This window comes from Chitinilyticum piscinae (assembly GCF_015223195.1).
Taxonomy (GTDB): Bacteria; Pseudomonadota; Gammaproteobacteria; order Burkholderiales; family Chitinibacteraceae; genus Chitinilyticum; species Chitinilyticum piscinae.
In genome coordinates, this window is the sequence record NZ_JADFUA010000001.1 from 461,373 (window position 1) to 517,406 (window position 56,034).

The following is a 56,034-nucleotide window of genomic DNA, read 5'->3' on the forward strand; positions in this document are numbered from 1 at the left end:
CCGCGACGTGCCCATGCCGCCGCCCGCCCCCATGATCGCCAGCGGCTTGCCGGCCAGCGGGCTTTCCGCCTCGCGCGATGCCCAGTCCAGCGCATTTTTCAGCGCCGGCGCCATCGAATAGTTGTATTCCGGGCAGGCAATCACCAGCGCATCGGCACTACGCAACTGCTCGACCAGCCGCTGCACCGCTGCCGGCTTCTCGGCGATGTCGCCGTTGTAAAACGGCAGATCGCCCACTTCGGCAACCTCGAAGCTCACGCCATCGGGAACATGGCTGCCGGCATAGCGCAGCAGACCGGCATTGCGGGATGCCTTGCGCAAACTGCCGCACAGGCCGACGAATTTCAGGGGCTTGCTCATGGATGCTCCTCGCGATACGCCACAGTGAAAACTGGTGGCAAGTACAGCCAAGTATGCTTCACCCGCTGGTCAAATGCGTTGCAAAACACTGAATAAGTTCAGCGGTTTTTCTGCATTCCCCGCTCACGGGCATTTGCCGCCCAAGCCCTGGCGATCACCTCAGGCTAGCGCCCCAGCATCGCCTGCACATCGCGCACCAGCTGCAGCGAGGCTTCGATTTCGTCCTTGCGGATCGCGACGCTTTCCACATTGCAGCCGATGGGTATCTGCTTGGATGCAGCGTATTCAATCAGCTCGGCAAAGATACTGCGGCAGGCATTGAGCGAATCGCCAAGAATGTCGACCGAGTGGCTGAGGTCGTTTTCCAGCCATTTGGGTATGCTGATGCCCAGCCATTTCATGAACTGCAGCGTCTTCACCGAACCACACGGCGTGATGGTGAAGATGATCGGCACCATGTCGATGTCCTGCTCGCGGCAGTGGTAGTAGTAATCCGAGAGGAAGGTTTTGGCCGCCTCGACGTTGTACACGCACTGGGTGATGAAATAGCTGCAGCCCTGCGCCATCTTGGCGGCGACGCGCAGGTGTTCGTCCTGCTTCACCAGATGCCGCTCGGGGATGGCGACACCGCCCAGCAAGAGATCCGGGCTGTGCTGCTGCCGCAGCGCATAGGCGTCGTTCATGGTCAGCGTCACGCGCTGCTGGCGCGAGGCGGCGCCGACAAACACCGCCAGCCCCTGCTGCTGTGCCTGCAGATAAGCGGTGAAACTCTCGGGCGAGTATTTGGCGGTACAGCGGTAGGTAATCTTCGGCAGATCAAGACTGGCGAGGTGTTCAGCCGCATACATTACCGGGTCGAGCGTTTCGATGAACGGAAACGGGCGAGCTTCGCTGGTGCGGTCGGCTTCGTCCTGGATGTCGTAGAGCACCAGCCCGTCAACGCCAAGGCTGCGGATGCGCTCGACCTGCGTCGCGGCAATCTCGGCGATTTTTTCCGGCGTGTTCTGCGCCTTGGGCGGGGTGATGCCGTACAGCACGATGCCGTTGGTGCGTTGGCGGATCAGGTCTTGCAGCATGGTCAATTTGCTTCCGGCATCCGGAAAAAGCGTTCCGGGTGTTGGTCAATATAATGGCTAAGCGGCCCCCACAAACCCGCCCGATAAGCTGCGGGCAGTGACGCAAAAGGGCGACGCATCAGCGCGAAATAGTCGTCGGTGTAGGCATCCCAGTGCTCGAACTGGCGGCGCGCCTGTGCCAGCGCTGCCGCATCGGCATAGGCGGGATGCTGCTCGCGGCGTTCCCGGAGCGCCTCCAGCAGCGCTAGGCGCTCGTCCTGATCCCTGGGCACCGGGCGCGGCAGACAGGCACACACCGCTTCGCACAGCTCGGCGAATTCTTGCAGCCCGAAGGCACGGAAACCCGCCAGAGCCTCTTCGGCGACCGCACCGTAGCTGTTCTCGAAAAACTGGTCAAAGCCGCCATTGCAGACTTGTGCATCCAGCGTCACCAGCGCACCGAGCCAGCGCAATTCAGCGGGCAAGCACTGGTACTGCGAATCGGCGGCGTCGGTTGCATCCCAGCAACCTGCCTGCATGCCAGGTTCCAGTGCCCGGAACACGTATGCGTCGATCTCGCCCTGCCATTGCGCCAGCGGGCCGGGCCAATCAGCCAGATAGCAGTCTGCCTGCGCCATGCTCTTACAGCGCCAACAGAACCCGTTTCGCCGCCGCAATGGTCGCGGCGATATCGGCATCGCTATGCGCGGCAGACACAAAGCCCGCCTCGAAAGCCGACGGCGCCAGGTACACGCCTTCGCCGAGCATGGCGTGGAAGAAGGCGTTGAAACGCGCGCGGTCGCAGGCCATCACATCGGCATACGATTGCGGCGCAGTGGCGCTCATGTACACACCGAACATGCCACCGACGCTGTGCGCGGTAAACGCCGTATTCAGCTCCTTGCCGACTGCGTTGAAGCCGGCCGCCAGTTGCGCGGTGCGCGCCGTCAGTGCGTCGAAAAAGCCCGGCTGGCGGATCAGGTTCAGCGTGGTCAGGCCCGCAGCAACGGCCAGGGGGTTGCCCGACAGCGTGCCGGCCTGATACACCGGACCCAGCGGGGCGAGCTTGGCCATGATGTCGGCCCGGCCGCCGAAGGCCGCCAGCGGCATGCCGCCACCAACCACCTTGCCCAGACAAGTCAGGTCGGGGGTAATGCCGTGCAGCCCTTGCGCGCAGCCGAGGCCAACGCGAAACCCGGTCATCACTTCGTCGTAGATCAGCACCGCGCCGTGGTCTTGCGTCAGTTTGCGCATCGCGGCGACGAATTCCTTGCTCGCGGGTACCAGATTCATATTGCCCGCCACCGGCTCAACGATCAGCGCGGCGATTGCTGCGCCCTGCTCGGCAAACAGCGCTTCCAGCGCGGCGACGTCGTTGTACGGCAGCACGAGGGTGTCAGCCGCTACCGCTGCCGGTACGCCAGCGGAGGATGGATTGCCGAAGGTCAAGAGACCGGAGCCAGCCTTCACCAGCAGGCTGTCGGCGTGGCCGTGGTAGCAGCCTTCGAACTTCACCAGCTTGTCGCGGCCGGTGTAGCCGCGCGCTAGGCGGATCGCGCTCATGGTCGCCTCGGTGCCGCTGGACACCAGCCGCACCTGTTCAATCGACGGCAGCAGCTCGCACAGCAGATCGGCCAGATCGATTTCGGCGGCGGTCGGCGCGCCGAAGCTCATGCCGTTGCGCGCGGCCTTTTCCACGGCCTCGATCACCTGCGGGTGGCAATGGCCGAGAATCAGCGGCCCCCAGGAGCCAACGTAATCGATATAGCGTTGGCCATCTGCGTCCCACACATACGCGCCCTCGCCTTTGGCGAAAAAGCGCGGCGTGCCGCCCACCGAGCCGAAGGCCCGCACCGGCGAATTCACCCCACCGGGAATATGGCGCTGCGCAGCAGCAAACAGTTCTTCGTTACGCGACATGATGCTTTCCTTGTTCCGGATCTTCTGCATATAGCCTGCATGGTATTGCCATGCGGACTATTTTATAAATGGGCTACGGGCAGATACCCCGTTACCACTGCGTATAGGGTTTCAGCGTGAGCTGGCTGTTGTAATAGCGCTTGTCGCCGGTGACCTCTGCCCCCAGCCAGCCCGGCTGCGGCATCGGGGCATCGACGCTGGGCAGCTCAATCTCGGCAACGATCAGCCCGGCATTCTCGCCGTGAAATTCGTCGATTTCCCAGACCAGACCATTACCGGCGTCGACCAGATGGCGGGTCTTGTCGAGGACACTGGGGCACAGCGCCAGCATCGCCTCGGCATCAGAAAGTGGCACCGGATATTCGAATTCGGCCCGGCTCATGCCATCGAGGCTGGCGCCCTTGATGGTCAGAAAACCGCCAGCGCCCTTGATCCGTACGCGCACGGTGCGGCCCGGCTCGGTGCTCAGATAACCCTGCGCGATGCGGGTGGACTGGCTAATTTCGGCCCGCCAGCCATCGCTGGCCAACAGGTATTTGCGTTCGATTTCGGTTGCCATGCTGTCTCAAATGAGCAAACGTGCTCGCGCAAGGCGCATAGCCGAAGACAGTACCCAGAGTACGGCGAGGCGAAGCAACGCAGCACGGGAACGTTTGCTTTACTGATTGTCGTCGCGCCAAAGAAAACGGCGCACCAGGGGTGCATTTTACCCGTGTGCGCCGCGCTGTGCGGGGATTTGCGGATGGGATCACGGACACTTGCCTCACGGCCTGCTCCAAATAGGAAAGATGACCGCTCTCGACTCACTTCGGACACTCAATTATAAGCTCTATCGCTTTGGTCAAAACCGCCAAAGCGGGGGTTAGGCCCAAACCAGTATGCTTTACCTGCCTTAATAAGAAAGCCCAAAGTTGCCAATACTGCAACGCCTAAACCAAGTGAAACTGCAAACAATCCGACTTCGAACCATACCTGCTCAGACAGATTTGGAAAATAAGTCCCAATCATATACAAAAATGTAAATGTAATTGCAAAATGACATAACCAGCCAAATGAAAAAATGGCCCAGCGCAGCTGAAAATGCGCGAACAATTCTTGCTCTGTTGGAAGCGGTCCTACCCAAGCGAATGCGACACGACTCACAATGCTCCTCGGGTATCTATGTAGCAGCCAGAGTAGTAAACGTAGAGCGAGGAAGAAAATAAAAATATTTTCGACTTTCATTTGGAAACCAATAAAACTCACAATTAACGCATCTTACCGGCAGCTAACACTTGGACTACCGGCGCGCATTTGTGACTGAACTAACCCGAAGCGTCATTTCCGCTCTTGGATGTAAACCACCAATATAATTGAATGTCACTGCTACGATAACTGTAATGCATTGGCCAGTCAGAACGGCTTCACCACCACCAGTATCGTCACCGCAATCAGAATCAGCACCGGCACTTCGTTGAAGAAGCGGTACCAGACATGGCTGCGGGTGTTTTTGTCAGCGGCGAAGTCGCGATAAATCTTCCAGCACCAGCCGTGATAGCCGGCCAGCAGCAGCACCAACGTGAGCTTCACGTGCATCCAGCGCCAGCCTTCGCCGGCGAAGAAGCCATACAGCCCCCACATCCAGATGCCGGTCGCCAGCGCCAGAATGCCGATGGGCGTCATGAAGCGATAGAGCTTCCGTTCCATCAGCTTCAGGCGGGCGATTTCGGCGGGTTCAGTCGCCATCGCATGATTGACGAACAGGCGCGGCAGGTAGAACAGGCCGGCGAACCAGCTGACGACCATGATGATGTGAAAGGCTTTTACCCAGAGCATTTACTTGGCCTTGTTCTTGGTACTGGTCGTTTTCTGCACCGGCTTGGTTTTCTGCTCGGCCAACGCCGCCTGATACAGCGGTTGTACCTTGGCAATCTGCGCGGTCAGATCGGCAATGCGGGATTCGGCCGAGGGGTGGGTCGACATGAATTCCGGCGTGCCGCCGCCATTCTTGGCCTGCATCTTGCGCCAGACATTCACTGCCGCCTGCGGGTTGTAACCGGCGCGCGCGGCCAGTTCGACGCCCATGCGGTCGGCTTCGGCCTCGTGCTCGCGGCTGTTCGGCAGCGTCCACAGATACTTGGTCCCTTCCTGTGCTACACCGATCGCATTGTCATACTTTCCGCCGGTGAGGATGGATACGCCACTGAACAGCAGATTCTGTGTCGCGGCATCCGATGCGCGTTCGCGGGAGTGTTCACGCAGTGCGTGCGCCATTTCATGGCCCATGATGGCGGCGATTTCGTCATCCGTGAGCTGCAGCTGTTCGATGATGCCGCTGTAGAACATGATCTTGCCGCCGGGCATGCACCAGGCATTCAGTTCGTTCTTGGTCAGCACATTGACTTCCCATTTCCAGCTGCCCAGGTCATCGCGGAATACCTTGGTCTGCGGGATCAGGCGATTGGCAATGGCACGTACACGTGCTGCCTGTGACGGGTCACGGTTGAGCAGGCCGCGTGCCTGTGCGTCGCGGACCAGTTGCTGATAGCTCTGGTTGGCCTGCGCTTCCAGCTCGGCACTGCTTACCAGTGCGCTCATGTTCTGACTGCGGTTGGCGCCGACGGCGCCGCCCTTGGTGGTGCTGACGCTCTGACAGGCGCTGAGGATACCGGCCATCGCCAGCACCAGAGTAATACGGGTCAATTGCATGGTTCGTCGTTTCCGTGGGTTCTGTATCGGTCGAATCAGATCTCGACCATATCGAAATCATCCTTGCGGGCACCGCAGTCCGGGCAGGACCAGTTCGGCGGCACATCCGCCCAGCGCGTTCCCGGTGCAATGCCGTCTTCGGGGCGGCCTTCTTCCTCGTCGTAAATGAAGCCGCAAATCAGGCACATATATTTCTTCATGCGAATCTCCCGGCGATGTGGGTTACCATGGAACATATTACCCCATCCTGTCTGATTCCATGACTCCTACCCCGCCTGTAGTGCTTGTCTTCACAGCCAATGATCCTTCCGGTGGCGCCGGCGTGGTCGCCGATGTCCTGACGCTGTCGTCGCTGGGATGCCATGTGCTGCCGGTGATTACCGCGATCACGGTACAGGACACCAATGGCGTGCAGGAGTTTCAGGCCATTGATGCCGAGCAGATCGACGAGCAGGCGCGCTTCATTCTGGAAGATATCCGCATCGACGCGATCAAGGTCGGCATGGTCGGCAGCGTGGAGAATCTCGCGGTCATTGCCGAGATCGCCTCGGACTATCCCGAAGTGCCGCTGGTCCTTGATGCGCAGCTGATGGTGCAACATCAGGATGATCTGGACTCCGAAGAAATCGCCGGCGCGATGCGTGATCTGCTGATCCCGCATTCGACCATCATTACCCCCGATGTGCGTTCGGCACGGATGCTGGCCAGCGACGATCCGGACGAACAATCCGATCTGCCGCTGGATGTTGCAGCCCAGCGCCTGCTGGCCCTGGGCTGTGAATATGTGCTGATTACCGGCTCGCAGGACAGCTCCAGCAAAACCGGCAATACGCTGTACAGCAGCAACGGCCGCATGCGCAACGACAGCTGGGCGCGGCTGCCCGGCCGTTTCCACGGCGCCGGAACCACGCTTTCTGCCGCACTGGTCGGTGCGCTGGCCAATGGTGCGGACATGAATACCGCCGTGCAGGAAGCCCAGGAGTACACGCAGCAAACACTGGCCAATGCCTATCGTCCCGGCATGGGCCTGCTGGTGCCCGACCGGCTCTTCTGGGCACGCCCCGCCGAAGAAGGCGACACTGCGGCGGCCACGCCGCAGTAATGTTTCACGTGAAACACGCGCTCATCCTGCTCAATGGCCAGCCCAGCCCGGAGTTTGCCGCCTTGGCAGCTGCGCTGCACCGCCAATTGCCCGGCATGCTGCGCTTTAATGTCGCCTTGCTGGAAAACGGGATTCTTCAGCATGGCACTATGCCCCTCGAACATGCCATGCATTACTGCCTGCCCGCCCTGCTGCAGGCGGGCCAGGTGCTGCTGGTCGAGCATGGCTGGCTGGGTAGCGAATCCAAGCGTGAGCTGCTAACCGAACTGGCCGGCTATCACGCGCTGCTGCTGGGAATCCGGCAGCCCGGCGATACTGACGAACTGCATGCGGGCTTCGATTATGATGGGCAGTGGCCGCTGACCGAAGCCACCAGCCCTGCGGAGCTCGCTGGCGAAATACTGGCCGCACTCCCCGAACTTTCCGCCAGCGGTTGCTGGAGCAGCCTGCAGAATCTGGCCTGATCAGGCCGGGCCGCCCCAGCCTTGGGGTTCACGCTGCTGCAGAACCCGCAATAGTGCCTCACGGGCAGTTTCGATCACATCCAGCGAGGCGGAACTCACCAGTTCCTGCTCGCCCTGCGGGCCGACGGCATACAGGCCGTAGCGCAGTTCTTCGGGCCTGACTGTGGTGGCCCAAACCGGGTGAATGGCGTAGCGCATGATTGCTCTCCTGCGAAACCATGTCAGTTACTTCGACATTCACCATGCAAAGATTAAGCCAGAATGACAGACGGTCATTCCATGTGCCGGCAACGATCTTTGCCTGCATGGGTATAAGCAATTAACCAAGCAAATACCCGGCCAACCCCGAGATACCAACCCATGTATCTGGCTAGTCGCCGCCACCACCGCCACATCCGCCACCGCAACTGCTGCCACAGCTGCCTGAGGAGGAACTATCCGAACAGGAACTGCCGGTGTCTGCACCGCCAGGCTGGCAATCATTGCCGCCGCCAGATACCGTGCCGCAAGCGACGCCGCAAGACGTCCTCGACTTGTCATCACTGGCTGTCGCGGCAGAACGATGTGGCAATCCCTGCTGCAAGCTGAGCAGTTCGGAGCCAGAAAGCACCGCAGCCAGACCCAGCTGGGCATCCACCGCAAAAAGCAACGGGATTTTGCTGGACTGCCTTACCTCCAGCCCTTCATCACGGCAGGCGGCGGCCCAGCTATTGGCCAGCGAACGACGTTCACGCACAGCGTGCTCGGTGGCGACATAGGGCTGATGATCGAGGTAGCGGCCGAATGCGCTCTGACAGAATTCCCGGTACTCCCGGGTAAACAGGATATGGGTGTGCCACAGTTCGTCAGCCGCACGCGAAGGCATGGCCAGCTCGACACCTGGCGTACGGGCCAGCATGCGGTAGTACTGGCGCAAAGCATGGCTGGCGCGCCGCACAGCCTTTTCGTCCAGCGCCGCTTCGCGGGCGCAGCGCTGCAATACCGCATCAGGAAAGGTGTACTGATCAATATACAGCAGGCGCCGCTCAAGCCGGCTGCGCTGCAGGCGACGCAGCGCGTACGACAGCAGCAGCACGCCCCCCAGCAGCAAGACTGCCGGCCAGACTCCCAGAAACAGGTAGAGCAGCAGCACAGCCAGCGGGAACAGCAGGAACCTGCTGAACAACCACCAGACCGTCGGCCAACCGGATTCCGCTACCTGTTCCGCCACGCCGCTGTGCCCTCAACGATCAATCAGAAGCCGGGAAACTTGAACCCAGCGTTGACCGGCTTGCCCTTGCGGGCCCGCTTGCCGATGTAGGGTGCCATGGAATTGGCATCCAGCTGCATTTCCATCGGCTTGCCGCCACGCCCCGTGTAGTTGAGCGTGAGATTCTCGCCATCGCAGACCGTGATGGACGACAGCTCGTCCTTGTCATCCAGCGCCATGGTAATCACCCCACGCCCGCCGCCCGCAAGCTGCTTGAATTCGGCATAGGGGAACAGATGCAGCTTGCCAGCCTTCGACATGCACGCCACCAGCGATGTTTCACGTGGAACGAAGCTGCGCACCTTGAGCAACGATTCACCCGCTTCCAGCGTGATGAAGCTCTTGCCGGCCTTCTGGCGGCTGAGCAGGTTTTCATATTGGCAGGCAAAGCCGTAACCCGCACTGTTGGCAATCACCAGCCAGTCCTGCGCTGCGGCAGTCAGCATCTGCGTAATACGGGTCTTGGCCGCGAGATCAACCAGCGTGGTCACCGGCACACCATCGCCGCGCCCGCCCGGGATGACCGCAGCGGCAACGGTATAAACACGGCCATCGCTGCCGAACAAGGCAAGGTTATCAACGGTACGGCATTCCAGTGCGGCCAGCAGGGCGTCGCCGTCCTTGAAGCTGAGATTTTGCAAATCGAGCCCATGGCCCTGCCGTGCGCGCAACCAGCCCTTCTCGGAAAGAATGATGGTCACCGGCTCATCGACCACGGCCACTTCGACCGAGGCCTTCTCGGCCTCTTCGATCAGCGTGCGGCGCGGATCGGCAAATTTCTTGCGATCGGCCTCGATCTCCTTCACCACCTGCTTCTGCATGGCCTGCGGATTGGCCAGCAGCTCTTCCAGCCCGGCTTTTTCTTCGCGCAGTTCGCTGAGCTCCTGCTCGATCTTGATTGCTTCCAGTCGCGCCAACTGGCGCAGCCGGATTTCCAGAATGTCTTCGGCCTGCCGCTCACTCAGGCGGAATGCCACCATCAGGGCCGGTTTGGGCTCGTCCGATTCGCGAATGATGCGAATCACCTCGTCGATATTCAGCAATACAATCTGCCGGCCTTCGAGGATGTGAATGCGGTCGTTGACCTGGCCAAGCCGGTGTTCACAGCGACGGGTCACCGTGACAAAGCGGAAATCGATCCATTCCTCCAGCAGCTGCTTGAGATTTTTCTGCCCCGGACGACCATCGCGGCCGATGGTCACCAGATTGAGTGACAGGCTCGTTTCCAGGCTGGTATGCGCCAGCAACAGATTCATCAGCTCATCAGGATTCTGCCGCGACGACTTCGGCTCCAGCACAAGCCGTACTGCGCAGTCCTTGCCGGATTCATCGCGCACGCGATCCAGTACCGACAGAATCAGCTGCTTGGTCTGGGTCTGCTCCTGCGTCAGCGTCTTTTTGCCCTTCTTGACCTTGGGATTGGTCAGTTCCTCGATTTCTTCCAGCACCTTCTGTGTCGAGGTGCCCTGGGGCAACTCGGTCACCACCATCTGCCACTGGCCACGCGCGAGATCTTCCTTCACCCAGCGCGCGCGCACCTTGAGGCTGCCACGGCCGGATTCGTAGGCGGCAAGGATGTCGCGCGCACCGGAAATGATCTGCCCTCCTCCGGGCAGATCAGGGCCCTGGATGTACTGCTGCAAGTCGGCGACAGTGAGTTGCGGTTTCTTGATCAGTGCAATTGCGGCGTCCGCGACCTCTCCAAGATTATGCGAAGGGATTTCGGTGGCCATACCGACCGCGATACCGGAGGCGCCATTGAGCAGCAGCATCGGCAGCCTGGCCGGTAGCAGCTCCGGCTCCTTGAAGGCGCCATCGTAGTTCGGAATGAAATCAGTCGTACCCTTGTCGAGCTCGCCCAGCAGCAATTCGGCAATCGGGGTTAGGCGCGCTTCGGTGTAGCGCATCGCGGCAGCACCATCCCCATCGCGCGAACCAAAGTTGCCGTGGCCATCGATCAGCGGGTAGCGCAGCGAAAAATCCTGCGCAATTCGCACCAGCGCGTCGTAGGCAGCCTGGTCACCGTGCGGGTGGAATTTACCCAGCACCTCGCCGACGATACGCGCCGACTTGACCGGCTTGGCACTCGCCGCCAGCCCCAATTCGTGCATGGTGTAGAGAATGCGGCGCTGTACCGGCTTCTGGCCATCTTCGATCTCCGGCAGCGCGCGGCTTTTCACCACACTCATGGCATATTCGAGGTAGCTCTTTTCGGCATACAGGCCAAGCTGTACCGATTCGCCATCATCCGGCATCTGGCCGGAGGTCTGGGCGGATACGAATTTGCCGCCGCCACCGGCCGCCGGGAGCGGTTCGGCTGCGGCCGCGTCGGCGCTTTCGGGAATATCAAGCAGATCGGACATGGGCACTATTCAGGATAAGGATTGCAGGCATTGTAACGGGGCAAAGGCTTTCGGCAAGTGCCGCTGATGTTTCACGTGAAACAGATGTGCCGAACTCGCGCAATTATCGCCGCAGCCAGCAGGCAAATGCCGCCAGCGCGGCATGCACATCCGGGCCATAGCTCACACCGGCGGCCGCCTCCCAAAGCATCAGGTTCAATGGTGCGGCAAAATCTTCGACTGACAAGCCATCACCATCGCGAGGGTGCATGCCGCCAGTATTGGCCACCCGATCGAGTTGCGTCACCCCCGCTACCCCATCGGGCAACCACAGCCACACCGGCTTGCCCAGTGCAAAGGCAAAGCCCACCTCGAAAGCCGTGCCGGAATCAGGTTCGCTCACGCTGCGGAAGGTGCGCAAATCAGCAAACACCGCATCAGCCTCGCGGATCAGCGCATAGTTGGCATGGGCGATCCAGTGACGCATCCCGGCCTTGTCCAGACCTTCGGGGACGGCCTGATCCAGCGGATACAGCCCCTGCAAACCACAGGCAGCACAAGCAGCCTTCTGCTCTTCCCCCCATTGCAGCGGGTCAGGAAAGAACACCCCTGGGCCTGCCAGATATACGCGTTGTACTGAAGTCAAGCTTGTGGTCATTTCTGCGTCATTCCATCAGGAAATCGTTATACTCATCCCGAAGATCATTCCGACAGCTCCGGGGGGAATCAATGTTTTTTGGCAACAAACAAAAATTGCAGGATCTGGAAGCCCAGCTGCGCGCTCTGGAGGCCGACAAGAAGCGGCTGGAACAGCAGAACCAGCAATTGCAAAGCCAGCAGCATCAGCTGGAAAGCCAGCTTTCCTCACTGCGGCATGATGCGGCATCGTACCAGTCCGGTCGCCAGGCATTGCAGGATTTCAGTCACACCTTCCAGGAAGCCCAGGATGGCATAGCCGGTCTGGCAGACAAGCTGAAGGAAGAAAAGCGCTGTGCGCAGGCCGTGACCCGCGTTTCAAGCGACAACAGCAGCACCATTGCCGACATTGCCAGCAATCTGCAGGGCCTCTCCACGACGGCAGCCGAGTCGGTATCGCAGGTCGAGCGTCTGGATGCTCAATCCGAGCAGATCAGTGGCATCGTGCAGTTGATCAAGGAAATCGCCGACCAGACCAACCTGCTGGCACTGAATGCCGCGATTGAAGCTGCACGTGCCGGCGAACAGGGGCGCGGCTTTGCCGTGGTGGCCGATGAAGTCCGCAAGCTGGCCGAACGCACCAGCTCGGCGACCAAGGACATCACCAACCTGGTTGGCAGCATCCGCAGCGAAACCCAGGCCGTGAAATCCGAGATGGAAAAGCTTGCCCTGCAGACCGCAGAATACAGCGAGAAAGGCAATACAGCCGCTCGCGACATGGAACTGCTGATCGAAGTTTCGCGCGAGATGGAAGAACTGATTGCCGGCAATGCCAGCCGCAGCGAACAGGAAGTCAGCCATATCGAGCAACTGGCTCAGCGCTTCGGCAGCCTGCTGCGCTAAGCAGCAGGCCCGCAAGTAAAAAAGCCTGCCATACGGCAGGCTTTTTCTTGGGTATCGCGATATAGCCCTCTTAGAAGAAGGGCTACCGACTCATACCCTAGAGATCGGCTTCCACCTCATTGCCACGGGCTTCCAGCCAGGCTCGGCGGCTGCTGGCCTCCCCCTTGCCCATCAGCATGTGCATCAGATCGCGGGTGTTTTCCGACACATCATCGGGCACACCCACGCGCAGCACACGACGGGTATCCGGGTTCATGGTGGTATCGAACAGTTGCTCGGCGTTCATTTCCCCCAGGCCCTTGAAGCGCGAAATGCTCCATGCGCCTTCACGTACCTTCTCGGCACGAAGCTTGTCGAGGATGGCCGTCAGCTCGCCCTCGTCCAGCGCGTAGAACTTGCGCGGCGGCTTGTTCTTGCCGCTGCCGGCGATGTCGACGCGATACAGCGGTGGCTGCGCCACATACACATGACCGGCGGCAATCAGCGCCGGGAAATGGCGGTAGAACAGCGTCAGCAACAACACCTGGATGTGCGAGCCATCCACGTCCGCATCGGACATGATGATGATCTTGCCGTAGCGCAGCCCGCTCAGGTCGGCCGTATCACCCGGACGGTGCGGGTCAACGCCGATGGCCACCGCAATGTCATGCACCTCGTTGTTGGCAAAGATCTGGTCCTTGTCGACTTCCCAGGTATTGAGCACCTTGCCGCGCAAGGGCAGGATCGCCTGGAAATCCTTGTCTCTACCCAATTTTGCCGAGCCGCCCGCCGAATCGCCCTCGACGAGGAACAATTCGCAGCGTTCGGTTTCATCACTGGCACAATCGGTGAGCTTGCCCGGCAAGACCGCCACGCCGCTGGATTTCTTCTTTTCCACCTTCTGCGCCGATTTCTGCCGCGCCTGCGCCGCCTTGATCGCCAGTTCGGCCAGCTTCTTGCCGAGCTCAACGTGTTCGTTCAGCCACAGCTCGAACGGGGACTTCACCATCTGCGAGCACAGTTTCAACCCGTCGCGGCTGGTGAGCTTGTCCTTGGTCTGACCCTGGAATTGCGGGTCGAGCACTTTGGCCGACAACACAAAGGTACAGCGGCTGAAGAGATCTTCGGGCAACAGCTTCACGCCCTTGGGCAAGAGGCTGTGGAATTCGATAAAGGTCTTCACCGCCTGGAACACGCCGTCGCGCAAGCCCGATTCGTGCGTGCCGCCAGCCGGTGTCGGAATCAGGTTCACATACGATTCCCGGCTCACCGGGCCGTCCTCGGTCCAGGTCAGCGCCCAGGCGCAGCCTTCGCCTTGCGAGAACGTTTCATCCTCGCCCTCGATGTATTTCTGGCCCTGGAAGATCGGAATCAGCATGGTATAGCCGGCCACCTGCTCGTTCAGGTAGCCGGTCAGGCCATCCGGATAACACCAGCTTTTCTGCTGGAATTCGCCACTGGCGAGTTCCACATTCAGGTTGACCACCAGCCCGGGCAAGAGCACCGCCTTGGACTTCAGCAGGTGTTCCAGCTCCGACTGCGGGATATTCGGAGAATCGAAATACTGCGCATCGGGTGCGACAAAGACCGTCGTGCCGGTTTCCTTCTTCGCTACCTTGCCGACCACGGCGAGCGGCTCGACCACGTCGCCACCGGCAAAAGCCAGCTTATTGATTTCGCCATCGCGGCGGACTTCGACTTCCAGGCGGGTGGCCAGTGCATTGGTCACCGAAACACCGACGCCGTGCAGGCCGCCGGAAAACGCGTACGCACCACCGGATTTCTTATCGAACTTGCCGCCGGCGTGCAGTTGCGTGAACACCACCTGCACCGTTGGCACGCCCTCTTCAGGATGGATGCCGACCGGAATACCGCGGCCATTATCGGCCACGCGCATGGTCTGGTTGCGGTACAGCGTCACGTCAATCTGCGTGGCATAGCCACCCAGCGCCTCATCGGCAGCGTTGTCGATCACCTCCTGACAGATGTGCAGCGGGTTGTCCGTGCGCGTATACATGCCGGGACGGTGGCGGACCGGATCAAGGCCCTTGAGCACCTTGACCGAGGATTCATCGTACTGTTGTTTGGCAGCCATGGGTTTCACGTGGAACAGCGGATGCGCGCAGTCTAGCAGATGGATCGAGAAGGCAGAAATCAAGCCCTTCGGATGCTTACATATAAACGCAGTGAAGTCGAACACATACCCGCGCATTTGCTTGCCCGTTGCTTGCGCTGACAATTTAAACCTAAGAGAATTGCCAATGTTAACAATCATCTTCAGCTCACAGGAATGAACATGGCTCTCATCAAAGGCACCTCCAGCAACGAAACCTTGTATGGCAACAATGGCGGCATCGCCGATCAGATCTATGGCGCCTCAGGAAATGATGTGCTCTATGGTGGTGCATCAGGAAGCTGGACAGGGACAGGGAATGATTCTTTGTACGGTGAAAGTGGCGATGATGACCTGTATGGTCGCGACGGCGATGACTTGCTCAATGGCGGGACCGGTAACGATGATTTGGAGGGCGGTGACGGCAACGACACCTTGGCGGGGGGCAGTGGCAACGATTCGCTGGATGCTGGCGCAGGCGTCAACACCATCCAGCTCAATCTCGGCGATGGTCAGGACACCCTCTGGCTCGATAACAACTCCATGGCTAATGTGCTGCAACTGGGTGCCGGTATCACTGAGAGCATGGTCAAACTGAGTGGCACGGATGATTACTATCAGGCGGATTGGACCGTCAAGGTTACTCCTGCTGATCCGATGCAATCCACTTCACTGTACGTGAACGCAGAGCGACAGGGAGATTATTACTCGACGAACTATGGGGCCTGGGAAAACCTGAACATTACTTCAATCCGCTTTGCCAACGGTACGGTCTGGGATATCAACACCATCAAGGCCAAACTGAAAAGCAGTCAGACTAGCGGCGATGATTTCATTCATGGTGAGAACTTGGCCGACAAGCTGTACGGGCTGGATGGTAACGACAAATTGAATGGCTTTGAGGGCAATGACACGCTAGATGGAGGCAATGGCAACGATACCCTCGCAGGGCACAGCGGTAATGATTCACTGCTGGGTGGCACCGGCAATGACACCTTGTATGGCCAAACCGGCGATGACAACCTCAATGGCGGCGATGGTGATGACTGGCTTGAGGCTGACGATGGTGACGACATTCTGACTGGCGGCAGTGGCAATGATCGTCTCTGGGGCGGCGATGGGAACAATAAATTTTCAGGTGGCAGCGGTGATGACGACATCCGGGGCGGCACCGGCGACGAGTACTTTTACCAAAACCGTGGCGATGGCAATGATACGCTCAACGGAGGCACCGGTCAGGACATGGTGGTGTTTGGCAGCTCGGTAACGCGCGCCGAATTAAGCACCTATGTAGATTCCTATTACAATACAACCTATCTGGTAAATGCTGTTACCGGCGATACCATTGAGTTCAGCGGTATCGAATATTTCAAATTTGCTGACGGTACTGTGGTGGATACCACAGCCATGAGCGGCAAAATCGCCAACACCATTACGGGCAGCAATTCATCCTGGAATGGCGACAACCTCACCGGCACTTCGGCCAACGACCAGATCATGCTGTTTTCCGGCAATGATGCGGCTAGCGGCGGCAATGGCAACGACGTAATCAACGGAGGAGCTGGCGTGGATACGTTATCCGGCGATGCCGGTAACGACACTCTGGTTGGAGGTAGCGAGGTCGATTACATGGACGGTGGTGCAGGCAACGACGTTTATTACGTCGATAATGCCAGCGATTACATCTCCGAGGCGGCTGGCGCGGGTACAGATCAAGTGATCTCGACGGCCTCGTACACCCTCGCCGCAAATCTGGAAAATCTGCAGCTCACAGGCACAGCAAATATCAATGGATCGGGTAATAATCTGAGCAACCTTCTGACCGGTAATGATGGAAACAATTACCTTAAGGGATACCTAGGTAACGATACGATTGATGGCAGCAATGGTATTGACTATGCGGACTACCGTAACACAGGCAGCAATATTAGCGTTATTTTGAGAACTGGCGCTGTGACCGGGGGGGCTGGCAACGATACGCTGCTCAATATCGAAGGCGTCCGTGGAGGAAATGGCAATGACTATATCTCTGGGAATACTGCTGGCAACTCCTTGTTTGGCGAATTAGGTAATGACACCTTGAGCGGGGATAGTGGCGGTGACGGACTGAATGGTGGTGCTGGAAATGATTTGCTCATCGGTGGTAGCGGCAAGGACTTCCTGACTGGTGGAAGCGGCGCGGATCGCTTTGATTTCAACGCCACCAGCGAGCTGGGGCTTGGTTCGACTTATCGTGACGTGATTGCTGACTTCAAGAGCAGCGAAGGCGACAAGATTGATCTGTCGACGATTGACGCCAACAGCTTGCTAGCTGGTGACCAGGCGTTCAAATTCATCGGCACCTCTGCCTTCAGCGGCAACGCGACGGGAGCTGTACGCTTCTCCGGCGGGGTTATTCAAATCAGCACCGATGCCGATACCGCTGCAGAGTTTGAAATTGCCTTGACTGGCGTAAGCAGTTTGCTAGCAACTGACTTCATTCTTTAAGCAGTCTTCACCCAGCAACAACGGCAGCGGGCGCTGCCGTTTTTGCTGGGTTTTATTGAGTTGTATGAAGATGACTGCGTGACGTCACAGCCCTAGCATCACATCATCTCGACTTCATCACCCTCCCAGCTCTGAAAAGCAAAGCCGGTAAACGCTTCGGGTACAAAGCGTGGCGGCAGGTTCAGAAATATCGTGGTGATTTCGGCTGCGCTGGCAAAGCGTCCCAAGGAGCCCTGCAACTCGGGACGGGGTATCTCGATCCACAGTTCGCCGTTGTCTTCCATGATCAACTGCAGCGTGTTTCCCGCCGCATCGACCACCCCGCAATAATCACCGACTGCGTGGATGCGCGTCAGCAAGCCATTGATGACGGCCAGCGCCGTACGGCGCTCACCGTCCTCCTCATCCACCACCACCTCGTCCTCGTTGAAGCAGTAAAAACAGCGCAAGGTGGTCTCGCCTGTCGCCGCCGGGCCCGTTACGAGCGCAAAGGGGGAGGACAGCGGCTGCGATCGGCGCTGCCAGCAGAATTGCGGCAGACTGATGCGGGTATCAACCGAGCCGTTCCAGTCTGCCGCCAGCCCAGCCCGCTGCATCGCGGTGACGATCTCACCGGCAATCACGGCACTACGCTCGGGGGAATCATCGGTGTCGCCAAAGGCCAGCATCAGGCCACCAGCGTCAAGCGCACGCTCGACATCCTGACCGTGATAGAAGCAAAAACCGCGATAACGCCCGGCACCGGCCTCATCCATCCGCTCGAACGCATCACTGCAACCATCTGACATCGTATAGCCGGCGTTGTGCAGGCAACAGATGCCTGCCATCTCCAGTTCGGCAAACGCGGCATCAAGCCGGTCGCAATCCGTTATCGCCGGCCAGCCCGCCTCATCCTGCTGTTTGCGCTGCAATTCGCTGTCCAGCCAGCCATGGTAGCTGTCTGCATCGGCAATGCCTTCGTCGTCGAGCAAGTCATCAAGCATGCCGTGCAGCTCAGCGTGGCCATAGCACGCTGACCAGATCCATTTGCCCAACGTGTCATGCACATAACTGGTTTCGTTCATGCTGCCATCCTGTCGCGAACCGAAGGCTCCGATGCTAGCGCAGTTGTGATCCGCGTCGTGTGATGTACTACACCCGCGTTGCAGCCCTGCCGCACTTTGCCACCGGAGTAGCCTGGCAGGATATGATGGTTTATTGGCATATCTGCCAAACGCGGCAAGTGCATGATGCAGTCATCCCCTTCACAACCAAGGAACCCCGCCATGCCCCTGCTGCCTGCCTTGCGTGCCGGCATCGGCGCGATGCTGGCTCTGTTCGTACTGGCCTTGCTGTCACGGCAGTCGCTACCCTTGCTGATGGCCCCCTTCGGGGCCAGTTGCGCCATCCTGTTTGCCCTGCCCGCTTCACCGCTGGCACATCCCAGAAACGTGATCGGCGGCCACGTCATCACGGCAGCCACGGGCTTGCTGGTTCTGCATCTGCTCGGCAGCTCGCCGCTGACGCTGGCACTAGCCGGGGGGCTGGGCATCGCACTGATGCTGCTGACGGATACGCTGCACCCGCCAGCCGGCGCCAATCCGCTGCTGATCCTGCTGGCGCCAACGCTGCTGCCATGGTCATTCCTGCTGACCCCGGTACTCACGGGTGCAGTACTGCTGGTACTGGCTGCACGCAGCTATCATCACGGCATGGCCACCTTTGCCCGCTTGCGAGATGCAACATGAAGCTGCCCGCCTCTGTACGCATTCTGGCGCTATGCCAGGCGCTTTATACCATCGGCATCTCGATCCAGCTGACGCTGACCGGGCTGGCCGGGCTGCAGCTGGCCAGCGACAAGCGCTGGGCGACGCTGCCCTTCTCGCTCATCATCCTCAGTGCTGCGGTAACCACGCTGTTTGCGGCGCACTGGCTGCAGCGTGCTGGCCGCCGCAGCGGCTTTCTGCTCGGCGCGGGAAGCGGTGCATTTGGCGGCGCGCTGGCCTTTGTCGCGCTATGGCAGCACAGCTTTGCCCTGCTGTGCACGGCGGCACTGTTTACCGGCGGATTCCAGGCATTTGCCCAGTATTACCGGCTCGCAGCAGCCGACAGCGTGGGTAGCGAGACCAAGGGGCGCGCCATTGCCACCGTACTGACCGGTGGTGTACTCGCAGCACTGTTCGGCCCCTTGCTGGCCCGCAGTGCGCAGGGCTGGTTGCCCGGAGTGCTGTTCGGCGGGGCGTATCTCATGGCCAGCCTGATGGGTATAGCCACAGCAACATTGATTTATATGGGCTACAAGCCCGTACACATGACCGTATCCACGAAAGACAGCACTGTCCCGCCACGCCGCTTGCGCCAGATTGTGGCTCAGCCAGTCTTCCAGGCCGCGCTGGCAAGCAATGCGGTGGCCTACCTGCTGATGGCCGGGCTGATGACGGCAACCCCGCTGGCCATGCTGGGCTGCGGCTTTACGCTGGCCGACGGTGCCGGCGTCATCCAGTGGCACATGCTGGGCATGTTCGCCCCCGCATTACTGGCCGGCTGGCTGGTGCAGCGGCTGGGAGTCACCGTACTGGGGCTGACAGGAACGCTGCTGCTCCTGCTGGCGTCGCTGCTGGCCAGCCAGTCACTGAGCCTGCCGGCCTTCTATATCGCGCTGCTGCTGCTGGGGGTGGGCTGGAATTTCATGTTTGTCGCCGGCTCGACGCTACTGGCGCTGAGTTATCGGCCAAGCGAGCGTGGCAAAACGCAGGCAAGCAGCGAATTCGCCACCAGCCTGCTCGCAGCACTGGCATCGCTGGCGGCCGCGCCGCTGCTGCAGCAACTGGGCTGGCAGCAGCTCAATCACTATGCGCCGTGCTTGCTGCTGCTGCCGGTCGTGCTGCTGCTGCGACAGCACCGGCAAAGCCGCCGGAGCGGCAGCGATGACTGAGCCCCGCCGCATTGTCTTTCTGCTGTATGCACAAGTGAACGTGCTCGATGTGGCCGGCCCGCTGGAGGTGTTCTCGCAGCCCAACCGCAACGGTTTCGCCCCGCAAGCCACACCCTACCTCATCACGCTGGCCTCACTGGAGGGCGGCATGGTGCCCACATCGGCGGGCGCCGAGTTTGCTACCAAACGGCTGGACGAGCTGGCAGGCCCCATCGACACACTCATCATCCCCGGCGGATTGCCCAGCGCCCCGGCGGTGGCCAAGGCCGCAGCCCGGCTGGCACCGCGAGTACGCCGCGTGTGCAGCATCTGCACCGGCGCGCTGATTCTGGCTGAAGCCGGCCTGCTCGCCGGCCGGCGTGCCACCACGCACTGGGATTACACCGCCCGGCTGGCCGCATTTGCCGGCGTCGACGTGGTGCCCGACGCACTGTTTGTGCGCGATGACGCCATCTGGACCGCCGCCGGAATCAGCGCCGGAATCGATCTGGCGCTGGCACTGGTCGAGGAGGATTTCGGCCACAGCGTGGCCATGCGCATCGCGCGCCAGATGGTCGTGTTTCTCAAGCGCCCCGGCGGGCAGTCGCAATTCAGCCTGCCCCTGGCGATCCAGAGCCGCGACGCGCGCTTTGCCGAACTCCACGCCTGGCTGCGCGCCAATCTGCACCTCAGACTGGATGTGGCACTGCTGGCCGAGCGCATGGCGATGAGCCCGCGCAGCTTTGCCCGGCATTATCTCGCCGCCACCGGCCAGACCCCGGCGGCGGCACTGGCCAGCCTGCGGCTGGAAGCCGCCACCAGCCGCGTGCTCGCAGGACAGACACTCAAGCAGATTGCCCAGACCTGCGGCTATGGCGACGAGCAGGCACTGCGGCGCGCCTTCCAGCGCGCCTACGGCATCACGCCGCAGGAATACCGGCAACGCTTTGGCTGAAAACATGGGTATGCCAGCCTAAGCCTCGATATAAATTGGCTACAAGCATATACCCATGCAACAAGACAATCAGGACAGATCCAGCAACGCCGTACACGCACCTTCCCATTCCGGCCGCAGCTCGGCAAATTTCGGCAGCAGCAGCTCGACAGGTTCGGATGGCACCTGGACATCCTGGAAGTGCAGCTCGGTCAGCCCGCCGGCAAAGCGGTTGGCCAGATAAATGACGTCGTTGAGCGTGCGCGGATTTTCCACCGGCGGGCGCGGTTCTTCGTGATCCCGCACGCCCTCGATCAGCTCGGCTGGCAAGCCCAGGCTGTCGAGCAGAATGGTGTTGACGCTTTCATGCCACTGCGCCACCAGATACACCACCGTCTTGGGGCGCTCGAGCAGTTCCGGATACAGACGGGTACGATCCAGCAGATAGAACGCCCCCAGATCATGTACCAGCCCGGCCAGAAAGGCCTCCAGCGGATTGACCCGGGTGAGCCGAGCGGCCAGCACTCGGGCAATCGCCGCCGTACGCAGGCTGTGCTGCCAGATGAAATAGGCTTCCTCTTCGAACGCCGCCAGCTCGCGCGAGCGGGACAACTGCTCGCGCGCGCAATCGCCGACAATCCGCCGCACTTCGCCCATTCCCAGCAAGGCCAGCGCCTCGTCGGTCGACAGCACCGGCGAAGCACTACCCAAGCGGTCACGCCGGCGATGCGCAGCCTTGAACAGCTTGAGCACCACAAGCGGATCTTTTTCCAGAAAACGGGCCACCCGGCTGGGCGATGCATCCGCCTCGCGCAAGACGGCCCCCATTTTTACGGTGACATCAAAATTGACCGGAAATACGACTTCGTTTTCCAGATCCTTGGCAATTTCCTGCAGCATGGCCAGACGGTCAGCACGCAACGCTTCGGCCGGTTTGTCCGGGCTCTTGGTCATTATTCGTCCTCCTTTTAAAGCGCGCGTAAGCTTAGTCTAGCCGGTGGCCATGACAAGAATATTCCCGACGAAAGACCGGCCAGGCGTTGCATTTACATCGCGCAGGGTGACGATAATCCCGTCGCAGCAATCGAATCACGGCTTCTCACCTGCGCCCGGCGCAGAGCCTCCACCTCGGCCAGCACCTCGGCGGTGGAAAGCGTGCGTCCACTTGCATGATAGACCCAGTCAATGTCCTGTTCCCATACACGCATTTCGCCGGCCGGAAGCAGGCCTTCACGGGTAAACCAGAGGTTGAAGTTCAGTGACATCGGCACGCGCGGGTAGACCTTGCCATCGTGCTGAGCCAGATGGTCGTCATCCAGCCAGTAGTCGATCTTTCCATCACCCACCTGGATCAGCAGCACATGCCAGCCCGCCAGCGATCCCGGCCGCCAGGCATGCTGGTTGAAGGCCTGCCACGGCACCAGCCGCACCGTTTCCCAGGACGTATTGAAGAGTGTCGCAGCGGGCGCGCCCCAGCCGCCATTGGGCAGGTATTCGTGATCCAGCTCGCTGTACTGGGGATCGAGATCACGCTCGAGCGGGCTGATGGTGTAGAAGGTCTGCACCACCTGATCGCCATTGGGCCCGCGCACCGGCGCATCGCTGAAGCGAACGCGGGCGGCATAGGTGCCCGCCAGATACTTGCGTGCATGGCAGAACTGCGCCTGCCGCGTGCCCGCAGCCGTACCATCGGTCTGCGCCGTCATCCGCAACAGCCGGTTGCCCGGCCTGGCCGGGTCGTCATGCAGGCTGAACGCTGCCTCGCCCCAGCCGGCATGCTCCACACCCGGCCAGCCCGCAGCCATGCGGATAATCCAGCCATGTTGCTGCATCTCGGCCAGCGAGGCATGACTGAAATCGTCAAACAGCACCCCGCCAGCACTCGTGGTGGCTGGAGCGGTTTTATTCTGGCAGCCAGCCTGCAGCAGACTGCCCAGCAGCAACACCACCATGGCCGTTTTCATGCGCCCCTCCACCCGTCATTGCGATAGTCCAGCATGGCAGGCGGCAATAACGTGGGCTTGTCTGCCCTTGCGCATTTGCCACAACGCCAGGCAGACAGCACGGATCAGGGATATACCGCCGTTTCCCCGGCCAGGTGGCGCCGCAAGTGCAGGCGCAGGGAGGCATACACCCCATTGTCGCGAATCGCCGCCAGCCCCTTGTCGAGTACCGCAGCATAATGCGCACTTTCGGGATGCTCGCGGGCAAAGCCGACATAGAAGTTGGCGATATTGACCTCGCCCACCTCATGGATGCGGCTGCGGAAATCTTCATTCCGGCTGATCAGCAGCTGCGCAGGCGAGGCATTGATGATGGCAAAGCGGATGCGCCCGGCCAGCAGCTTGCGTAACTGCTGCTCATCGGTACGCGAGTAATCCTTGATCATCCCCGGCTGAGCCATCAGCTCGGACGGATAGGTGTAATCACGGGTCAGACCCACGCGTTGTTCCGCCAGGTCAGCCACAGTCAGCCGGCGCTTCATCGGCGTCAGGGCAAAAATGGCCAAGGGCTCTTCCAGCAAGGGGGTGTTGTGCCAGTGAAAACGGTCGCGGTTGTAGCCGGTTTTCTCGACATCGAAACAGCCCAGCGTCTGATTCTGCTCGACTTCGCGCAGGCAGCGCGTAAAGGGCACCACCCGGAATTGCACCTTGACGCCCTGGCTGGCGAATGCCGCGCGTACCACCTCGACCGCAAATCCCCGCGCCGCGCCGGTTTTGGCATCGCGAGCGGAAAACGGCGCCCAGTCATCCTCGGCATTCAGCGTGATTGTTTCGGCCAATGCCGCTGGCAGCAGCAGGCACGCCAGCAGCACCAGCACCATCCTTTGCAACATGACTCCTCCGCAAACCGCAGCAATGCCCTAGTCTACCCCCGAGCAATCCCACAGTTGTAAGCAAGTGCGCAAAACGCATGACGACCGGAAGGCGGATGTTTCACATGAAACACCGCCGAATTCCGCGTCCCAAATTACGACAAGCGTATCACCAGCCAAGCCAATATTTAAATGGTGTACCAGCACATACCCATACAAAACAACAAGGCCACCGCAAGGGTGGCACTGCATTCCGGGCGGCGATGAGGGCGCTTCCTGCCATACGATCGGCGCGACGATCTCTTGCTTGCCGTGAAAGTAACGGCGTAGAGTGGAGGCCATTGCCGTGTTCATGGAAACGCCATGCTGCCACCCCTGCTGCGCAAAACCTGCCAATCCCTGCTGCTTGCCTCCTCCTGCCTGCTATTGCTCGCCTGCCAGAGCGCACCGCCCAAGGTCGAGTACGCCACCAGCCTGCCTGCGCCGGTCGCCGATATCCCGCTGCGCATGCTGATGGGCAAGCCGTATGTCGAAGTCCAGATCAACGGCAAGGGGCCATATCTGTTGCAATTCGATACTGGCGCAAGACTGATGCTGACCAGCAGTGCCGCAGCCGAACTGGGTGTCCGTGCAGAGCGCTGGTTTACGCTGATAGGCAATGCCAACAAAGGACAAAAAACCGCAGAGGGCGATGTGGCCGAACTGTCGCTGGCAGGTTTCGTGCTGCGCAATCAGCCAGTAGCCATCCATGATTTCAATTACGGAGTGGATCAGAGCGCCTATGCAACCCCACCCATCATCGGCGCCATCGGCCGCGAGCTGTTTCAGCACATGCCTTGCGAACTGGATTTCGTAGCCAATCGTCTGCGGCTTTATCCGGTCGGCACGCCGGTGATGCAGGCCGGCGATCATGTCGAGCGGTTTGCATGGGATCGCTATGATCTCCCGCGGATCAGGGTGAATGGCAGCCTGGGCAGCGAAGATGCCACCTTGGATACCGGAGGCAACATCACTTATTACCACTCCGGCAAGATCAAAGACGATTCGCCAAATGCCATGTCTGTTTCACGGGAGGGAGTAGACGGCAGCTTCATGACGAAAATCCAGCGCATCGAGCAGTTGCAGCTGTTCGGCCAGACGCTGCAGCAACCGCTGATCGAATCACGGCGGGATGACGCTTTTTCCGGTGGCGACCTGCTTGGCACCGCCTGTCTGCGCGGGCTGCGGATTAAAATCGACTGGGAGCAGCGTCTGCTTGGCGTCAATGGCACACTGCCGGACAGCTGCGCCAACCCGTACGGCCGCAGCGGCATTCAGGCCTACAAGAGCGATGCCGGTTTTTATGTGGACTACATCCAGCCGGAAAGCGCTATCCAAGCCGGGTTGCCCTTGGAAACCTACAACCGGCCAGGTGCCATTATCAGCAAGATCAACGGCAAGCCGGCGACCGAATTCAGCCAGGCCGAATTTGACGCGATCAATGCCGGGCAGCAAGGAAGAGCAATGAGCATCGAGTTTCAGGGCTATACCGGCAGCTTTTACGTACTCTTTGACAAGCCGGAGCAAAGCGGCGCCGTCGCAGCGAAATAAAGGGTATACGCTTTTATGTTAGTTTTTTAAAAGCCTGCAGGCATATACCCACCAACAACAACGCCACCTCGATGGGTGGCGTTGTTGTTTCTCAGATGACGTAAAGGCTTACTGCCACACCACCAGTGCGTAGTTTTTCTTGCCGCGCTTGAGCAGGGTGTAACGGCCGAACAGGCGCTCGGTGTCTGCAAACACGTGCTCCAGGCTGTCGACCTTGGCACCGTTCACCGTGACCGCACCGCTCTGGATGAAGGTGCGCGCCTCGCTCTTGGATTTGGCCAGCCCGGCGGCGGCCAGCGCGTCGATCAGGCCGGCGACGTCGCGACCAAGCTGCACGCTCGGCATGCCGTCCTGTGCCAGCTGTTCGAAGTCGTTCTCAGTGAGGGCGGCCAGCGATTCGCTGAACAGGTGCTTGGAAATGCGCTGTGCCGCTTCCACTGCCGCTTCGCCATGCACGGTGCGGGTGACATTCTCAGCCAAAATGCGCTGTGCTTCCGGCTTGGTGCCGCTGGCCTTGTCGGCCGCTTCAATCGCGTCGATTTCCGCAGCGGACAGGAAGGAGAAGTACTTCAGGAACTTGTACACGTCGGCATCCGCCGTGTTCAGCCAGAACTGGTAGAAGGCGTAGGGCGAAGTCTTTTTCGCGTCGAGCCAGATGGTGCCGGTTTCAGTCTTGCCGAACTTGGTGCCGTCGGATTTGGTGACCAGCGGCAGGGTCAGACCGAACACGTGGGTCTGGTTCAGGCGGCGGGTGAGGTCGGTGCCGGCGGTGATGTTGCCCCACTGGTCGGAGCCACCAATTTGCAATTTACACTCGTGGCGGCGGTTCAGTTCAGTGAAGTCGTAACCCTGCAGCAGGCTGTAGGAGAATTCGGTGTAGCTGATGCCCTGGTCTTCGCGGGCGATGCGCTGCTGCACCGCCTCTTTCTTGATCATGGCATTGACCGAGAAATACTTGCCGATGTCGCGCAGGAATTCCAGCGCGCCCATGCCGCCGAACCAGTCGTAGTTGTTGGCCATGATGGCGGCATTGCTGCCTTCAAAGCTCAGGAAGGGCGATACCTGGTCGCGGATCTTGCCCACCCAGCCTTCGATCACGTCAGGCGTGTTCAGCTTGCGCTCGGTCGCCTTGAAGCTCGGGTCGCCGATCATGCCGGTGGCGCCACCCACCAGCGCAATCGGCTTGTGGCCGGCCAACTGGAAGCGCTTGAGCACCAGAATCGGTACCAGCGAACCGATGTGCAGACTGTCGGCAGTCGGATCGAAGCCGCAATACAGCGTCACACTTTCCTTGGCCAGCAGTTCGTCAAGCGCGGCAAGGTCGGTCGCCTGGGCGATCAGGCCGCGATCGCTCAGGTCCTGGATCAGAGTGGACTGGTGCATCGTGCGTCTCCGGAAATCATCAGCAAACTAAAACCGCCAATTCTACCGCAAAGCCCCGGTGCGGGCGGTGTGCATTTTGTCAGGAAAGTGCTGCGCAGTATTTTCTTCCGGAGAAAAACCGGCTTACAGTGAGGGGAACGTCAACGCACCCCGTCGTCATGGATCACCGCACCCGTACCCGGGCGCTCAAGCGCCCGTATCTGCTGCTGCTGCTCGCCCTGCTGGCCGTGCTGATCACGGCCGTGGTGCTGCTCAACCTGCAACTGCGCAGCCAGACGCGCCACGACCAGCTGGCCAATCTACAGATTGCCGCCGCACAGCTGGAGCTGGTACTGGAACAGAAGGTCGAACATGCGGCACACCATGTTTCGGCGATGCAGCAGAACATGCAGCGCATTCTGGCCGAGCCGCGGCTGGCCGATACCGGGCTGCTGCAACGGCTGCCTCAGCCCATGGCGCCGGATACCCCCTTCGACCAGCTCGCCACTCCGCTGGCACAAAAGCTGGGCACGCTGTTCGTGCATAGCGGCTTCTGGCCGCTGAACCGGCCCGAGCTTGCGGCCCGCCTAGGTGATACCGACCAGCAGCGGCTGGCCGCGACACTGACACTGGGTGAACAGGCTGCCAGCGCCCACGCCGCCTTCCCGGAACTGCAATGGAGCTATTACTACGATGCGGCCGGCCGTTATTCCCTGCTGTATCCCGGCCTCTCGCGCAAGGAAATCCTGGAAGCCACCGGTACCAACGATATCGATCATGCACTGGCCGTGGTGTATGACGCCGGCGGCACGCTGCCGGTACAGCTGACCGGTCCGCAGCGCAATCCGCAGCGCCAGCTGCGCTGGACCACGCCTTACATGGACAGCGGCGGCAAGGGGATGATGGTGTCGCTGCTCGCACCGGTTTACCACGGCGCCGATTATGCCGGCGCAGTTGGCGCCGACCTGACGCTGACCATGCTGGATCAGGCACTGCAGGAAAACCGCCATCCGCTGCTGCAGGCACTGATTGTCGACGACAGCGGGCAAGTGCTGGCCGATTCGCAGGGCAGCCTCAAGGGGCAGACCAAGGCCGTGCTCGCCCGCCAGCGCATCGTGGATTGGCCGAAGCTGCGCCAGCAACAGACCGGTGGCACCTTCCGCGAGCTGGGTGAGCGCTACTGGCTGGTGCTGCCAATCAAGGGCACACCCTGGCTGCTGTACGGCCAGGTCAGCACGGGCGAACTCGATCAGCAGGCGGCCCGCCTGCTGGGCAACTATCTGCTGTTTTCACTGATGGCCGTCGCACTGCTGATGCTGCTGATGGGGCTGCTGCACCGCTTCTACACGCGCCCGGCGCTGCGTCTGGCCGATTACGTCTTTGATTGCGATGCGGATCCGCGACGTGCGGCCCCCGAAGTACCGGCGATGTGGCTGCCGTGGTTCGAGCGCATTGCAGCCACCGCGCGTGAACGGGCCGATTACCTTGCGGAATTGCAGGCACACGCCGAACAGCTGGAAGAAAAAGTCGGGGAACGCACCCGCTCGCTGCAGCAGGTCAACGCGGAACTGGCCGCTGCGCTGCGCGAGCTGGGCGCCACCCAGGAACGCATGGTGGAAGGCCGCAAGATGGCCGCACTGGGGCGGCTGACCTCGGGAATGGCCCACGAGCTCAATACCCCGCTGGGCGTCGCGCTCACCGCCATCAGTAGCCTGCTGGAAGACCAGCGCAAGCTCGGTCAGGCACTGGCCGGCAACCAGATCGGCCGCAGCGAAGTCCTGCGCCAACTGGAACAGAGTGCGGAAACCAATACCCTCATCCTGCGCAATATCCAGCGTGCGATCAGTCTGATCCAGAACCTGCGCACCATCGGCCAGGCCGAGGAAAACGAGCTGCCGCAGACCATCGAGCTGGCCGGGCTACTGCAAGAGCTGGCTGCCCTGTTCGGCTCGCGCTTTGCCAGTGCCGGCCACCGGCTGGTGATCGATTGTCCCGCTGGGCTGTCGCTGGTCAGTTATCGCAATGTGCTGTGGCAAGTACTGGAAAAGCTGCTGGATAACGCCTTGCTGCACGGACTTGCCGAACGCAGCAATGGCGAAGTCTGCATCCGCGCCAGCCGGCAGGCAGAGGGCTCGATACTGCTAGAGCTGGCCGATAACGGCTGCGGCCTCGGCCAGGCCGAGCTGCAGCGGCTGTTCGACCCCTTCTATACCTCGCATTTCGGCCAGCATCATGGGCTGGGCACCTTTACCGTCTACAGCTTCGTGACCGGCCTGCTCCAGGGGCAGATCAGTGCCAGCAGCGAACAGCAGCACGGGCTATCCTACCGGATCGAGCTGCCTGCCGGCCTGCTGCTCTGATATACCCAACACCCCATATCAATACAACAACTGATTCAAGAAAGGTATAGCCGCATACCCACAGTCAAACCAGCAAGGGGCCACAGTGAAACGCATTCTCGGCAAACATCGCCCGCCACCCAGACACTGGGTTGGTGACGGCTTCCCGGTTTATGCCCATTTCAATTACGGCAACCACGGGCGCCTGCTCTCGCCGTTTCTGATGCTGGATTACGCGGCGCCCCATGATTTCGCTCCCGCGACCACGCCCCGTGGCGTCGGCATTCATCCGCACCGTGGTTTCGAAACCGTCACCATCGCCTACCAGGGCGAGATTGCCCACCGCGACTCAACCGGACAAGGCGGCATCATCGGTCCGGGTGATGTGCAGTGGATGACCGCCGCAGCCGGCATCCTGCACGAGGAATTCCACTCGCCGGCCTTCACCGCCAGCGGTGGCACGCTGGAAATGGTGCAGTTGTGGGTCAATCTGCCGGCAAAAGACAAGCTGCGTCCACCGGGCTATCAGGCCATCAGCGCCACCCGGATTCCCGAAGCCACCCTGCCCGATGCGGCGGGTATCGCCCGGCTGATTGCCGGCGAGCTGGCCGGGATGCACGGGCCGGCTCGCACGCACAGTCCGATGCAGGTCTGGGATCTGCGGCTGAAGGCCGGTAGCCGCTGCACCCTGCCGGCGCAGGAAGGCTGGAGCGTGGGCCTGCTGGTATTGCGCGGTGCCGTCAGCGTACATGGCTGCAGTGCGGCGGCGAACGAGCTGGTGATTCTGGATCAGCAGGGTGATCAGGTCTCCCTGGAAGCCGCTGACGACAGCACCCTGCTCTGGCTGAGCGGTGCGGCACTGCAGGAGCCGGTTGCCGGCTACGGACCCTTCGTGATGAATACCCGCGCCGAAATCGAGCAGGCCATCGACGATTTCAACAGCGGGCGCTTCGGCACCCTGCCGGCAAGCAGCTGAGCCTCGAGGCACGCCGTCACACGCTGCCGGCACACCGCCCGCTCAGTCGAGCTGGCGTCGGTAGCGCACCGCTTCGGCGATCTGGCTGCGGCCAATGCCATCCGCACCATCCAGGTCAGCGATGCTGCGCGCCACGCGCAGAATGCGGTGGTAAGCACGCGCCGACAGGTGCAGATGCTGCACGGCCTGCTGCAACAAGGCCCGTCCCGCCTCATCCGGCACGCAGTGCTCATCCAGTTGTGCGCTGCCCAGCTCACTGTTGCGGCATTGCTGGCGCAGCAGCTGACGCTGGTGGGCCAGCGCGACCCGCCCGGCGACCTGTTCGCTGCTTTCCCCATCCGCTGCAGCCGCCAGCGTGGATTCCGGCACGGCAGGCACCTCGATCACCATATCGATCCGATCCAGCAAGGGCCCGGAAATGCGACCGCGATAGCGCGCAATCTGCTCCGGCGTACAACGGCAGGCTTTCTGTGGGTGGCCCTGATAACCACAGGGACAGGGATTCATCGCGGCCACCAGCTGGAAACGGGCGGGAAATTCGGCCTGGCGCGCGGCGCGGGAAATCTGGATGCGGCCGCTTTCCAGCGGCTCGCGCAGCACCTCCAGTACCTTGCGGTCAAATTCGGGCAGCTCGTCCAGAAACAGTACGCCATGGTGTGCCAGCGAAATTTCGCCCGGCAAGGGGACGCTGCCGCCCCCAACCAGCGCCGCGCTGCTGGCCGTGTGATGCGGGCTGCGAAAGGGGCGCCGGCCAAACAACTGCGGATTGACCCCGGCCGAACCCAGCGACTGGACGGCCGCACTTTCCAGAGCCTGAGCCGTATCCAGCGGGGGCAACAAACCCGGCAGACGCTGGGCGAGCATGGATTTACCTGTTCCCGGCGGCCCGATCAGCAGCAACGAATGACCACCGGCAGCGGCAATCTCCAGTGCGCGCTTGGCACTCTGCTGACCCTTCACGTCCCTTAGATCGGGGTAAGCGGGTATAGTCGTGGATGGACTGCTGTGCAAAGGTTCAAGCATGGATACCCCCGAAAGGTGTCGGCTGATATCCAGCAGGTGCCCGGCTGACAGGACGGTGGCACCCGGCACCATGGCGGCTTCGGCCGCACTGGGCGCGGAAATGCACAGGCTGCGCCGTGCATCGGTCGCGGCCAGCGCCAGCGCCAGTGCCCCATGCACCGGACGCAACTCGCCGGTCAGCGCCAGTTCGCCGGCAAACTCGTACTGATCCAGTCCGGTAGCCGGCAACTGGGCACTGGCGGCCAGAATGCCAATGGCGATGGGGAGATCGAAATGACCAGCCGCCTTGGGCAAATCGGCCGGGGCAAGATTGATGGTAATGCGCCGGGCCGGAAATTCGAAACCGGCAACGGTCAGCGCCGCCCGGACCCGGTCGCGCGCCTCGCGGACTTCGGCCTCGGGCAAGCCGACAATGGTGCAGGCCGGCAGGCCATTGGCCAGATGCACCTCGACCGTCACAGGCCGGGCCTGCCAGCCATCCAGCCCACGGGCATGAACCACCGCTAGCGACATCGGCCGCTCCTGTAGCTGCTATTGTTGTTCTAACAATGTAAGTCATGCGATGACAAAGGGTAAGCATGAATGATCCGATCCCGGCACAACTGCCGGACTTCCGCAATCTGGGAGTCACCCTCAGGGCGCTGGTCCTGATCCATCTTGCCGCGATACTGAGCGTCATTGCCAGCATCCAGAGCTGGGCAGAATGGCCCGGCCAGCTGGGCAATGCCGTGTTCTGGATCGAGCCGGTACTGCTGCCTGCCATGGGATTGCTGGCCTTGCTGAGCCCGACGCTACAGCGGCTGAGCTACCGTCTTGGGGTACTGCTGGTCTTCCTGCTGGTCAGCGTCGTCATGACCGTCGTCTACCGCATCATGCGCAACACCCTCGGGCTGGAACTGCTCAGCGGGATGTGGCTGCGCCAGGAACTGCTGGGCCTTGCCGCAACCGGTCTGCTGCTGGGCTACTACCGTCTGTGGATGCGGGCGCTCTCGCCCAGGCTGACCGAAGCGCGCCTGGCCGCGCTGCAGGCACGGATCCGGCCGCACTTTTTCTTCAACAGCCTCAATGCCGTGCTGTCGCTGATCCGCAGCGAGCCCAAGAAAGCCGAAATTCTGCTGATGAATCTGTCCGATCTGTTCCGCGTGGCCATGGGGAAACAGGATCGTTTGTCGACGCTGGAGCGCGAGGTCGAGCTCGCCAGCGGGTATCTGGACATCGAGAAAGTCCGGCTGGGTGAACGGCTGCAGGTGGAGTGGCATATCGACAAGATGCCGGCCAAGGCCACCATCCCGGCACTGATCCTCCAGCCACTTCTGGAAAACGCCGTCTATCATGGAATCGAGTCCAGCATCGCACCCGGAACCATTCTGATCAATCTGTTCCGGGTCGGTGATGATGTGCACATCGATATCCGCAACCCGGTCAATGGCAGCGCACCGGTCCATCAGGGTAACGGCATGGCACTGGATAATGTGCGCGAGCGCCTGCTGCTGTATTTCGATGCCGAAGCCAGTCTCAGCACAAAACTGATAAACGGCTATTATCAAGTACATATCGTGTTGCCCTACCAGGAGTTGCCTGATGAGCAAACCGCTACGCATCTTTCTCGTCGATGACGAACTGCCGGCGCTGAACCGCCTGCAGGATTTGCTGGCCGATTGCCGGAATGAAGTCGAACACACCATCGCGGGCACCGCCACCAATGGCATGACCGCGCTGGCGCAGCTGGCCGAGCATCCGGTCGATCTGGTCATTCTCGACATCCAGATGCCGCAGATGAGCGGTATCGAGGTCGCGCGCAAGCTGCTCGAGCTGCCACATCATCCCGCCGTGGTCTTTGCCACGGCGTTTGAGGATTACGGTGTCGCCGCCTTTGATGTCCGTGCCGTCGATTACCTGCTGAAACCCATCCGCCACGAGCGGCTGCTGACCGCACTGCACCGGGTTCTTGACCTGCAGCAACCCAGAGCGGAAGGAATCAGGCAGGATGATGATCCGCATGGACGCAGCCACTTCACGGTCAGCGAACGCGGCCGCGTGCACCTCGTCCCGGTCGCCGATGCTTGCTATCTGAAGGCCGAACAGAAATACATCACGCTACGCACCCGCGAGCGCGAGTTCCTGCTCGAAGATTCGCTGACACGACTGGAAGACGAATTTGGCCCACGCTTCCTGCGAATTCACCGCAACTGCCTGGTCGCACGTGATGCGGTCGCCGGTTTCGAGCGCGTGCCCAATGGCAGCGAATCCCACTGGGTTGTGCTGCTCAAAGGCCTGCCCGAACGGCTGGCCGTAAGCCGCCGGCAGCAGCATGTCATCAAGGAATTCCGCGAACACCATCACGATGGATAATTTTTCGATCACCACCCCCTCCCTGCTGTTTCCCGCCATTTCGCTGCTGATGCTGGCCTACACCAACCGCTTTCTGGCGCTGTCCAGCATCATCCGCCAGCTGTACGAAAACCACCGCAGCGCGCCGCACGACAAAATCCTCAAACAACTGGTCAATCTGCGCCAGCGCGTATGGCTGATCCGCTACATGCAGGCCTTCGGGGTCGCCAGCCTGCTGCTGTGTCTGGTGTCGATGATTGTCACGGCAATGGGGCATCTTTCGACTGCAGAGGGGCTCTTTGTGGCGAGCCTGCTGCTGATGATCCTCTCGCTCATCCTGTGTCTGATCGAGGTCATGCTCTCTGACAAGGCATTGAATGTGCTGCTGTCGGATATCGAACTGGATCACACCGAATCCTGATTTCGGTGGACCAAACCTCGCCTGTATACGTATCTATGTATATGCCATCAAGCCTTACTTGAAATAGCCAATACGCACATACCCTAGCCATTGTTATTGTTATTATTGTTGTTGTTATTGTTATTATTGTTGTTACTGTTCTTCTCTTTCTCGCGCGCTACCGCTGCGGCGCTACTGATTCCCAGCCCCGCCGCCCCCAGCATCACCAGCTGGCCATTGTTGGCGAACGCAGCACTATCGAGCCGCGAAATCTGCCTGCCGTCAGTCCAGATCACCAACGTCTTGGTGGCTTCAGATACCAGATAATATTTTTTCTGTACGCCAGCGTGATAACAGCTCAGCTGTTTCGCGTGATACACCACGTAGTCTTTTTTCGGCTGGCCCTGCTGCAGATAATCGACCAGCCGCGCTTCGATCGCGGTGCGCGCCGGCCCGTCAGGCAGACCGCAAGCATTGAGGAATTGCTCCAGCGTAAAGGCGGTTTTTTCAAGCGTCGCGGTCGCCATCGTCGGCCTCCGGCAGGTAGTAAAACTCGAAATTCGGAAAAGGCAGATTGAGCGCCTGGATGTGATAAAAGGCGTTGTTCTTCTGCTTCTGGTAGTGATAATCGCGTAAATAGCCGGTTGTGACGAAACAATTGTTCAGTACACCGCGCATGAACAATCCACTGTGCAGCGCCAGCAAGGGCGCTAGGTCGACGCTGCGCCAGCCCGCGCCAAGCGCGGAAGGTGCGGTGACCAGCCGGCGGAACAGCTGGTAGCTGAACAGGTGCTCCTGCTTGGTGCGCTGCTCGTCGCCGTAGACCACCGGCGTATCGCGCAGCAGCTGCAGATAGAGCGTGTTGCGCACCGGCTCGTCGCAGGCCGCGTCCCACACCGCCTCGTTGATGTGCAGGCGCAGCGTGTCGCCGGCCGCGAGCGTGTAGCAGGTGGACGCGCTTTTCAGCAGCTGCGACGCCAGCGGCACGATGTCATCGTCAATCTGCAGTGCGAACATCTGCGGTGAAAACAACGCCCTTAATCCATCATCAGCAGTGATCAGCTGCGATAGTGCGTTCTTGTCGTCGTGCAGGTCACGCGGCAGCAGCACCTCGTTCACCGGAGCAGCCGGCAGCGGTGCCGTAATCGCACTGGCCGGATGGTTGGTCGCTTGATACCAGCGCGCGTAGTCCTGTTGTTCGGCCGGCGTTTCAAGGGGGTACAGCGCTGGTGCGGCAGAGTACATGGTCTGCTGCAGCGCGCAGGTGTAGGACTTGCCGCTGCGGTTGTGGAACTTCACCACTGCGCAGCCGGTATTGCAGCGCGACAAATGGCCGCAGCCCCGGCAATCGGCGGCAAAGCCCTGTTCCTCGTGGATCGCGCGGATTTTCGCAGCGCCAGCCGCCAGCACCTCGTGCACCGGGTCGCTCAGCAAATTCCCGTAACGAAACTCCGGCAGCCCCTGGCCGCGCACGCAGGAATACACCTCGCCGTCGCCCTGCAGCAGGTAGAACTTTTCGCCGCAGTTGACCGCATTGGTGCAATAGCTGGGAGTGAATTCGTCGAACCAGTGGCGGCGCAGGCCTTCTTCCAGCTCGGTGCCGGTGAATTCACGCTGCAGCAGCTCGAACAGCGCCACCTGCTCGGCTTCGCTGGCCGGCGTGAGAATCTGCTCGCCCTGATGCGCGCGGTTCAGCTGTGAGGGAAAGGCGAACATCAGATTGAGCTGGTTCATGTCGAAACCCAACTCGCGGTGGATATGCCAGATGTCGGCAACCAGCTCGTCCGGCCGCGCCAGGTGCTCGCGGCTCAGCGTCGCCGAGATTTTCTTCGCATGTGGATAGTTTGCCAGCAGGCGCAGATTGGCGCGCGTGCGCGCCAGCCAGTCTGCGCCGCCACGCGTCACGCGATACTGGCCGTGCAGCGCCAGCGGCAGGTCGATGCTGGCGCTCACCGACACCTTGTGGCGGTCGAACAAGTCGTAGAGCTGGTGGAAATTGTAGAGATTGGTCTTGATGTGCGGCGCCGACTTGCGGTGGCCATTGGCCTGCAGCACATCGAAGTGCTTGAGGTAATGCGCACGGATTGTCGTGAACAGGCCATCGAGAACCGCCGGCGGGATCGTCGTCGCCTCGCCGCCGTGCAGCGATACATTGAAGGCCAGCACATTCGCCTCGTCCAGCCGCTGCAGCGCAGTCTGCAAGGTATTCACCGCGCGCGCGGCATCGCTTTTCAGGCTGGCAGTGGTCGTCTGCTCACCCAGATAGCAGTAGCGGCAGCCCAGATTGCAGTTCAGCGTGGGCACATAGAGCAGATGAATCAGGCGCGGACTGGCGTTCATTCTTCAGCCACCCCGCGAATTTCGGCCGCCGGCGCGGCGGCACGGATGTGTTCGAGCAGCCGCCCGCTCACCCGCGCGAACTTGTCTGCCTGATGCCGGGCAATCTTGTCGGGCTTGCGCGCATTGCTGGGGAAGCGCTCGGCTTCCAGCACGAACATCCTGCCATCCAGATGCGTGAGCAGCAAACGGCGCGCTTCACGCTGCACGCGGCTGACGTTGGCAAAATAGACCAGATCGTTGCCGGCAAGCAGGTATCGACTGGAAACCAACAGTTTTCCTGAGCTACTGATGGATACCCACCAGTATATTGTCACCGGCAGCACACCAGCCGGCCCCAAGTCCAGCCACCACCCGGCAATCAGCACAATCGCCGCCAGCAGCCATCCCGACCAGCCCCAGTCAGGCATGAGCTTCGATTTCGGACTTTTGTATTTCCACTCGGCGATAGCCATGGTGCTTTCCCTGTAAGCTTTATTCCACTTTGCGCAGAAAACGGCGATGGGTCAATGACTGCCAAATTCCATCCGGAAATGCAGATTTTGCCCGGGCTGATCCGTTTTCCAGCGGTAGCGGGCCAGATAGTCCATCGTCCGTCCCTGAATTTCATGTTGCCAGAGAGCCCGAGTACCCAAGGGATAAGCGATATCCCAGCTTTCTGGTTGCGATTGTCCATGTTGCTGCGGGACTGCACGCGTGCGCGGGCCCATGGCAAACACGCCCAGGCTGGCAAATTCCGGATTTTCCGTTTCCGGCAACACCAGCCAGGCGATGTATTGCGCACCGGGCTCGAGACGCAGTTGTGGCACCTGAAAGCGGATCTCCTTGACCCTGAAGTTGCGGCTGACAAACAGCGGCTCGGACTCCCAAAGCACGGAATCCACCGGATGATCGACTTCCCAGCGGGCAATCCGCAACTGCACCCGCAAATCCGTCACCCGTTCCGGATAGATGGTTTCCCTGCAAAGAAAACTGACGGACTGCAGCAAGGGATGTGTCGCTGGCGGCTGAAAGATCTGCCCCAGCCCGGTCGTTTCACCGCCCGGGCTATGGACATACAAATTGAAACTGCTTGATTCCGTACCCTGTACTTCCCGCTCGGGGATGAACACCCTGCTGGCTACCATCGGGCTGACTGGGCCCGCCAGCGGAGCGCCACGGTCGTGATAGACCTTGAATGCGGCTCCGCCCAGACCGACACCCAGCATCAGCAGCGCAATGGTTTTGATGATCTGCATGTGCGCCCCTAGTAGCCATCACTGCTACAGCGACCGCCCTGACAGCGCAAGGTATTGAAGTCGTACACTGTCGAATGGCCCGGGTCGCCCTGTGGCTGCGGCACACCGCGGGGGATGAAAAATACCGCCGAATGGGCGCCATACAGACCGGCCGGATAGGTAAACGGCTTGAGTACCACATAGGCATTGCTGTAGCGAGGCAATTCCGGCTTGCTCTGTCCTGCAACCGGGGGGGTATCCGGTGCCGGGCGTGAGCGCGCCACGGCATCGACCCACGCCTGCATATCCGCCTGATTCGATTTGCGCAGAATGCCTTTGTTCACCGCCTCGACCAGCCCTGCCTCACCTGCTTTCGGGGCACTGCGGTCGATATAAGACTCCGGCCGGATATCCGCCGATGTCTCGACACGGGCACCGGGTGGAATCGCAGCCCCAATGACAATTTGCCCATCCGTGGCCGGGTAGACCATGCTGACCGGACGGCCAAACAGTTTGCGCGACAAGGGGTTCAATCCGGCCTGCTGGTCCGAGCCAACGTAAAAATAACCACAGGCCCCCCGATTGTCATAGGTACTGGTCATCACCGTCGTGCTCTGGCTGAATCCCGCCACCGCCTGACGGTGATAACCGCTGGCCAGAATGCCGACAACCCGCGTGCCCGGGGTCCAGCCGATATTCCAGACCGTGGGTTCGTAAGCCCCCAGCATCAGCACCACCGGCTTCGCCGGATGATTGACGATCACATCCATGCGCGTTGCGGCATGCCCGCTCTGATCAATCTGGAAATCCTGTTTCTTGCCGGAATACGCTCCAGCAGCAAAAACCACGAAATCCGCTGGCAGTGTGGCGGCAGGGAAGCTGCACTGGCGAACAGCTGGGCGCTCAGTCGGTGTGAACGGTACGCTGGGTTTGCTGCGGATTGTTTCCGCAAAACAAGAGTTCGCCGCAAGCGCACTGGCCAGCAGCAACATCCTTCTGGCTGACTGATCTGAATACCTCACCATTCACCCCTCATGAATTACAAATGATGAAGGGTAATAGAACAGAATAAGAAAGTGTGCCCTGCCTGATTGACTGATGTCGCGAAGCAACACCGGCAGCAGTTGCGCAGACAATTACATCTGAGCGGACCAGTGCCGTGCCGCCCACTCGCGTCGCGCAGCTTGATCGTGGAAAGTCCATGCCAGAATGCGGCTGCTTTTCTGGCCCTGTGCCATGTCGATCACGCGCACTTCCACCGCCGGCGTGGCGCGCAGCGCCTGTTTCAGTCCCGGCAGGTTTTCGCTGCGCGCGACCAGCGTGGTGAACCACAGGCACTGGCGCGCGAATTGCCGGCTTTCGGCGATCATGCGGCGGATAAAGGCAGCCTCGCCACCGGGACACCATAATTCACGCGCCAGACCGGCGAAATTGAGCAGCGGTTTACCTCGAACCGGCTTGCCCGGATGCTGTCCGGCCTTGGCCAGATTGTTCCATTTGCGTTCGCTGCCTGCCGTTGCCTCAGCTTCTGATCGGTGGAATGGCGGATTGCACAGCGTGAAATCGAAGCGTTCACCGCAGCGGATAATGTGGCGGAAAATCGCCTGCGGGTCACGCTGCAGGCGGCAATCCAGCCCGCCGGCCAGCGCCGGGTTGTTGGCAAAAATCTTGGCGGCATTCTCCAGCGCCGGGACATCGATGTCGGCGCCGGCAAACTCCCAGCCATACAGCGCCCGCCCGAGCATCGGGTAGATGGCATTCGCGCCGACGCCGATATCCAGCCCGCGTACCGCCTCACTCTGTGGCCACGTTCCCGCAAAGTCGCCAGCCAGCAGATCGGCCAGATGGCAGAGGTAGTCGGCTCGCCCGGGAATCGGCGGACACAGATAGCCCGGCGGAATATCCCAGCGGGTGATGCCATAGTGCAACGCCAGCAATGCCCTATTAAGCAGCTTCACCGCCACCGGATTGGCGAAATCAATGGTCGGCTCGCCCAGCGGGTTGCGCTTCACGCAACGAGCAAGTTCGGGGACGGCTTGCGTGAGCGCGGCAAAATCGTAGCGGCCCTGGTGGGGGTTGCGCGGGTGCAGGCCGGGCTTGCCGGCAGGGCTGGGTGTACTCATGGCTGGCGCAGAAAAGACAACGGCGCCACTTTGCCAGAAGCAGCGCCGTTGTGGGTGACTGGATGCAGCCTTTACTTGCGCGGGTCGCCTTCGTCGACCAGATTGTCAGCGCGGGTTTCCCAGTAATCGGCGTGCTTGATGCCCAGCGGGCGCGGATCGAATTCCGGCTCGATGCCCTTGGCCTGCTGCGCTTCGTAGTCGTCCAAGGCCTTCAATGCCGGCTTTTGCAGCATCAGGATGGCGATGATGTTGAGCCACGCCATCAGGCCAACACCGATATCACCCAGCCCCCAGGCCAGATCGGAGGAGCGCACCGCGCCATACACGGCGGTTGCCAGCAGCATCACCTTCAGCAGGAACATCGCCGTATCGTTGAAACGGTGATTGCGCAGGATGTAGGCCACATTGGTTTCGGCAATGTAGTAGTAGGCCACGATGGTGGTGAAGGCGAAAAACAACAGTGCAATGCCGACAAACATCGCGCCGAAGCCGGGGAACATGCTTTCCACCGCCGACTGGGTAAACCCGGTACCGGCTTCGACGCCGGGCAGGCCGTTGAACAGGAAGCCGCCGGCCGGATTGGCGACATTGTACTTGCCGGTAATCAGCACCATAAAGGCGGTAGCCGAGCACACGAACAGGGTATCCACATACACGGCAAACGCCTGCACGATGCCTTGCTTGGCCGGGTGGCTGACCTCGGCGGCCGCCGCAGCGTGCGGGCCGGTGCCCTGACCGGCTTCATTGGAATACACGCCGCGCTTCACGCCCCACTGGATGGCCAGACCGATCATTGCGCCAAAACCGGCGTCAAAGCTCAGCGCCGAGCTAACGATCAGGCGCAGCACTTCGGGCAAATCGCGGATGTGCAGTGCGATCACCACGCAGGCCATCAGGATGTAGCCCAGCGCCATGAAAGGCACGATGATTTCGGCAAAGCGTGCGATGCGCTTCACGCCGCCGAAAATGATCAGCCCCAGAGCAATCACGATGCCCAGCGCCGTGGTTGCCGGCGGAATGCCGAAGGCATTCTGCATGCCGCTGGCAATCCCGTTGGCCTGCATGCCCGGCAGCAGCAGCCCGCAGCCGAGAATGGTCGCCAGCGCAAAGGCAATCGCATACCAGCGCATCCCCAGGCCGCGCTCGATGTAATACGCGGGGCCGCCCCGGTACTGGCCGTCGACACGGGTCTTGTAGATCTGGCCGAGACAGCACTCGACATAAGATGTGCTGGCGCCCAGAAAGGCCATCATCCACATCCAGAACACCGCCCCGGGACCACCAAAGGCAATCGCAGTGGCCACACCGGCGATATTGCCGATGCCCACGCGGCCAGACAGCGTCATGGTCAACGCCTGGAAGGACGACACACCCTCGTCGGAGGCCTTGCCATCAAACATCAGGCGCACCATTTCACGCAAATGGCGAACCTGCATGAAGCGGGTGCGGATCGAGAAATACACGCCGACGCCCAGGCACAGGTAAACCAGTGCCGGACTCCAGACGTAGCCGTTAATGAGATTGACAAAATCCAGCATGGCTGGCGCTCCCCCGGAAAGTGTTATGGTCGTTCCGGGGAAATTCTGTATTGCTTGCAGGCCGATTCCTATCAGGGAAGTCGGCAATCCGATTGCGCACTAAAGCAAGCGCAGCGCCAGCATGGCAATGATGGTCGGCACAGCTGCCGCCAGCGCGAGATAGCCGGCATTCACCGTCCCGCCATCGAAATGCCCGCGCAGGATGGTCAGGCCGGCCGGGTTCGGCGCATTGGCGATCACGGTAAGGCCGCCACCGGCCACGGCACCGGCCACCAGCGCATACTGGAATTGCGGGCTGAGCCCTTCAACCAGCGAGCCGAGATAGGTCAGCGCCGCATTGTCGGTAAAGGCCGTCAGCGCCGTCGCGCCGAAGAACACTGCATCACTGCTCATGCTCATCAGCACCGGCTGCAGCCACCACTGCTGCAGCCCGCCCAGCACCACCAGCCCGGCCAGGAAGAAGGCCACCAGCAGGCCCTCGCGCAGGATCAGGCGATCCTGGTGGCGGGCATAGGCATGGGTAATGCCGAGGAAGAACAGGAACAGGCCCATGAAGATCGGCGGATAGTGGGCAAACACCACCACACCGGCCAGGAACAGCAGGTGGGTAATGATCAGCGCCACCGGTACCGGTGCAGCCGCACTGGATTCCTCATCCTGCTCCAGTGCAGCCAGCTCTTTCCAGAACAAGGCCGTCAGCAGCACGGCGTTGGTCACCACGGCGAGCGCCGCCTTCCAGCCGAAATTCAGCAGCATGAAATGGATATCCCAGCCCCACTTGCCGGCCACCATCAGCACGGGCGGCGCAGCGAACGGCGTCAGCGTGCCACCGATCGAGATATTCACGAACAGCACGCCCAGCACGCCATATTTCAGCTTCTGCGAAATGCCGCGGCCGAAAAAACGCTCGGCCAGCATCAGCGCAGCCAGCGTCATCGCCGCCGGCTCGGTAATGAAGGAGCCCAGCAAGGGCACCACAATCAGGATCACCAGGAAATAACCGATACTGCCCGGGAAGGGCAGCAGCTTCGCCAGCACCTGGACCAGCTTGGCCGAGACCTGCAGGATCGGACGGGTCGCCGCGATCACCATGATGGCAAACACGAACAAGGGTTCGGTGAAATTGCGGCTGTTGATGTAGTCCTTGGCCGGACCAGAGCCTTCCAGCGCAAAGAACAGCACCATCAGGACCATGGCCCAGAAACCGAAGACGACTTCGACTTCGGCCAGAAGATGCCAGATGCCGGCGTGGCGCGAGCCGCTGTGGGCCAGCCGGTCGAAATATTTGGTACAGAAGGTATGCACAATGGCGACGGCAAACAGCGCCGCCGCAATCATCTGGATGGTCGTGGGGGTCACGCAGGGCCTCCGGGTAGCAGTTTATTCGCTGCGAGCTTACCAGTAACTCACGGAAAGGTAAGCGTAAATCGTACCGCCTGCCGCAGCGCCTGCGGCCCGGTTCCTGCAGCCCGCATTTGCTGCCCATCAATATACTTTGCGGTGTATATCGCCAAAATCTAATCAAATAAAGAACTTCATTGGCATACCCATGCCAAGCTAGACTGCCGACGACACAGTGGCCGCTGCCAGCTCGCGGCGTGCCTGCTGCAAGACCTGCCACGCGGCACTCAGCGCCAGCGCCGCCATGATGCTGGCCACCAGCAGATCCGGCCAGGCCTGCCCCGAGCCGAACACACCCAGCGCGGCCAGCAGCACCGCAACATTGCCAATGGCATCATTGCGCGAACACAGCCACACGCTCTGGCGATTGCTGTCGCCATCGCGGTGCGTGTAGAGCAGCACGGCCACGCCCAGATTCACCAGCAAGGCCAGCGCTGCGACCCAGCCCATGGTCAGCGGCTCGGGAACACCGCCGGAGAGCACCCGCCACAGCGACGCCACCAGCACGCCGATGCCAAAGCTCGCCATCGTCGCCGCTTTCACCAGCGAGGCTCGCGCCCGTGCCACCACCCCCATGCCGAGCACCCACAGGCTCAGGCCGTAGTTGCCGGCATCACCGAGAAAATCCAGCGAATCGGCCCACAGCGATACCGAACCGGACGTGGCTCCGGCAATCATTTCCAGCAGGAACATCGCGGCATTGGCCAACAGCGCAATCAGCAAGATGCGGCGGTAGGCCTGATCGCGCACGGGGGGCTGGCTGGAACAGCCGGACTGGCAGCATTTGCCCATGGGGGGCTCCTGAGAATGACCGAGATGCTGTTATGCTCAACCCTGTAGTCACTACGGAGTCAAGCGCCATGCGCGAACTCAGCACCAAGCAACTTGCCGACGCCAGCGGCGTGAACGGCGAAACCATCCGCTATTACGAACGCATCGGCCTGTTGCCCGAACCGCCACGCACCGGGAATGGCTATCGCCGCTACGGCCAGGATGCGGTGACGCGGCTGGGCTTCATCCGCCGTGCGCGCGAGCTGGGGTTTGCGCTGGACGACATCCGCAGCCTGCTGGAACTGGCCGCGCACCCGGATGCGCCCTGCCGTGATGCCGATGCACTGGTGCAGCGCCAGCTGGCCGCCGTCGAAGCGCGCATCCGCGACCTGCAGGCCTTGCAGGCGGCATTGCAGAGCCTGGCTGGCTGCAACAGCACGGCAGCGGCACATTGCCGGCTGCTGGAAGCACTCGATCAGCGCGACTGCCCCGATTGCCGGCACTAAGCTATGGCGTGATGGTCAGCGTCACATAGTCGCGGTAATTGCCGGGCGAGGCCTCCGTCTGGTTGCCATAGACTCTGGCCCAAAAGTTGACCCGGCCCTGGCCGCCGTTGCTGGCAATCTGCGTGTAGGCGGCATTCGGTTCCAGCTCGCCGAATACCCGGGTGCAGGCCGCATCCAGAAACAGCTGGTAACGCAGCCGGTCATTGTTGTTGTCGTTTTTCAAGGCACGGTTATCGACGCTGCCGGTTGTCTGCGACGGCCCTGCCGTCACCCTCGCGGTGGTGACTTCGGTACAGCGCACGAACATGGAAAACTGCTTGACCAGATCGACGGTGGTCGTCTGCGGATCATACAAGCCCATATCGCCATCGGGCAGCGAGCCGACGCTGCAGCTTGATGCGGCCTGGGCCGCCGCCGTCATGGCCCACAAGCCCAGCACCGCCCAGAATGTCAGTCTGATCATTGCTCCTCCTGGCAGTACAGCGTGCCGAGTTCGGTGCTTACCGCGCCATTCGCGGGAATCTGCAATGCTACCCGGCAATCCTCGGCCTGCAGCAGCCCGCTGCCGGCGGGCAGCTGCTCCGAATAGAAGCGGCCATCCATGGCCGTTGCCACCTCCAGCGCCGTGCCCGCCAGCTGCAGGCGCCGTGATCCCAGCGGGCTGCCATCCGCGCGCAGAATCTGCCCGCTGACGCCGTGAATGCGCTGCGTGGCAAACCCGATCCGCCGGCCATCGCGCTCGCCACTCAGCAGCGTCTTCTGCAGCCGGTCGATGCCGTATTCGATCGGCAGATCGTTCTGCACCACACCAATCTGCTGATAGCTGAAGCTGGGCACATCCGGCAGGAACAGAACCCCTTCCTCATCAGTATGACCAATCAGGCTGCCATTCTGCTCGATGCCGACATCGGCCAGCCCATCCAGCCTGACTACGGCAAAGGCATCATCGATCGGCCGGGTCAGGCGTACCGCGCCATCGGCATACGCCAGCGCCCCCTGCCAGCCCAGCCGCCAGTTCGAATAATCCCCCTGCCGCCCGACACTGCGGTTGCCGCTGAAACTGGCCTGCCCGAATGCCAGCTTGCGCTCCAGCCAGGCCATGTAATCCGTCGAGTCGGCCTGCTGCTGCGCGCTCAGGCTGTAACCCCAGCCTTCGCCGGCCGGCGAGCTCTTGCTCAGCGTGCTGGACAGCAGGGTCTGGTCATTCTGGTATTGCGCGCCGCCATACAGGCTGTGGCCATCGGCAAAATACACCGACAAATTGAGAAAACCGCTCCAGCTGCGGGTGTTGCCATCGACCAGTCTGGCCTGCGCGCTGAGCGAGGTATTCGGCCACGGTGAAAAGGTGTAACCAAGCAGATAACGGTCGGCATTACCCTGCGCGCTGACGCCTTCCTGCCGCCCGTATTCGAGGCTGAGAGTGCCCGGCCCCACCGCGCCGATGCTGGCCCCGAGATTGGCCGACCAGCGCAGCGGCGTACTCTCGGGCAACAGGGAGGAGCGCTTCCAGTAATACGGGCTTTGCCGCTGCAGATTGGCATAGATGCTGAAGCGCTCGTGGTTGTAGCGGTAATTCAGCTGCTGCGCATCGCCATCGGGCTGGTCACGATGCCGCGCCCACGAGCCCACGCCGGACAGTACGCCATACCAGCCCAGCCGCAGGCTGAACAAGGCACCATAGCTGTGATCCCCCGCATACCCGCTGGCCTGTGCGCCAACGGTCAGCCAGTCGGTCACGCCATAGCGCTGGTACAGCGAATAGGCCAGCCCGTCGTACCGGTCAAAGCTGCCATTGACGCGTCCCAGCCCCAGATTGTGGCTGTAGTCGCTAAGGCCGGCACGCAGCAGCGTATCGTCGAAATAGTAGGGAATCGCATAGCGCTGGGTGCCACCGTAGCGGTCGCGCAGCACAATGTCGACATTCTGCAGCCCGGAAAAATAGCGTAGGTCACTGAATTCATAGATGCCCGGCTGCAGATCGATGGTCTTGATGCGCTGGCCATTCAGATAGATTTCCGCGGTCGAGGGTTGCGTCACGGCAGCCTGGGACTGGAAGGTCGGCTGGGCTTCGAAGTCAGGCTGCAATTCGAACGCACTCGCGATCCCGATCCCGGCCAGGGCCTGGGTAAAACCCAGCGCGCCCTGCCGCGGCGAGAGATCACCGGCACTGATGCGCTGCATCACTTCCGGGCGGACGTAATCCAGCGTGGTGCGCAGTCGCGCCCAGCTGCTGGCGCTGCTGCCGGAGAAATAACTGTGTTCGGAACGGAAGGCCCAGCCATTCCCCGCCGCGTTGAGCGTCGGCAAGAATTGATAATCAAATCCGTCCGCGCCACTCTGGTGCAGCACCGCGGCGTCATAGCTCAGATAGGCACTCCACGGTGCGGCGGATGGCCAGCGCGGTTCGCGCTGCGTCGTCAGGGCAATCTGGTGGACACCGAATTCGTCTGCGCCCGCATCAAGATACAGCGTCAGCTCGTCGGCCTGCAGGCGGCTGCGTATCCCGTCGAGGGCATCGGCGCGAAAATAGCGGATTCCGTCCTGCTCCTGCGACATACCCTCAGGCGTACTAATTCCTGACCTTTTCAATGCTTGCTCTGCAAGCCAATACCCATCCTGATCATACAGCGCATCGACATCACCCTGCGCCACACCATTCACGATCAGGTTCAGATACAGCCGCTCGGCAGCCATGGCCGAGCCAAGCCAGCCCGCCAGTAGCAGCGCAATCAGCGTCCTTGGCATGCACTGGCCGGAATCAGAAAGGTCTGATCAAGCACCTGCTGATCGGTTTCCAGCCGGATCCGCTGCGGCAGATCGTCCCGGCAGGCATCCGCCGGCAGCGGCAGCCGGTATTCGCGGCCAGCACCGGGATGCAGGTACCAGTGGTCAAACTGGCGGATTTCGGCACCCTGCGTACCGATCAGCAGTCGGTTAAGGCGCTGGGTGGTATTGCCGGCATTCTTCAGGCTAAACACCAGCGATCCCTGCTCGATGCGCAACCCACTGCTTTCCAGCCGCGGTGCCGGTTGTTGCGGTCGCAAGAAGACCGGCACGCCGAAGCTGACCACCATCGCAACCTGCCCCTCGGCTTCGGCGGCAGCCAGATCGGGCTGCTCGTTGATGTACAGCCGGTAGGCCAGCTCGCGACCATCGGCTGCCTGCTTGCGCCCCAGTCGGATTACCTGCTTCTGTCCCGGCGGCACGACAAACTGGCGCGGGAAAAACAGCAGCTCATCGGCAACACTGCGGTAATCATCCTCGCCTTGTGCATTCTGGGTCCAGCGGCGCAGATCCAGCGCGATCCGCAAGGGTGTATCGGCAGTGTTGCTCACCGTGATCGCCTGCGACCTGTCCCTGGCGGCAAATTCGATCCGGATCGGGCTGACGGCAAACTGCCCCGCCAGGGCCGGCCCGCACAGGGTGGCCAGCAATAGGTACAGCAAGGCACGCATGACAAGTCTCCTTTGCGCAGCAAGCACGGCGTCCACAGGGCACACCGCGAGCAGCTCTGGTTTCAGCCTACTGGATCAGTCGCCACACGGCCAGCGCCGTGCACGCGGAAATGACAAGCCCGCCGGAAGGCGGGCTGGAATGTGCGGCATAGCGGGGCTTACGGCGTCAGCGTCAGCACCACCGTATCGGAATACCCGCTGGCCACGGGCGCCACATCCAGATCAGCGCCCTTCACCGTGGCGGTCAGCGTCAGTGTTTCCGGAGAAGCAATACCCTGTCCGGTGCCGGTGCTACGCTCCAGCGCCAGCGCATAGGGCAGCTGGTGTTCGCCTGCCGCCATCTTTTTCTGGCTGGCATCGCCATGCAGGCCGTCATCGGTACTCAGATTGTAGGTAATGCCGTTGCTGCACCAGAACGAGGTGCTGCCGGTCTTGCTCTGGTCGCCACTGCCCGCCTTCAGGTCGCCCAGATTGATAGTGACATCATTGCCATCAGTGAAGGCACACGTACCCACCACATTGGCATTGATGATGACATTCTTGCTGGCGGCCATGGCATGGCCACTGGCAAGCAGGGCAGCAATGGCAAGGGACGGGATGATGAGGGCACGCGACATGGGCAGTTCTCCGTAGGCATGTGCCTGTGGCACAGCGGATTGATTGGACTGCGCCGTAGTGTAAGTGGCGATGCAGCCGCCGCACTGTGGCAAATGTCAGGCAGAACCGGTGTAAAAATACCAAGCCGCCGGCATACCGCCGACGGCATCAGGGATCGACGGTGAGGACGACGGTGTCGGAATAGGCGCCGACCGGACGGTTGGCATAATCAGCCTGCCGAACCGTCGCGGTAAGACGGATATCAATATTGCCACCGTTGCCGAGCCCGGACTGGGGGTCGGCAACCAGCGTATAGGGCAGCCGACCGCTGCCGTTCTGTTGCGCCATCTGGCGTTGCGTTCCGGCCGGATACAGGCCATCGCTCAGCCGCACCGTAAAACGGGTACCGCTAGTGCAATTGACCGGGGCAACCGCGCTGATGCTGCGATCACCACCGTTCAGCGCGCCGAAATCCATCACCAGATGATCCGGTGTCAGGAAGGTACACCCGCCCAGCACCAGGATGTGCATGTGCAGGCCGGCGGTCGCGGCGGCATGCAGCGGCAAGGCCAGCGAGCCCAGCAGCAGCGCGCTCAGTAGTCGATGTGTACGCGCTGCCATGTTTCTTCCGTGCTGGTACTGATCATGACCCAGCCAGCCTGCTGGCGGCAGCTCAGCCAGGCCGCGCTGGGGGTGCGCTGCTGCACGCGCAACACGGCTTCAGGCTGGGCAGCCTCGTGGAAAAATGCACGCTCGGCCTGCAGCCGGCACTCCGCAACAATGTTGGCCGCCACACGCACCGCCTTGGCCTGCGCGGGCAGGCTGCAGCTGAACAACAACAGGCAGAAAAGAAAACGCATGGTACCGGCCGCAACTGGAAAACTGTTGCAGGGCGCGCAAAGGCGTGCACTGCATCATTGATCGCTCATGGTAGCAGAACGCCTCTGCCAGCAGCAGTAACAAGTCACAGCGGCAATGACTGCCGGTCCGCGTGGGGGGGCTCGCGGGCCAGCCACGCCGCCAGCAGTTCGGCATAGGGCACTCCGTCGATCATCAGCCCGTCGAGCTGACCGCCGCTGATGCTGGCATCGCGCAAATCGCAATCGTGCAGCCGGGCACCGCCCAGATCGCAGCGCTCCAGCGTTACCGGCTCGGGATCATTGTTCCAGCCACGAGCGAGATCGTGCAGGTGGGCACCGCCCCAGCTGCCATGGCACAGCTCCAGCCGCGCCAGGCGCGCATCGCCGATGCAAAGCCCCGTGGCGTTCACATTATGCAGGCGGGCATCGACCAGGCTGGCATTGTTCAGTTGCAGGCCAGGCAGTGCGCAATTGCTGAAGACCGCATTTTCCAGCCAGCAGTCATGCCAGAGTGCGCCCGACTCGGCGCTACCCCGCTGCACGTTCGCGGCGGCCGTGGGTCCTCCCAGCGTTTTGCGGAAATAGCGAAAGCCCGCTTCGCAGCCGGTTTCCTCGTAGCCGCAGCGCCGGTAAAACCGGGCATTGTCCTCACTGGCGGCACTCGTTCCCAGCTCCCATTGCCAAGCCTCTGGTACCGTCTGCTCCAGCAGTGCCAGTGCCGCCAGCCCGATTCCACGGCGCCCCAGAGCCGGATCGACATACAGATCATCCATGTAGGCAAGCCCGGCAAAGGGCCCGCTGTAGGCCACACCACCCAGCAGCACGCCGCCGGCTTCGATGCACGAATACTGCGTTGCCCGGAGCTGATAGCGGATCAGCTCGGGCGAACCACGGCCACCCGTGCCGGCCTCATCGCCATCCAGCGGGTTCCATGGCCCCCAGCGGCGATAGTGATCGGCAAACGCGGCCTGCTGGATACCGGCCAGTGCCAGCACATCCGCCTGCCCGGCCGGGCGCAGCTGCAACGGGAAAGCCGTCAGCAGATCCGGACGTGGCAGAATGAACAGCGCGTAGTCCTCGGCTTCCTGCGGCAGCCTGGCGCGGCCGCGCGGCAGAAAGCCGCAGCGTGCCAGCAAGGCCTGCGAGGCCGGATTGGCATCCAGTGCAATCGCGGCAATTGCCGCCAGCCCGGGGCAGCGCGCAAACAGTGCGGCACAGGCCGCGCCGGCCGCCTCGCTGGCCAGCCCCTGCCCGCGCCACGCCGGGGCCAGGGCATAGGTCAGCTCCGGCCAGGGCAAGCCCAGCCCGGGCTTTTCCCAGAGACCGATCCAGCCGATCAGCTCGCCGGTCTGCGTCAGCGTGATCGCATAGAACCAGCCACTGAGCGCATCCTGCCAGTCGCCATACCAGCACTGCCAGTCGGCCAGATAGCGCGCCAGCGCAGCACGCGGCATCTGCCAATCCGGCAGCAGGGCGTGGATTTCGGGCAGGGAGGTCAGCGCATGCAGCGCGTCGAGGTCGGCGGGGGTAAATCGGCGCAGCGTCAGCCGCGCGGTAGTCAGATCCGGAAGCATGATGGGTTCCATGTGGCGGGCGCCGCAGAACGCCTTGTGGGCGCCGAGCAGCGGCAGCCGTTGCGGGCAAGAAAAGGGAATTGTCACGCCCGGCGACCACGCTGGTTTAACCCTGCTTGCGCAGATGTTTCACGTGGAGCGATGGCTGGATATATGTATCGGCAGCCCGTGCTTGCGGATAAAGGCCTTGCGGGCAATACCCGCAACATTCCGGTCAAGTGGTCGGATTGCACAGCAATTGCCGGCGCAGCGGCGCACAATCGCTGGTTTATGCGACCGGAGCAACGCGATGAAACACTTCCTGCTGACCTGCAGCCTGCTGCTCGGATTGGCCGGGCTGGGCAATGCCACGCCGTTCCGCGAAGAAGACGCCGTCGCCCGCCTGTTCCGTGCACAGCAGGTCAATGGCACCCTTGCCGTGTATGACACCCACAGCGGCACCATTGCCGGCTACAACGGGCCACGCGCCGTCGAGCGCTTTGCCCCCGCCTCCACCTTCAAGATTGCGCACAGCCTGATCGGGCTGGATACCGGCACGGTCAGCAGCGTCGACGAGGTGTTTTTCCACTATGACGGCCAGCCGGCGTATCTGGATACCTGGAAGCAGGACATGAATCTGCGCCAGGCCATCGCGGTATCCAACCTGCTCGCCTACCAGCAGCTCGCCCGGCAGATCGGGCTGAAACAGGAACGTCAGCAGCTGGCACAACTGCAGTACGGCAATGCCAAAACCGGCAAGGATGTCACCACCTTCTGGATCGACAACACGCTGCGCATCAGTGCCATCGAGCAGACCCAATTCCTGGCACGGCTCGCCACTGGCACCCTGCCCTATCCGGCCGAACAGCAGGCTGCCGTGCGCGACATCGTGAAACTCGACAGCGGCAGCGGCTGGACACTCTACGGCAAAACCGGCTGGGCCACGGCAAGCAAACCCGGTGTGGGCTGGTTTGTCGGCTGGCTCGAGCGCGAGGGCCACATCTACAGCTTCGCGCTGAACATGCAGATCGACGACGCCAGCCAGCTGCCGCAACGCGTCACCCTCGCCCGCCAGGCGCTCGCAGCACTCGGGCTGATGACCGAAGACTGAAACAGCCAGCCCGGCCTTGGCAGGCAAGGGTATCTTGACATGACCAAGTTACTGCAATGGCTATATCAGAGTACCCACCAGGGTACTCTGCTGTCAGCGGCGCACCGGTCCCCATGAATGCAGCTGCCCGCCGAATTCGCAGTAGCTGGGCAGCTGCACCTGCACGATGGTCATGCCAGCCAGCTTGAATTCCGGCAACTGGCCGGTCAGCCGCGTCTGCAGGTCATCGACCACATGCCCCAGCTGGGTACACTCGCACTGGCCCAGATAAACCACCTCGGGCAGGCAACCATGCACTTCCAGAAACGCGGCACGTTTGCAGATGATGTCGTTGATCAGGTTCATGAATCCGCTCCACGGAAACGACGCGGACAGTCTGTACCTGCCTGATTCCACAGCAAAAAGCGGGCGATATACGGTGTGATTCTGTTGTGAAAATGATGCGCTGCATCAACAGCGGGCTCACGGCTAGGCACCCAGGGCAGCCCTGACAATTCCTCATCAGAGAGGCCATCGATTGCAACACAAAGGGAATTGCCTATCCCGGCCATTCTGACTCCGGATGGTTTCGGAAAAGGCCGAAGTAGCACTGCGTGTTGTGCATACGAACGACAGCGTCAGGCACAGAAACATTAAATCCGTTGCACTTGGATCTTGAGACCGCCCTGTATTTATGCCGCGCGATAGGGTGTCGGATCAGGGACACCGGCCTGGGCGAAGCCGGCAGCGCGCAGGCGGCAGGCGTCGCATTTGCCGCAGGCCTCGCCCGTTTCGCTGGCCTGGTAGCAGGTCACCGTGAGGCCATAATCAACACCCAGCGCGATACCGGCCTGGATGATCTCGGCCTTGGTCAGCCGGATCAGCGGGGTATGGACGGTGATGGATGCACCTTCGACCCCCACCTTGGTCGCCAGCCGTGCCATGGTCTGGAAGGCGGAGATGTATTCCGGGCGGCAGTCCGGATAGCCGGAATAATCCACCGCATTCACGCCGATGTAGATGTCGTGCCCACCCAGCACTTCCGCCCACGCCAGTGCGTAGGACAGCAGGATGGTGTTGCGTGCCGGGACATAGGTCACCGGAATCACGTCTGCCTCGACACCGCTTTCGGGGACGGCGATGTTCGCATCGGTGAGCGCCGAGCCACCGAAAGCAGCGAGATCGATCTTGACCACGCGGTGCTCGACGGCGCCCAGTGCTTGGGCGACACGCCGGGCAGCAGCCAGTTCGGCATTGTGGCGCTGACCATAATCGAAGGACATGGCATACGGGGCGAAGCCATCGCGGCGCGCCATCGCCAGGCAGGTTGCGGAATCGAGGCCGCCGGAAAGCAGGACTACGGCTGGACGGGTCATGATTTGTGCTCCGGGGCCGGCGCCAGCGGCAGGGTTTGCAGCATGCGCTCGGCCAGTTCGTGATACAGATTGGTGTTGAAGAATAATCGGGCCACGGTCGAGGCCACCAGTGTGGTTGCCAGAATCGAGATCACCATTTCATGGCCGTCGGTCATTTCCATCAGGATGATCGCGCTGGTCAACGGTGCACGGGTAACGGCCGCCAGTGTGCCGGCCATGCCGATGGCCATCAGTTTGACCGTGAGCGTACTGGCAAAAAACGGTGCCAGCCAGCTGCCGACACCGGCACCCAGCGCGAGTGACGGGGCGAAAATCCCCCCGGGCAGGCCGGTGAGGAAGGTGGCAACCATGCCGATCAGCTTGAGCGGCAGAAAATACCACGGCAGGGCCTGCGCGTGATCGATCGCCGTGCTGGTGACCTCGGCGCCGCTGCCGTGAATCGGCGCGATCAGTCCGCACAGCGCGATCAGCAGGCCGATCCCCGCGATGAAGCGATAGGGGTATTGCCGCTGGAACTGCTGCACCGATTGCGGTACCCAGCGCCGCGTGTGCACGCACAACCAGGCAAACAGCCCGCCAATCAGTCCGGCCAATACGCCGATGATCGCAACCGGCAGCAGAATGCCGTAGTCGAAACCTGGCACGCGGATATGCCCGAAATACACGTAATCCCCCTGCAGCGCCAGCGAGACCACACCGGCCAGAATCACCGCACCCAGCAGCTTGCCGGAAGTCTGTTCCTCGACCGAGCGCGCCAGCTCCTCAAAGGCAAACACGATGCCAGCCAGCGGCGTATTGAAGGCCGCGGCGATGCCGGCCGCACCGCCGACCAGAATCAGCTGGCGGCGCAGCACGGCCGTATCCTGCGGAGCCAGCTTGCGCAGGCTGAACATGATGCTGGCACCGATCTGCACCGTGGGGCCCTCGCGCCCCAGCACGAATCCGCTACCCAGCCCCAGCACGATGCCGGCGAACTTGGCGACAGCGATGCGCAGCGACAGCAGGCAGCCGGCGACTTCGGGCCGCTCGGCCAGTTCGAGACAAGCCTTGGCCTGCGGAATGCCGCTGCCCTCCGCACCCGGGCCGCAGCGCTGCATCAGCCAGCGCGCCAGCATGCCGCCCAGCGGCACGAGCAGCAAGGGCGACCACCAGTAGGCACTTTGCAACGCATGAAAACCACCCGAGGCCCATTCGGCACACTTGGCCAGCAGCACCGCCACCACGCCAACCATGGCCGCACCCAGCCACAGCAACAGGGTGCTGCGGGTACGTTCCGGCACACTTTGCAATGCCGATAGCCAGCGGGTGAAAAGCACGGGGGATTCCTGCTCGGTGTGAACCCCAATTCTAACCAGTGCAAGGCCAGCCTGCCGCGCCAATTTGAGCGCAGCGGTAGGTAAATTTGTCGGCTAGGCAGCGATTGCTCCCCGCCACTGCTTGGTGCTCATGCCGAACAGCCGGCGAAAGGCACGGTTGAATCCCCCCTGGCTCTGGTAGCCGTTACCCAGTGCAATCTCCAGCACCGGCCGTTGTGGTTCTTCGCGCAATTGCCGGGCAGCACGCTCCAGCCGGCGGCGCTGCACATAATCCCCGGGGCTGATCCCCACACTCTGACGGAACAGGCGATGAAAATGGAAAGGGGAAAAATGCGCCCGGCTTGCCAGAGAGGTGAGGTCGAGCGGCTCGTCCAGATGGGCATCGATGTAGTGCAGCACGCGGACCAGCCGCGGCGGGCAGTTAGGCACGGGGGTTATTGTGGACATGCAAACTCCTGCAAGCAGTGATTCTGCCTGGGATTCTGGCGGAGCTGGCCGTGCGCAATCCGCTTGATTTGGTCAAGAGATGTAAAAAAATGTGAAAGCCCGGATAAAGCTCTGCGCAATCCGGCTTGACGCTCGCGGCAGTGCGGAGAACCATACAGCCGTTGCCAAACCGCATTACACCGATGAACAAGATCCTGATCGTCGAGGACGACCGCAAACTCGCCGCGCTGACCGCCGAATTCCTGCAGCAGCATGCCTTTGACGTCAGCACGCTGGCTCGCGGCGATGCGGTGCTGCCCTGGCTGGACAAGCATGCCGTCGATCTGGTGATTCTCGATCTGATGCTGCCCGGACGCGATGGCTTCGAGGTGTGCAAGGACATCCGCCGCCAGCATGATCTGCCCATCCTGATGCTGACGGCGCGCGGCGACAGCATCGACCAGATCATCGGGCTGGAAAACGGTGCGGACGATTATGTGGTCAAGCCGGTCGAGCCGCGGCTGCTGCTGGCGCGGGTCAAGGCGCTGCTGCGACGCAATCACAAGGAAAGCCGCGAACAGCGCGACCTGATTACGCTGGGTGCATTGCAGATCCGCCGCTCGACACGTACCGCGCTGCTGGCCGGGCGCGAGATGACGCTAACCTCCAGCGAATTCGAGCTGCTGTGGCTGCTGTGCGAGCGTGCCGGTGAGGTCGTCAGCCGCGATGAAATCCTGCTGCACCTGCGCGGCATCGATTTCGACGGCTTTGACCGCTCGGCCGACGTGATCATTTCCCGGCTGCGCCGCAAACTGGGCGAGCAGCAGGATCACCCCCACCGCATCAAGACGGTGTGGGCCAAGGGCTACCAGCTCACCGCTGCGGGAGATGCCTGATGTGGTCGATTTTCCTGCGGCAGTTCATTCCGCTGGTTGCCACCATCCTGCTGACGCTGCTCGGGGTGGGGCATTTGTCGGGCAAGCTGCTCGATGACTATTTCCAGGATTTCGCGCAATACAGCTATCAGGGGCCGTTCGATGTGCTGCAGGCGTCGCTGCTACCCGCCGGCGCCGCGACCAGCGATGCCGAATTGCTGGCCAATGCACAGACAATGCACCAGCGCATGGGGCGTTTCGGCGTCAATCTGCGCCCGCTGGACAGTTTCGAACCGGCCCCCCGCGCGCGGCTGGCTAAGGGTCACGTCTGGGTCGATATGAACAACGAGTTCTTCTTCCGCCGCATCGCCGACCGCAATTATGTGCTCAGTATCGAGCCCCCCAATCCGCCGAACATTCTGGCGCTGAATATCCTGGTCTATGTGATCGCCGTGCTGCTGCTGGCCATCGTGTATTTCTTCCTGTTCGTGCGGCCATTCTGGCGTGATCTGCAGACGCTGCGCCAGGCTGCGCAGCGCATGGGTGAGGGCGATCTGGATACCCGCATTACCCTGCACCAGCGCTCGGTGCTGCAGGCACTCGCGCAGCGCATGAACGAGATGGCCGGGCGC

At 61.4% G+C, this 56,034-nt stretch carries 57 protein-coding genes (2 of these 57 running past the window's edge); 17 read left to right on the plus strand and 40 right to left on the minus strand.

Translation table 11 applies throughout. The annotated features are described in order from the left end of the window. The 9 genes from INR99_RS02070 to INR99_RS02110 all read right to left on the minus strand — a co-directional run. Window positions 1–360 carry the 5' portion of an NADPH-dependent FMN reductase gene (locus INR99_RS02070; RefSeq protein WP_194114623.1) on the minus strand. It extends 174 nt beyond the left edge of the window, so the window shows 360 of its 534 coding nt (coding positions 1–360); its start codon is at window positions 358–360; its stop codon lies beyond the left edge, outside the window. 164 nt (window positions 361–524) lie between these two features. Further along, entirely contained in the window at window positions 525–1,436 is a 912-nt protein-coding gene (locus INR99_RS02075) for a methylenetetrahydrofolate reductase (RefSeq protein WP_194114624.1), read from the minus strand. 2 nt (window positions 1,437–1,438) lie between these two features. Beyond that, window positions 1,439–2,053, minus strand: coding sequence for a DMP19 family protein (locus INR99_RS02080; RefSeq protein WP_194114625.1), 615 nt, complete (start codon window positions 2,051–2,053; stop codon window positions 1,439–1,441). A gap of 4 nt (window positions 2,054–2,057) precedes the next feature. Continuing rightward, window positions 2,058–3,335, minus strand: coding sequence for a glutamate-1-semialdehyde 2,1-aminomutase (gene hemL, locus INR99_RS02085; RefSeq protein WP_194114626.1), 1,278 nt, complete (start codon window positions 3,333–3,335; stop codon window positions 2,058–2,060). Between the two features lie 91 nt (window positions 3,336–3,426). Further along, window positions 3,427–3,894: a CYTH domain-containing protein gene (locus tag INR99_RS02090; protein ID WP_194114627.1), complete on the minus strand. Its 468-nt coding sequence runs from the start codon at window positions 3,892–3,894 to the stop codon at window positions 3,427–3,429. Window positions 3,895–4,151: 257 nt separating this feature from the next. Continuing rightward, the gene (locus INR99_RS02095) at window positions 4,152–4,559 is read right to left on the minus strand and encodes a hypothetical protein (RefSeq protein WP_194114628.1); all 408 of its coding nucleotides are present in this window, start codon (window positions 4,557–4,559) and stop codon (window positions 4,152–4,154) included. A 168-nt stretch (window positions 4,560–4,727) separates the two neighbouring features. Further along, entirely contained in the window at window positions 4,728–5,150 is a 423-nt protein-coding gene (gene hemJ, locus INR99_RS02100) for a protoporphyrinogen oxidase HemJ (RefSeq protein WP_194114629.1), read from the minus strand. Further along, window positions 5,151–6,023, minus strand: a complete 873-nt coding sequence (locus INR99_RS02105) for a M48 family metallopeptidase (protein WP_194114630.1) — start codon at window positions 6,021–6,023, stop codon at window positions 5,151–5,153. A 35-nt stretch (window positions 6,024–6,058) separates the two neighbouring features. Next, a complete protein-coding gene (locus INR99_RS02110) occupies window positions 6,059–6,223 on the minus strand; it encodes a rubredoxin (protein ID WP_194114631.1) in 165 nt (54 codons plus the stop codon). A gap of 59 nt (window positions 6,224–6,282) precedes the next feature. On the opposite strand from INR99_RS02110, the gene thiD reads away from it, so the two are divergent. Next, complete coding sequence (thiD, locus tag INR99_RS02115; RefSeq protein ID WP_194114632.1) at window positions 6,283–7,125, plus strand: bifunctional hydroxymethylpyrimidine kinase/phosphomethylpyrimidine kinase; 843 nt, start codon at window positions 6,283–6,285, stop codon at window positions 7,123–7,125. A gap of 8 nt (window positions 7,126–7,133) precedes the next feature. Then, window positions 7,134–7,589: a P-loop NTPase family protein gene (locus INR99_RS02120; protein WP_194114633.1), complete on the plus strand. Its 456-nt coding sequence runs from the start codon at window positions 7,134–7,136 to the stop codon at window positions 7,587–7,589. Here the strand turns inward: INR99_RS02120 and INR99_RS02125 are convergent, their stop codons facing one another. From INR99_RS02125 to INR99_RS02140, 4 genes are all read right to left on the minus strand, one after another. Further along, window positions 7,590–7,787, minus strand: coding sequence for a hypothetical protein (locus INR99_RS02125; RefSeq protein WP_194114634.1), 198 nt, complete (start codon window positions 7,785–7,787; stop codon window positions 7,590–7,592). A 172-nt stretch (window positions 7,788–7,959) separates the two neighbouring features. After that, entirely contained in the window at window positions 7,960–8,799 is an 840-nt protein-coding gene (locus INR99_RS02130; RefSeq protein WP_194114635.1) for a glycine-rich domain-containing protein, read from the minus strand. Window positions 8,800–8,822: 23 nt separating this feature from the next. After that, window positions 8,823–11,201: a DNA topoisomerase IV subunit A gene (parC, locus tag INR99_RS02135; protein WP_194114636.1), complete on the minus strand. Its 2,379-nt coding sequence runs from the start codon at window positions 11,199–11,201 to the stop codon at window positions 8,823–8,825. 103 nt (window positions 11,202–11,304) lie between these two features. Beyond that, window positions 11,305–11,838: a nucleoside 2-deoxyribosyltransferase gene (locus INR99_RS02140; protein ID WP_194114637.1), complete on the minus strand. Its 534-nt coding sequence runs from the start codon at window positions 11,836–11,838 to the stop codon at window positions 11,305–11,307. Between the two features lie 71 nt (window positions 11,839–11,909). Between INR99_RS02140 and INR99_RS18000 the strand changes: the two genes are divergently transcribed. Continuing rightward, window positions 11,910–12,719, plus strand: a complete 810-nt coding sequence (locus INR99_RS18000) for a methyl-accepting chemotaxis protein (protein WP_194114638.1) — start codon at window positions 11,910–11,912, stop codon at window positions 12,717–12,719. Between the two features lie 97 nt (window positions 12,720–12,816). On the opposite strand, the gene parE is transcribed toward INR99_RS18000, so the two are convergent. Then, window positions 12,817–14,793 carry a DNA topoisomerase IV subunit B gene (gene parE / locus INR99_RS02150; RefSeq protein WP_194114639.1) on the minus strand — a complete coding sequence of 659 codons (1,977 nt, stop codon included), beginning with the start codon at window positions 14,791–14,793 and terminating at the stop codon, window positions 12,817–12,819. Window positions 14,794–14,994: 201 nt separating this feature from the next. Here parE and INR99_RS02155 point away from each other — a divergent pair, with 201 nt between their 5' ends. Continuing rightward, a complete protein-coding gene (locus tag INR99_RS02155) occupies window positions 14,995–17,298 on the plus strand; it encodes a calcium-binding protein (protein WP_194114640.1) in 2,304 nt (767 codons plus the stop codon). 98 nt (window positions 17,299–17,396) lie between these two features. Here INR99_RS02155 and INR99_RS02160 read toward each other — a convergent pair whose 3' ends face one another. Next, a complete protein-coding gene (locus INR99_RS02160) occupies window positions 17,397–18,362 on the minus strand; it encodes a DUF6891 domain-containing protein (protein ID WP_194114641.1) in 966 nt (321 codons plus the stop codon). 201 nt (window positions 18,363–18,563) lie between these two features. Here INR99_RS02160 and INR99_RS02165 point away from each other — a divergent pair, with 201 nt between their 5' ends. Genes INR99_RS02165 through INR99_RS02175 form a run of 3 tightly spaced genes read left to right on the plus strand, consistent with a single transcriptional unit; the run spans window position 18,564 to window position 21,146 of the window. Then, entirely contained in the window at window positions 18,564–19,025 is a 462-nt protein-coding gene (locus INR99_RS02165) for an HPP family protein (RefSeq protein WP_194114642.1), read from the plus strand. Next, window positions 19,022–20,212 carry an MFS transporter gene (locus INR99_RS02170; RefSeq protein ID WP_194114643.1) on the plus strand — a complete coding sequence of 397 codons (1,191 nt, stop codon included), beginning with the start codon at window positions 19,022–19,024 and terminating at the stop codon, window positions 20,210–20,212. Before INR99_RS02165 ends, INR99_RS02170 begins: the two co-directional genes overlap by 4 nt. Then, entirely contained in the window at window positions 20,205–21,146 is a 942-nt protein-coding gene (locus tag INR99_RS02175; protein ID WP_194114644.1) for a GlxA family transcriptional regulator, read from the plus strand. Before INR99_RS02170 ends, INR99_RS02175 begins: the two co-directional genes overlap by 8 nt. Window positions 21,147–21,215: 69 nt before the next feature. Here the strand turns inward: INR99_RS02175 and INR99_RS02180 are convergent, their stop codons facing one another. The 3 genes from INR99_RS02180 to INR99_RS02190 form a co-directional block, all read right to left on the minus strand. Beyond that, window positions 21,216–22,079 carry an HDOD domain-containing protein gene (locus INR99_RS02180; RefSeq protein ID WP_194114645.1) on the minus strand — a complete coding sequence of 288 codons (864 nt, stop codon included), beginning with the start codon at window positions 22,077–22,079 and terminating at the stop codon, window positions 21,216–21,218. 92 nt (window positions 22,080–22,171) lie between these two features. Next, entirely contained in the window at window positions 22,172–23,089 is a 918-nt protein-coding gene (locus INR99_RS02185) for a glycoside hydrolase family 16 protein (protein ID WP_194114646.1), read from the minus strand. Between the two features lie 104 nt (window positions 23,090–23,193). Beyond that, window positions 23,194–23,961, minus strand: a complete 768-nt coding sequence (locus INR99_RS02190) for a substrate-binding periplasmic protein (RefSeq protein ID WP_194114647.1) — start codon at window positions 23,959–23,961, stop codon at window positions 23,194–23,196. 342 nt (window positions 23,962–24,303) lie between these two features. Here INR99_RS02190 and INR99_RS02195 point away from each other — a divergent pair, with 342 nt between their 5' ends. Next, on the plus strand, window positions 24,304–25,530 hold the full coding sequence (locus INR99_RS02195; protein ID WP_194114648.1) for a retropepsin-like aspartic protease: 1,227 nt from the start codon (window positions 24,304–24,306) through the stop codon (window positions 25,528–25,530). Window positions 25,531–25,638: 108 nt separating this feature from the next. On the opposite strand, the gene tyrS is transcribed toward INR99_RS02195, so the two are convergent. Next, on the minus strand, window positions 25,639–26,913 hold the full coding sequence (gene tyrS, locus INR99_RS02200) for a tyrosine--tRNA ligase (protein WP_194114649.1): 1,275 nt from the start codon (window positions 26,911–26,913) through the stop codon (window positions 25,639–25,641). 158 nt (window positions 26,914–27,071) lie between these two features. Between tyrS and INR99_RS02205 the strand changes: the two genes are divergently transcribed. Both INR99_RS02205 and INR99_RS02210 read left to right on the plus strand, forming a co-directional pair. After that, on the plus strand, window positions 27,072–29,252 hold the full coding sequence (locus INR99_RS02205; protein WP_194114650.1) for an ATP-binding protein: 2,181 nt from the start codon (window positions 27,072–27,074) through the stop codon (window positions 29,250–29,252). Between the two features lie 85 nt (window positions 29,253–29,337). Next, the gene (locus INR99_RS02210) at window positions 29,338–30,207 is read left to right on the plus strand and encodes a pirin family protein (RefSeq protein ID WP_194114651.1); all 870 of its coding nucleotides are present in this window, start codon (window positions 29,338–29,340) and stop codon (window positions 30,205–30,207) included. A gap of 42 nt (window positions 30,208–30,249) precedes the next feature. Here INR99_RS02210 and INR99_RS02215 read toward each other — a convergent pair whose 3' ends face one another. Further along, window positions 30,250–31,743 (minus strand): YifB family Mg chelatase-like AAA ATPase, encoded by a 1,494-nt coding sequence (locus INR99_RS02215; protein WP_194114652.1) that lies wholly within the window; start codon window positions 31,741–31,743, stop codon window positions 30,250–30,252. 65 nt (window positions 31,744–31,808) lie between these two features. On the opposite strand from INR99_RS02215, the gene INR99_RS02220 reads away from it, so the two are divergent. Genes INR99_RS02220 through INR99_RS02230 form a run of 3 tightly spaced genes read left to right on the plus strand, consistent with a single transcriptional unit; the run spans window position 31,809 to window position 33,982 of the window. After that, the gene (locus INR99_RS02220; protein ID WP_194114653.1) at window positions 31,809–32,846 is read left to right on the plus strand and encodes a sensor histidine kinase; all 1,038 of its coding nucleotides are present in this window, start codon (window positions 31,809–31,811) and stop codon (window positions 32,844–32,846) included. Further along, window positions 32,812–33,582, plus strand: a complete 771-nt coding sequence (locus INR99_RS02225; protein WP_194114654.1) for a LytR/AlgR family response regulator transcription factor — start codon at window positions 32,812–32,814, stop codon at window positions 33,580–33,582. The genes INR99_RS02220 and INR99_RS02225 overlap by 35 nt, the downstream gene beginning before the upstream one ends. Then, the gene (locus INR99_RS02230) at window positions 33,575–33,982 is read left to right on the plus strand and encodes a DUF2721 domain-containing protein (RefSeq protein ID WP_194114655.1); all 408 of its coding nucleotides are present in this window, start codon (window positions 33,575–33,577) and stop codon (window positions 33,980–33,982) included. The genes INR99_RS02225 and INR99_RS02230 overlap by 8 nt, the downstream gene beginning before the upstream one ends. 83 nt (window positions 33,983–34,065) lie before the next feature. Here the strand turns inward: INR99_RS02230 and INR99_RS02235 are convergent, their stop codons facing one another. The 9 genes from INR99_RS02235 to INR99_RS02275 form a co-directional block, all read right to left on the minus strand. Then, on the minus strand, window positions 34,066–34,488 hold the full coding sequence (locus INR99_RS02235; RefSeq protein ID WP_194114656.1) for a hypothetical protein: 423 nt from the start codon (window positions 34,486–34,488) through the stop codon (window positions 34,066–34,068). Continuing rightward, window positions 34,469–36,301, minus strand: a complete 1,833-nt coding sequence (locus INR99_RS02240) for a radical SAM protein (protein ID WP_228098032.1) — start codon at window positions 36,299–36,301, stop codon at window positions 34,469–34,471. Before INR99_RS02240 ends, INR99_RS02235 begins: the two co-directional genes overlap by 20 nt. Next, complete coding sequence (locus INR99_RS02245; protein WP_194114657.1) at window positions 36,298–36,753, minus strand: hypothetical protein; 456 nt, start codon at window positions 36,751–36,753, stop codon at window positions 36,298–36,300. Before INR99_RS02245 ends, INR99_RS02240 begins: the two co-directional genes overlap by 4 nt. A gap of 51 nt (window positions 36,754–36,804) precedes the next feature. Continuing rightward, window positions 36,805–37,536, minus strand: coding sequence for a hypothetical protein (locus INR99_RS02250; RefSeq protein ID WP_194114658.1), 732 nt, complete (start codon window positions 37,534–37,536; stop codon window positions 36,805–36,807). Between the two features lie 8 nt (window positions 37,537–37,544). Further along, on the minus strand, window positions 37,545–38,537 hold the full coding sequence (locus INR99_RS02255) for a hypothetical protein (protein WP_194114659.1): 993 nt from the start codon (window positions 38,535–38,537) through the stop codon (window positions 37,545–37,547). Between the two features lie 114 nt (window positions 38,538–38,651). Next, entirely contained in the window at window positions 38,652–39,638 is a 987-nt protein-coding gene (gene rlmF / locus INR99_RS02260; protein WP_194114660.1) for a 23S rRNA (adenine(1618)-N(6))-methyltransferase RlmF, read from the minus strand. A gap of 71 nt (window positions 39,639–39,709) precedes the next feature. Further along, window positions 39,710–41,176, minus strand: coding sequence for an alanine/glycine:cation symporter family protein (locus tag INR99_RS02265; RefSeq protein ID WP_194114661.1), 1,467 nt, complete (start codon window positions 41,174–41,176; stop codon window positions 39,710–39,712). A 99-nt stretch (window positions 41,177–41,275) separates the two neighbouring features. Further along, window positions 41,276–42,535: a putative Na+/H+ antiporter gene (locus INR99_RS02270; protein ID WP_308431427.1), complete on the minus strand. Its 1,260-nt coding sequence runs from the start codon at window positions 42,533–42,535 to the stop codon at window positions 41,276–41,278. A gap of 198 nt (window positions 42,536–42,733) precedes the next feature. After that, window positions 42,734–43,369 (minus strand): cation efflux transmembrane domain-containing protein, encoded by a 636-nt coding sequence (locus tag INR99_RS02275; RefSeq protein WP_194114662.1) that lies wholly within the window; start codon window positions 43,367–43,369, stop codon window positions 42,734–42,736. Window positions 43,370–43,437: 68 nt separating this feature from the next. On the opposite strand from INR99_RS02275, the gene INR99_RS02280 reads away from it, so the two are divergent. Next, the gene (locus tag INR99_RS02280; protein WP_194114663.1) at window positions 43,438–43,854 is read left to right on the plus strand and encodes a MerR family transcriptional regulator; all 417 of its coding nucleotides are present in this window, start codon (window positions 43,438–43,440) and stop codon (window positions 43,852–43,854) included. 1 nt (window position 43,855) lies between these two features. Here the strand turns inward: INR99_RS02280 and INR99_RS02285 are convergent, their stop codons facing one another. The 7 genes from INR99_RS02285 to INR99_RS02315 form a co-directional block, all read right to left on the minus strand. Then, on the minus strand, window positions 43,856–44,317 hold the full coding sequence (locus INR99_RS02285) for a spore coat protein U domain-containing protein (RefSeq protein WP_194114664.1): 462 nt from the start codon (window positions 44,315–44,317) through the stop codon (window positions 43,856–43,858). After that, window positions 44,314–46,599, minus strand: a complete 2,286-nt coding sequence (locus tag INR99_RS02290; protein ID WP_194114665.1) for a fimbria/pilus outer membrane usher protein — start codon at window positions 46,597–46,599, stop codon at window positions 44,314–44,316. Before INR99_RS02290 ends, INR99_RS02285 begins: the two co-directional genes overlap by 4 nt. After that, a complete protein-coding gene (locus INR99_RS02295; RefSeq protein WP_194114666.1) occupies window positions 46,584–47,309 on the minus strand; it encodes a fimbrial biogenesis chaperone in 726 nt (241 codons plus the stop codon). Before INR99_RS02295 ends, INR99_RS02290 begins: the two co-directional genes overlap by 16 nt. 158 nt (window positions 47,310–47,467) lie before the next feature. Further along, window positions 47,468–47,926 carry a spore coat protein U domain-containing protein gene (locus tag INR99_RS02300; RefSeq protein ID WP_194114667.1) on the minus strand — a complete coding sequence of 153 codons (459 nt, stop codon included), beginning with the start codon at window positions 47,924–47,926 and terminating at the stop codon, window positions 47,468–47,470. Window positions 47,927–48,074: 148 nt separating this feature from the next. Then, window positions 48,075–48,527: a spore coat protein U domain-containing protein gene (locus tag INR99_RS02305; protein ID WP_194114668.1), complete on the minus strand. Its 453-nt coding sequence runs from the start codon at window positions 48,525–48,527 to the stop codon at window positions 48,075–48,077. Then, entirely contained in the window at window positions 48,500–48,766 is a 267-nt protein-coding gene (locus INR99_RS02310; RefSeq protein ID WP_194114669.1) for a hypothetical protein, read from the minus strand. Before INR99_RS02310 ends, INR99_RS02305 begins: the two co-directional genes overlap by 28 nt. Before the next feature lie 104 nt (window positions 48,767–48,870). Then, complete coding sequence (locus tag INR99_RS02315; RefSeq protein ID WP_194114670.1) at window positions 48,871–50,340, minus strand: GNAT family N-acetyltransferase; 1,470 nt, start codon at window positions 50,338–50,340, stop codon at window positions 48,871–48,873. A gap of 289 nt (window positions 50,341–50,629) precedes the next feature. On the opposite strand from INR99_RS02315, the gene blaOXA reads away from it, so the two are divergent. Further along, complete coding sequence (gene blaOXA, locus INR99_RS02320) at window positions 50,630–51,430, plus strand: class D beta-lactamase (RefSeq protein WP_194114671.1); 801 nt, start codon at window positions 50,630–50,632, stop codon at window positions 51,428–51,430. Window positions 51,431–51,523: 93 nt separating this feature from the next. Here blaOXA and INR99_RS02325 read toward each other — a convergent pair whose 3' ends face one another. The 4 genes from INR99_RS02325 to INR99_RS02340 form a co-directional block, all read right to left on the minus strand. Then, window positions 51,524–51,775 (minus strand): hypothetical protein, encoded by a 252-nt coding sequence (locus INR99_RS02325; RefSeq protein WP_194114672.1) that lies wholly within the window; start codon window positions 51,773–51,775, stop codon window positions 51,524–51,526. A 326-nt stretch (window positions 51,776–52,101) separates the two neighbouring features. Further along, window positions 52,102–52,785 (minus strand): 7-cyano-7-deazaguanine synthase QueC, encoded by a 684-nt coding sequence (gene queC, locus INR99_RS02330; protein WP_194114673.1) that lies wholly within the window; start codon window positions 52,783–52,785, stop codon window positions 52,102–52,104. Continuing rightward, window positions 52,782–54,101, minus strand: coding sequence for a chloride channel protein (locus INR99_RS02335; protein WP_194114674.1), 1,320 nt, complete (start codon window positions 54,099–54,101; stop codon window positions 52,782–52,784). The genes queC and INR99_RS02335 overlap by 4 nt, the downstream gene beginning before the upstream one ends. A 93-nt stretch (window positions 54,102–54,194) precedes the next feature. Beyond that, the gene (locus tag INR99_RS02340) at window positions 54,195–54,548 is read right to left on the minus strand and encodes a helix-turn-helix domain-containing protein (RefSeq protein ID WP_194114675.1); all 354 of its coding nucleotides are present in this window, start codon (window positions 54,546–54,548) and stop codon (window positions 54,195–54,197) included. A 182-nt stretch (window positions 54,549–54,730) separates the two neighbouring features. Between INR99_RS02340 and INR99_RS02345 the strand changes: the two genes are divergently transcribed. Together INR99_RS02345 and INR99_RS02350 are read left to right on the plus strand one after the other, a co-directional pair. Continuing rightward, a complete protein-coding gene (locus tag INR99_RS02345; RefSeq protein WP_194114676.1) occupies window positions 54,731–55,423 on the plus strand; it encodes a response regulator transcription factor in 693 nt (230 codons plus the stop codon). Next, window positions 55,423–56,034 carry the 5' portion of an ATP-binding protein gene (locus INR99_RS02350; protein ID WP_194114677.1) on the plus strand. 678 nt of this gene lie beyond the right edge of the window, so the window shows 612 of its 1,290 coding nt (coding positions 1–612); it begins with the start codon at window positions 55,423–55,425; its stop codon lies beyond the right edge, outside the window. Before INR99_RS02345 ends, INR99_RS02350 begins: the two co-directional genes overlap by 1 nt.

What these genes read in the sequence shown, in the direction of transcription:
- INR99_RS02075 (WP_194114624.1), bottom strand. Translation starts at nt 1,436, where the DNA reads ATGCTGCAAGACCTGATCCGCCAACGCACCAACGGCATCGTGCTGTAC.
- INR99_RS02080 (WP_194114625.1), bottom strand. Translation starts at nt 2,053, where the DNA reads ATGGCGCAGGCAGACTGCTATCTGGCTGATTGGCCCGGCCCGCTGGCG.
- hemL (WP_194114626.1), bottom strand. Translation starts at nt 3,335, where the DNA reads ATGTCGCGTAACGAAGAACTGTTTGCTGCTGCGCAGCGCCATATTCCC.
- INR99_RS02090 (WP_194114627.1), bottom strand. Translation starts at nt 3,894, where the DNA reads ATGGCAACCGAAATCGAACGCAAATACCTGTTGGCCAGCGATGGCTGG.
- INR99_RS02095 (WP_194114628.1), bottom strand. Translation starts at nt 4,559, where the DNA reads ATGAAAGTCGAAAATATTTTTATTTTCTTCCTCGCTCTACGTTTACTA.
- hemJ (WP_194114629.1), bottom strand. Translation starts at nt 5,150, where the DNA reads ATGCTCTGGGTAAAAGCCTTTCACATCATCATGGTCGTCAGCTGGTTC.
- INR99_RS02105 (WP_194114630.1), bottom strand. Translation starts at nt 6,023, where the DNA reads ATGCAATTGACCCGTATTACTCTGGTGCTGGCGATGGCCGGTATCCTC.
- INR99_RS02110 (WP_194114631.1), bottom strand. Translation starts at nt 6,223, where the DNA reads ATGAAGAAATATATGTGCCTGATTTGCGGCTTCATTTACGACGAGGAA.
- thiD (WP_194114632.1), top strand. Translation starts at nt 6,283, where the DNA reads ATGACTCCTACCCCGCCTGTAGTGCTTGTCTTCACAGCCAATGATCCT.
- INR99_RS02125 (WP_194114634.1), bottom strand. Translation starts at nt 7,787, where the DNA reads ATGCGCTACGCCATTCACCCGGTTTGGGCCACCACAGTCAGGCCCGAA.
- parC (WP_194114636.1), bottom strand. Translation starts at nt 11,201, where the DNA reads ATGTCCGATCTGCTTGATATTCCCGAAAGCGCCGACGCGGCCGCAGCC.
- INR99_RS02140 (WP_194114637.1), bottom strand. Translation starts at nt 11,838, where the DNA reads ATGACCACAAGCTTGACTTCAGTACAACGCGTATATCTGGCAGGCCCA.
- INR99_RS18000 (WP_194114638.1), top strand. Translation starts at nt 11,910, where the DNA reads ATGTTTTTTGGCAACAAACAAAAATTGCAGGATCTGGAAGCCCAGCTG.
- parE (WP_194114639.1), bottom strand. Translation starts at nt 14,793, where the DNA reads ATGGCTGCCAAACAACAGTACGATGAATCCTCGGTCAAGGTGCTCAAG.
- INR99_RS02155 (WP_194114640.1), top strand. Translation starts at nt 14,995, where the DNA reads ATGGCTCTCATCAAAGGCACCTCCAGCAACGAAACCTTGTATGGCAAC.
- INR99_RS02160 (WP_194114641.1), bottom strand. Translation starts at nt 18,362, where the DNA reads ATGAACGAAACCAGTTATGTGCATGACACGTTGGGCAAATGGATCTGG.
- INR99_RS02165 (WP_194114642.1), top strand. Translation starts at nt 18,564, where the DNA reads ATGCCCCTGCTGCCTGCCTTGCGTGCCGGCATCGGCGCGATGCTGGCT.
- INR99_RS02170 (WP_194114643.1), top strand. Translation starts at nt 19,022, where the DNA reads ATGAAGCTGCCCGCCTCTGTACGCATTCTGGCGCTATGCCAGGCGCTT.
- INR99_RS02175 (WP_194114644.1), top strand. Translation starts at nt 20,205, where the DNA reads ATGACTGAGCCCCGCCGCATTGTCTTTCTGCTGTATGCACAAGTGAAC.
- INR99_RS02180 (WP_194114645.1), bottom strand. Translation starts at nt 22,079, where the DNA reads ATGACCAAGAGCCCGGACAAACCGGCCGAAGCGTTGCGTGCTGACCGT.
- INR99_RS02185 (WP_194114646.1), bottom strand. Translation starts at nt 23,089, where the DNA reads ATGAAAACGGCCATGGTGGTGTTGCTGCTGGGCAGTCTGCTGCAGGCT.
- INR99_RS02190 (WP_194114647.1), bottom strand. Translation starts at nt 23,961, where the DNA reads ATGTTGCAAAGGATGGTGCTGGTGCTGCTGGCGTGCCTGCTGCTGCCA.
- INR99_RS02195 (WP_194114648.1), top strand. Translation starts at nt 24,304, where the DNA reads ATGCTGCCACCCCTGCTGCGCAAAACCTGCCAATCCCTGCTGCTTGCC.
- tyrS (WP_194114649.1), bottom strand. Translation starts at nt 26,913, where the DNA reads ATGCACCAGTCCACTCTGATCCAGGACCTGAGCGATCGCGGCCTGATC.
- INR99_RS02205 (WP_194114650.1), top strand. Translation starts at nt 27,072, where the DNA reads ATGGATCACCGCACCCGTACCCGGGCGCTCAAGCGCCCGTATCTGCTG.
- INR99_RS02215 (WP_194114652.1), bottom strand. Translation starts at nt 31,743, where the DNA reads ATGTCGCTAGCGGTGGTTCATGCCCGTGGGCTGGATGGCTGGCAGGCC.
- INR99_RS02220 (WP_194114653.1), top strand. Translation starts at nt 31,809, where the DNA reads ATGAATGATCCGATCCCGGCACAACTGCCGGACTTCCGCAATCTGGGA.
- INR99_RS02225 (WP_194114654.1), top strand. Translation starts at nt 32,812, where the DNA reads ATGAGCAAACCGCTACGCATCTTTCTCGTCGATGACGAACTGCCGGCG.
- INR99_RS02230 (WP_194114655.1), top strand. Translation starts at nt 33,575, where the DNA reads ATGGATAATTTTTCGATCACCACCCCCTCCCTGCTGTTTCCCGCCATT.
- INR99_RS02235 (WP_194114656.1), bottom strand. Translation starts at nt 34,488, where the DNA reads ATGGCGACCGCGACGCTTGAAAAAACCGCCTTTACGCTGGAGCAATTC.
- INR99_RS02240 (WP_228098032.1), bottom strand. Translation starts at nt 36,301, where the DNA reads ATGAACGCCAGTCCGCGCCTGATTCATCTGCTCTATGTGCCCACGCTG.
- INR99_RS02245 (WP_194114657.1), bottom strand. Translation starts at nt 36,753, where the DNA reads ATGGCTATCGCCGAGTGGAAATACAAAAGTCCGAAATCGAAGCTCATG.
- INR99_RS02250 (WP_194114658.1), bottom strand. Translation starts at nt 37,536, where the DNA reads ATGCAGATCATCAAAACCATTGCGCTGCTGATGCTGGGTGTCGGTCTG.
- rlmF (WP_194114660.1), bottom strand. Translation starts at nt 39,638, where the DNA reads ATGAGTACACCCAGCCCTGCCGGCAAGCCCGGCCTGCACCCGCGCAAC.
- INR99_RS02265 (WP_194114661.1), bottom strand. Translation starts at nt 41,176, where the DNA reads ATGCTGGATTTTGTCAATCTCATTAACGGCTACGTCTGGAGTCCGGCA.
- INR99_RS02275 (WP_194114662.1), bottom strand. Translation starts at nt 43,369, where the DNA reads ATGGGCAAATGCTGCCAGTCCGGCTGTTCCAGCCAGCCCCCCGTGCGC.
- INR99_RS02280 (WP_194114663.1), top strand. Translation starts at nt 43,438, where the DNA reads ATGCGCGAACTCAGCACCAAGCAACTTGCCGACGCCAGCGGCGTGAAC.
- INR99_RS02285 (WP_194114664.1), bottom strand. Translation starts at nt 44,317, where the DNA reads ATGATCAGACTGACATTCTGGGCGGTGCTGGGCTTGTGGGCCATGACG.
- INR99_RS02290 (WP_194114665.1), bottom strand. Translation starts at nt 46,599, where the DNA reads ATGCCAAGGACGCTGATTGCGCTGCTACTGGCGGGCTGGCTTGGCTCG.
- INR99_RS02295 (WP_194114666.1), bottom strand. Translation starts at nt 47,309, where the DNA reads ATGCGTGCCTTGCTGTACCTATTGCTGGCCACCCTGTGCGGGCCGGCC.
- INR99_RS02300 (WP_194114667.1), bottom strand. Translation starts at nt 47,926, where the DNA reads ATGTCGCGTGCCCTCATCATCCCGTCCCTTGCCATTGCTGCCCTGCTT.
- INR99_RS02305 (WP_194114668.1), bottom strand. Translation starts at nt 48,527, where the DNA reads ATGGCAGCGCGTACACATCGACTACTGAGCGCGCTGCTGCTGGGCTCG.
- INR99_RS02310 (WP_194114669.1), bottom strand. Translation starts at nt 48,766, where the DNA reads ATGCGTTTTCTTTTCTGCCTGTTGTTGTTCAGCTGCAGCCTGCCCGCG.
- INR99_RS02315 (WP_194114670.1), bottom strand. Translation starts at nt 50,340, where the DNA reads ATGCTTCCGGATCTGACTACCGCGCGGCTGACGCTGCGCCGATTTACC.
- blaOXA (WP_194114671.1), top strand. Translation starts at nt 50,630, where the DNA reads ATGAAACACTTCCTGCTGACCTGCAGCCTGCTGCTCGGATTGGCCGGG.
- INR99_RS02325 (WP_194114672.1), bottom strand. Translation starts at nt 51,775, where the DNA reads ATGAACCTGATCAACGACATCATCTGCAAACGTGCCGCGTTTCTGGAA.
- queC (WP_194114673.1), bottom strand. Translation starts at nt 52,785, where the DNA reads ATGACCCGTCCAGCCGTAGTCCTGCTTTCCGGCGGCCTCGATTCCGCA.
- INR99_RS02340 (WP_194114675.1), bottom strand. Translation starts at nt 54,548, where the DNA reads ATGTCCACAATAACCCCCGTGCCTAACTGCCCGCCGCGGCTGGTCCGC.
- INR99_RS02345 (WP_194114676.1), top strand. Translation starts at nt 54,731, where the DNA reads ATGAACAAGATCCTGATCGTCGAGGACGACCGCAAACTCGCCGCGCTG.